At 47.3% G+C, this 48,201-nt stretch carries 39 protein-coding genes; 21 read left to right on the top strand and 18 right to left on the bottom strand.

The features are described from left to right. On the top strand, nt 1-914 hold a 914-nt coding region (locus GC130_RS24220; RefSeq protein WP_152000954.1), incomplete at its 5' end, for a DUF5018 domain-containing protein. A 169-nt stretch (nt 915-1,083) separates the two neighbouring features. On the opposite strand, the gene GC130_RS24215 is transcribed toward GC130_RS24220, so the two are convergent. From GC130_RS24215 to GC130_RS24205, 3 genes are all read right to left on the bottom strand, one after another. Beyond that, on the bottom strand, nt 1,084-1,428 hold the full coding sequence (locus GC130_RS24215) for a translation initiation factor (RefSeq protein WP_152000953.1): 345 nt from the start codon (nt 1,426-1,428) through the stop codon (nt 1,084-1,086). A gap of 17 nt (nt 1,429-1,445) precedes the next feature. Further along, nucleotides 1,446-2,285 carry a universal stress protein gene (locus GC130_RS24210; RefSeq protein WP_152000952.1) on the bottom strand — a complete coding sequence of 280 codons (840 nt, stop codon included), beginning with the start codon at nt 2,283-2,285 and terminating at the stop codon, nt 1,446-1,448. 87 nt (nt 2,286-2,372) lie between these two features. Beyond that, nucleotides 2,373-3,269, bottom strand: a complete 897-nt coding sequence (locus tag GC130_RS24205) for a 1,4-dihydroxy-2-naphthoate polyprenyltransferase (protein ID WP_152000951.1) — start codon at nt 3,267-3,269, stop codon at nt 2,373-2,375. A gap of 124 nt (nt 3,270-3,393) precedes the next feature. Here GC130_RS24205 and GC130_RS24200 point away from each other — a divergent pair, with 124 nt between their 5' ends. After that, entirely contained in the window at nt 3,394-4,770 is a 1,377-nt protein-coding gene (locus GC130_RS24200) for a glycosyl hydrolase (RefSeq protein ID WP_152000950.1), read from the top strand. An 81-nt stretch (nt 4,771-4,851) separates the two neighbouring features. Here GC130_RS24200 and GC130_RS24195 read toward each other — a convergent pair whose 3' ends face one another. Next, nucleotides 4,852-6,219, bottom strand: a complete 1,368-nt coding sequence (locus tag GC130_RS24195; RefSeq protein WP_152000949.1) for a Gfo/Idh/MocA family protein — start codon at nt 6,217-6,219, stop codon at nt 4,852-4,854. Between the two features lie 231 nt (nt 6,220-6,450). On the opposite strand from GC130_RS24195, the gene GC130_RS24190 reads away from it, so the two are divergent. Next, nucleotides 6,451-7,398: a DUF2268 domain-containing putative Zn-dependent protease gene (locus GC130_RS24190; RefSeq protein ID WP_152000948.1), complete on the top strand. Its 948-nt coding sequence runs from the start codon at nt 6,451-6,453 to the stop codon at nt 7,396-7,398. A gap of 440 nt (nt 7,399-7,838) precedes the next feature. Here GC130_RS24190 and GC130_RS24185 read toward each other — a convergent pair whose 3' ends face one another. Further along, nucleotides 7,839-8,345, bottom strand: a complete 507-nt coding sequence (locus GC130_RS24185; RefSeq protein ID WP_152000947.1) for a glutathione peroxidase — start codon at nt 8,343-8,345, stop codon at nt 7,839-7,841. A gap of 66 nt (nt 8,346-8,411) precedes the next feature. Continuing rightward, complete coding sequence (gene argS / locus GC130_RS24180) at nt 8,412-10,199, bottom strand: arginine--tRNA ligase (protein WP_152000946.1); 1,788 nt, start codon at nt 10,197-10,199, stop codon at nt 8,412-8,414. A 178-nt stretch (nt 10,200-10,377) separates the two neighbouring features. Between argS and GC130_RS24175 the strand changes: the two genes are divergently transcribed. The 4 genes from GC130_RS24175 (at nt 10,378) to GC130_RS24160 (ending at nt 14,190) form a co-directional block, all read left to right on the top strand. Then, nucleotides 10,378-11,562: an ATP-binding protein gene (locus GC130_RS24175; RefSeq protein WP_152000945.1), complete on the top strand. Its 1,185-nt coding sequence runs from the start codon at nt 10,378-10,380 to the stop codon at nt 11,560-11,562. Further along, nucleotides 11,559-12,539, top strand: coding sequence for a ParA family protein (locus GC130_RS24170; RefSeq protein WP_152000944.1), 981 nt, complete (start codon nt 11,559-11,561; stop codon nt 12,537-12,539). Before GC130_RS24175 ends, GC130_RS24170 begins: the two co-directional genes overlap by 4 nt. A 162-nt stretch (nt 12,540-12,701) precedes the next feature. Further along, a complete protein-coding gene (locus tag GC130_RS24165) occupies nt 12,702-13,106 on the top strand; it encodes a hypothetical protein (RefSeq protein ID WP_152000943.1) in 405 nt (134 codons plus the stop codon). A 163-nt stretch (nt 13,107-13,269) separates the two neighbouring features. After that, complete coding sequence (locus tag GC130_RS24160; protein ID WP_152000942.1) at nt 13,270-14,190, top strand: DUF6624 domain-containing protein; 921 nt, start codon at nt 13,270-13,272, stop codon at nt 14,188-14,190. Between the two features lie 176 nt (nt 14,191-14,366). Here the strand turns inward: GC130_RS24160 and GC130_RS24155 are convergent, their stop codons facing one another. Further along, nucleotides 14,367-15,161 carry a transglutaminase family protein gene (locus GC130_RS24155; protein WP_152000941.1) on the bottom strand — a complete coding sequence of 265 codons (795 nt, stop codon included), beginning with the start codon at nt 15,159-15,161 and terminating at the stop codon, nt 14,367-14,369. Nucleotides 15,162-15,471: 310 nt separating this feature from the next. Here GC130_RS24155 and GC130_RS24150 point away from each other — a divergent pair, with 310 nt between their 5' ends. Further along, nucleotides 15,472-18,375, top strand: coding sequence for a CHAT domain-containing protein (locus tag GC130_RS24150; protein WP_152000940.1), 2,904 nt, complete (start codon nt 15,472-15,474; stop codon nt 18,373-18,375). Here the strand turns inward: GC130_RS24150 and GC130_RS24145 are convergent. The 5 genes from GC130_RS24145 to GC130_RS24125 are packed head-to-tail and all read right to left on the bottom strand — an operon-like array spanning nt 18,355 to nt 27,574. Beyond that, nucleotides 18,355-20,598 (bottom strand): OmpA family protein, encoded by a 2,244-nt coding sequence (locus GC130_RS24145; protein ID WP_152000939.1) that lies wholly within the window; start codon nt 20,596-20,598, stop codon nt 18,355-18,357. The genes GC130_RS24150 and GC130_RS24145 overlap by 21 nt on opposite strands. A 3-nt stretch (nt 20,599-20,601) precedes the next feature. Beyond that, complete coding sequence (locus GC130_RS24140; protein ID WP_152000938.1) at nt 20,602-21,639, bottom strand: PorP/SprF family type IX secretion system membrane protein; 1,038 nt, start codon at nt 21,637-21,639, stop codon at nt 20,602-20,604. 1 nt (nt 21,640) lies between these two features. After that, on the bottom strand, nt 21,641-22,846 hold the full coding sequence (locus GC130_RS24135; RefSeq protein ID WP_193217983.1) for a gliding motility-associated C-terminal domain-containing protein: 1,206 nt from the start codon (nt 22,844-22,846) through the stop codon (nt 21,641-21,643). A gap of 4 nt (nt 22,847-22,850) precedes the next feature. Further along, nucleotides 22,851-25,193 carry a hypothetical protein gene (locus tag GC130_RS24130; protein ID WP_152000936.1) on the bottom strand — a complete coding sequence of 781 codons (2,343 nt, stop codon included), beginning with the start codon at nt 25,191-25,193 and terminating at the stop codon, nt 22,851-22,853. Next, on the bottom strand, nt 25,151-27,574 hold the full coding sequence (locus tag GC130_RS24125; protein WP_152000935.1) for a hypothetical protein: 2,424 nt from the start codon (nt 27,572-27,574) through the stop codon (nt 25,151-25,153). The genes GC130_RS24130 and GC130_RS24125 overlap by 43 nt, the downstream gene beginning before the upstream one ends. Nucleotides 27,575-27,772: 198 nt before the next feature. On the opposite strand from GC130_RS24125, the gene GC130_RS24120 reads away from it, so the two are divergent. Together GC130_RS24120 and GC130_RS24115 are read left to right on the top strand one after the other, a co-directional pair. Then, the gene (locus GC130_RS24120; RefSeq protein ID WP_201568516.1) at nt 27,773-28,801 is read left to right on the top strand and encodes a DUF1593 domain-containing protein; all 1,029 of its coding nucleotides are present in this window, start codon (nt 27,773-27,775) and stop codon (nt 28,799-28,801) included. 205 nt (nt 28,802-29,006) lie between these two features. After that, a complete protein-coding gene (locus GC130_RS24115) occupies nt 29,007-29,171 on the top strand; it encodes a DUF1328 family protein (protein ID WP_152000934.1) in 165 nt (54 codons plus the stop codon). Between the two features lie 69 nt (nt 29,172-29,240). On the opposite strand, the gene rocF is transcribed toward GC130_RS24115, so the two are convergent. After that, complete coding sequence (gene rocF, locus GC130_RS24110) at nt 29,241-30,209, bottom strand: arginase (RefSeq protein WP_193217982.1); 969 nt, start codon at nt 30,207-30,209, stop codon at nt 29,241-29,243. Between the two features lie 570 nt (nt 30,210-30,779). On the opposite strand from rocF, the gene GC130_RS24105 reads away from it, so the two are divergent. Continuing rightward, a complete protein-coding gene (locus GC130_RS24105; RefSeq protein WP_152000932.1) occupies nt 30,780-32,177 on the top strand; it encodes an arginine decarboxylase in 1,398 nt (465 codons plus the stop codon). 25 nt (nt 32,178-32,202) lie between these two features. On the opposite strand, the gene GC130_RS24100 is transcribed toward GC130_RS24105, so the two are convergent. Then, complete coding sequence (locus tag GC130_RS24100) at nt 32,203-32,712, bottom strand: HAD-IIIA family hydrolase (RefSeq protein ID WP_152000931.1); 510 nt, start codon at nt 32,710-32,712, stop codon at nt 32,203-32,205. Nucleotides 32,713-32,814: 102 nt separating this feature from the next. Here GC130_RS24100 and GC130_RS24095 point away from each other — a divergent pair, with 102 nt between their 5' ends. Then, the gene (locus GC130_RS24095; protein WP_152000930.1) at nt 32,815-33,558 is read left to right on the top strand and encodes a polyprenol monophosphomannose synthase; all 744 of its coding nucleotides are present in this window, start codon (nt 32,815-32,817) and stop codon (nt 33,556-33,558) included. Here GC130_RS24095 and GC130_RS24090 read toward each other — a convergent pair. Next, complete coding sequence (locus GC130_RS24090; RefSeq protein WP_152000929.1) at nt 33,555-34,775, bottom strand: ABC transporter permease; 1,221 nt, start codon at nt 34,773-34,775, stop codon at nt 33,555-33,557. The genes GC130_RS24095 and GC130_RS24090 overlap by 4 nt on opposite strands. A 71-nt stretch (nt 34,776-34,846) precedes the next feature. Between GC130_RS24090 and GC130_RS24085 the strand changes: the two genes are divergently transcribed. The 8 genes from GC130_RS24085 to GC130_RS24050 all read left to right on the top strand — a co-directional run bounded on the left by GC130_RS24085 (nt 34,847) and on the right by GC130_RS24050 (nt 45,536). Continuing rightward, on the top strand, nt 34,847-36,043 hold the full coding sequence (locus GC130_RS24085; RefSeq protein WP_226940596.1) for an exo-beta-N-acetylmuramidase NamZ domain-containing protein: 1,197 nt from the start codon (nt 34,847-34,849) through the stop codon (nt 36,041-36,043). A 9-nt stretch (nt 36,044-36,052) separates the two neighbouring features. Further along, entirely contained in the window at nt 36,053-36,964 is a 912-nt protein-coding gene (gene fmt, locus GC130_RS24080) for a methionyl-tRNA formyltransferase (RefSeq protein WP_152000928.1), read from the top strand. Beyond that, complete coding sequence (locus GC130_RS24075; RefSeq protein WP_152000927.1) at nt 36,961-37,455, top strand: dihydrofolate reductase; 495 nt, start codon at nt 36,961-36,963, stop codon at nt 37,453-37,455. The genes fmt and GC130_RS24075 overlap by 4 nt, the downstream gene beginning before the upstream one ends. A gap of 3 nt (nt 37,456-37,458) precedes the next feature. Beyond that, nucleotides 37,459-38,274 (top strand): SDR family oxidoreductase, encoded by an 816-nt coding sequence (locus GC130_RS24070; protein WP_152000926.1) that lies wholly within the window; start codon nt 37,459-37,461, stop codon nt 38,272-38,274. Between the two features lie 11 nt (nt 38,275-38,285). After that, nucleotides 38,286-42,548, top strand: a complete 4,263-nt coding sequence (locus GC130_RS24065; protein WP_152000925.1) for a S8 family serine peptidase — start codon at nt 38,286-38,288, stop codon at nt 42,546-42,548. Nucleotides 42,549-42,703: 155 nt separating this feature from the next. Then, nucleotides 42,704-43,867, top strand: a complete 1,164-nt coding sequence (locus tag GC130_RS24060; RefSeq protein WP_226940595.1) for a di-heme oxidoredictase family protein — start codon at nt 42,704-42,706, stop codon at nt 43,865-43,867. A gap of 2 nt (nt 43,868-43,869) precedes the next feature. After that, the gene (locus tag GC130_RS24055) at nt 43,870-44,310 is read left to right on the top strand and encodes a ubiquinol-cytochrome c reductase iron-sulfur subunit (RefSeq protein WP_152000923.1); all 441 of its coding nucleotides are present in this window, start codon (nt 43,870-43,872) and stop codon (nt 44,308-44,310) included. After that, nucleotides 44,307-45,536 (top strand): hypothetical protein, encoded by a 1,230-nt coding sequence (locus GC130_RS24050; protein WP_152000922.1) that lies wholly within the window; start codon nt 44,307-44,309, stop codon nt 45,534-45,536. Before GC130_RS24055 ends, GC130_RS24050 begins: the two co-directional genes overlap by 4 nt. 51 nt (nt 45,537-45,587) lie before the next feature. On the opposite strand, the gene GC130_RS24045 is transcribed toward GC130_RS24050, so the two are convergent. The 3 genes from GC130_RS24045 to GC130_RS24035 are packed head-to-tail and all read right to left on the bottom strand — an operon-like array spanning nt 45,588 to nt 47,557. Then, nucleotides 45,588-46,031: a carboxymuconolactone decarboxylase family protein gene (locus GC130_RS24045; RefSeq protein WP_152000921.1), complete on the bottom strand. Its 444-nt coding sequence runs from the start codon at nt 46,029-46,031 to the stop codon at nt 45,588-45,590. Between the two features lie 4 nt (nt 46,032-46,035). After that, nucleotides 46,036-46,605, bottom strand: coding sequence for a carboxymuconolactone decarboxylase family protein (locus tag GC130_RS24040; RefSeq protein ID WP_152000920.1), 570 nt, complete (start codon nt 46,603-46,605; stop codon nt 46,036-46,038). Nucleotides 46,606-46,648: 43 nt separating this feature from the next. Then, nucleotides 46,649-47,557 (bottom strand): sigma-70 family RNA polymerase sigma factor, encoded by a 909-nt coding sequence (locus GC130_RS24035; RefSeq protein WP_152000919.1) that lies wholly within the window; start codon nt 47,555-47,557, stop codon nt 46,649-46,651. Between the two features lie 62 nt (nt 47,558-47,619). Between GC130_RS24035 and GC130_RS24030 the strand changes: the two genes are divergently transcribed. Continuing rightward, nucleotides 47,620-48,090: a hypothetical protein gene (locus GC130_RS24030; protein ID WP_152000918.1), complete on the top strand. Its 471-nt coding sequence runs from the start codon at nt 47,620-47,622 to the stop codon at nt 48,088-48,090. Nucleotides 48,091-48,201: the final 111 nt, after the last annotated feature.

Raw genomic sequence — 48,201 nt, 5'->3', positions numbered from 1 at the left:
GTCCGGCGAGTGGTGCAGCACAAGATTTTTCTGCTCCAGTCACCTACACGGTAACTGCCGGGAATGGTGCCACGGAGGAATGGGCAGTCACAGTAACAGTTGAGCCTGCGCCGTTGAGCAGTGCCAGGGACATCCTGACCTTCTCGCTGCCCGAAGAAACCGGGCCAGCAGTAATTGACGCTACAGCACATACAGTAGCTATTGAAGTAGTTGCAGGAACTAATGTAAGTAGCCTTACTCCCACCATTACCATTTCAGCTGCTGCTTCTATCAGTCCTGCAAGTGGCGCCCCTCAGGATTTCACAAGCGCTGTGGTGTATACGGTGACGGCCGAAGACGGTAGTACGCAGGAGTGGACGGTAACGGTGACTGTAGCTCCGGCTCCCCTAAGCAGTGCCAAAGACATCCTGACATTCGAACTTGCGGAAGCGACAGGAAGTGCCATCATTGATGCGACGACTCATTCGATAGTTATAGAAGTGGAAGCTGGAACCACAATCACTGGTCTTTCTCCTGCTATCACTGTATCACCGGATGCCAGCGTTGATCCGGCCAGTGGTGTTTCAGTTGACTTTTCCGCCCCAGTGACCTACACTGTTACGGCTGAGGATGGCAGCACACAAGAGTGGACGGCTACGGTAACAGTCAAAGAAGGCACAAAAACAGGTATTCCCGAAGTGTTTGCAAACCTCAGCGTTTATCCTAACCCAGCAGTCGATAAAGTACATATTACGGGCTTAGTTATTGGAACCGAGCTGCGCTTAATAAACATGAGTGGGACAGTGATTAACCTGGTTAGTCAAAGCCTGCATGACACAGAATCCATCAGTTTGGCTGGCCTGACCAGAGGGGTGTATGTACTGCAAGTCTCAACCGAAGGGAAAGTAAAATCCTACAGAATCATCAAAGAGTAATTCCACAACGACAACGAAAGGGAGGCAGCATAAGTCCCTTTCATCAGTAAACCGGCCATCTGGTCGATGGTTCACTGGTTTATGCGATCAAATTCCCTTCGGGGAAAATAAAACCCCGGCATTGTGTGCCGGGGTTTTTATGTTTTACAACATATTTTAAGCAATAACTCTAAGCTCCTTTCACCTGATAGCCTTGCTTCCTGAGAAACTCAGCAACCTTGGGCCTTAAATCTCCCTGAATCAAAATCTCGCCATCTTTCACACTGCCGCCAGTGCCACAGTAGGCTTTCAATTTTTTACCAAGTGTCTCCAGGTCAGCATTGGTTCCAATGAAGTTCTTCACAAGCGTTACCTGCTTTCCTCCCCGGCCCTTGTTCTCATAAAAGATTTTCAGCACCTGCTGATTGGCCGGCAGCGTATCCGCCTCTTCCTCCTGATCCGTGGTATAATCAAAGTCCGACGCAGTGGAGTACACAATGCCCACCCTATCCTTATGGCTGTTCTTTTTCGACATGAACTAAACCTCCTTTATTATTTATGAAGGCGGTAGGTCCATACTGGTCTTTCAGCATGATTAACTACGTCCTCTGCAATACTTCCAAGGAAGAATCGACCAATACCGGTCCGGCCACTGGTACCCATGGCAATCATATCTGCCTTTATATCACCAGCATAGTGCATGATCCCTTCGTCAGCATTCAAATCATTGTAAATGCTTCTTGAGGTGTTTTCAAGTCCGTATTTCTTAATGAAAGCATCCATGGCGATAATATCGTCGTGAGATGGATGGAAGTCATGAGGGGTGTTCACTTTTACCACATGAAGTTTGGCACCGAAAAATGTTTGAACCAGTTTAAGCTGCTCAATCAAAGCAGGTTGATCTTCAGTGAAATCGGAAGCAAACACAATGTCTTTAATGTCAATCGTCACAGGTCTTTTTAAAGTAATCACCGGGCAGGTAGCATGACGAACCATTTTCTCGGCGTTGGAGCCAACCGTCAGCTCGTCGATTCCGGAAGAGCCTGAAGTTCCCATTACCAGCAAATCAACATTGCTGTCGTTGATTTCATGGGTCAAAACCTGGAAAGGGTTGCCAGAATGAATATGTGTTTCCACCGTTACTCCCGACACGCTCGCAGCAAGCTCAGCCAATCTTCTTTCGGAGCTTTCTATCAGCTTGATGGTGAATATTTTCTCCATTGGGTCGTCACTTTCGACTTCACCGGTTACATGAAGAGCAGAACTACTGGGCACTTCAAGCACATGAACGAGTTTGATTTTGGCAGAAGCTTTTTTAGCAATAACAGCTGCAAAGTCTAAAGCATATTTGGCTTGTTTTGAAAAGTCGGTTGGAACAAGGATATTCTTCATGTCGTAAAAATTGTAATGTTAGAATGAACCTAAAAATAGTAAATACCTCAGCATTTACTAAGCTTTTTAAACAAACTGGCAACTGATTTAAATCAGAATGCCTATTCCGAAGGTGATGACAAAAAGCATTGTGCTCAAAGCCATCATTTTTAAAAATGGGTCGAGCTGCATTGGATCTTCTATGGTTTGCACTCCCCTGCCCACTTTCCAGAAGAGTGGCAAGCTGACGAGAAACAGCCAGCTGGTGTAGCCTCCGGCATTTTGTAAAACGTACATGGCACCGCAAAAAAGACCCGCCGTTAGCAGTATCCAATGGTAAATAACAGCCTTTGACCTACCAATACGCACAGGTATGGAATATTTTCCAGCCGCTTTATCGCTTTCGATGTCACGAATATTGTTCACATTGAGCACACCTACAGAGAAAAACCCAACGGACAAGGCGGGTAGTACCACTGCCCAGTCAATGGTTTGGGTGTGCAGAAAATAAGAGCCGCCCACTCCCACCAAGCCAAAGAAGATGAGTACAGAAATATCGCCCAGGCCGGCATAGCCATACGGTCGCTTTCCGTTGGTGTAGCCTATTGCTGCCAGGATACACAATATGCCAAGTCCCAGAAAAATAAGCAGCAGTTTCAACTCAGCCCCGAGGGCTACCCACAGCAATGCCAAGCCGCTCGCAAACGACAAAAGCGCTGTGATGATCATCGCCCTTTTCATTGTGGCTGGGGTTATTTGCCCTGACTGCACAGCCCGGCTGGGGCCTTTGCGGTCACCTTTGTCGGCTCCATGTATAGAGTCACCGTAGTCATTGGCCAGGTTAGAAAGAATTTGCAGCAATAACGTGGTAAGAGCTGCCAGCCACCATACTGACCAGCGAAACTGGCCATTTGCAGCAGCCAGAAACGAGCCCATAGCGATGACCGAAAGCGCCAAAGGAAGAGTGCGCAGCCTGAAGGCCGAAATCCAGGGTTTGATTTGCATGGGGCAAAGGTAAGGAGGAATTGGGAAATTGTTCGACTTGCCAGGCAAACTCGAGTCATCCTGTCATTTCCCGTTTTTAGATTCCACATAACAATATGTAACTTACCTCCTAACACTTTGGTTTATGAAACTGATTCCATTAGCCCTTCTTTGTCTCGGCTTATCCATTTATTGTTCCCGGGCATTGTGTCAGGTCGATCCGGATGCTTCTGACAAAACCTTCTATCTCTACGACAACCTAAGAAGGGTACAAGCCAGCAACCAGTTTCTTTTCGGTCAGGAGTTTTTCAACAGCTTCAGTTACGCTTCTGGTTCAGCCGACGGAGACAAGGAATCATCGGACAGTAAAGACGTGACAGGGACACACCCTGCTGTATTAGGGTCCGATTTTCACTACTATTTGGAGAAATCGGAAGGAGAAAGACGCTACCACACAGAGGCTGTGAAATGGGCTTACCAGCAAGGCTATGTCATCACTTACGATTGGCACCTCAGTGCCAGGGGCACTAGCAGCTATGAATATAAGGATGATGTGAAAGACCTTGTGAGCAATATTGTGGATGACCTGAATGGCGACAGAGACTGGTACCTCGGAGAGCTGGACAAAGTAATCGACATCATCAATAACGAGCTGGTGGTCGACGGGGAAAACATCCCCATTGTTTTCCGACCCTTGCACGAAATGAATGGCGGTTGGTTTTGGTGGGGAAGCAAAGCCACTACTCCGCAAACTTACAAAACCCTTTACCGGCTCACACAACAGTACATAGAAGAACGAACGAACACGGTGCTCTTTGCCTGGTCGCCGAACAATCCAGTCGATTTCAATTACTACCCGGGCGACGATTATGTCGACATTGTTGGCGTAGATGCCTATGAGGTGTCTGTTTCGGGCTTGCGCAACATTCTGGCGCCTATTGTCGACTACTCATTCGCCAGCGGCAAAGTGGCCGTGTTCACAGAAACTGGCAACCGAACCAACGGAGGGGCTTCCAACGGAGATGATGCAGCCCGATACTGGCTGGATACAATATTGCCTGCCATCACAGGAGACCCAACCGGCCGATCCCAAAACATCGCCTGGGTGCTTACCTGGATCAATGCGGCTTGGTCGTTTCCTTACGTGCCCTACGCCAATAGCAGCGACGCTGCCAAAGCGAGTTTCATAGCCTTCCAAAGTTCATCAGCGGCTATTTTTGGCAATGAAATGCCCGACATGTACAGGTTCTATGATGTGACTGCCGTAGCAGACAATAGATCAAATGAAGACGTCCAGCTTTTTCCCATGCCTGTCACCAGCGAGCTTACTATCCGGCTGTCAGGATTTGAAAGCCAGTCTATGGTGAAAATATATGACCTGCGAGGACAGCTGGTGCATGAGCTGACTACGGAAGGAAATGAAATGACTGTTCACACAGAAGGCCTGTTATCAACAGGTGTCTATTTACTAAGTGCTACCGACTCAAGAAAGACGGTGAGCAAAAAAGTGGTGGTGAATTAATCACACTAAACCCTCCAAGGGGTTTTTATCCTGGAGGATTTACAAATAAAAAGGGGCTCGTCGCCCCTCTTCATTTCAATGTTAAACCTTCTTAGGATCAGGATGCACCCATGGGCTTCTGTAGGCCCTTTGTAACTTCTGAGTGGCTTCAGCATCGCCAGGTACGGTCATTGTTTTGGGATCGTACGACAACGACCTTCCCAACTCCATCGAAATATTGGCCAGGATACAGCTTGCCGTAGAGATATGCCCCTCCTCAATGTCGGCCACGGGTCTGCTTTTCTTATCAATTGCATTCAGGAAGTCAAGCATATGCAATCTGGTGGCAGGTGCGGCATTCAATTCAATGCGTTCTTCAGTCAAATCCTCTGGGTACTTTTCTCTTTCGTACACCACATCTTTGTGAATCTTTTCTCCGTCACCCACAGGCACAAAATCATACTGCATCGTGCTGGCAGAAAGCGTGCCTTTGTCGCCATATAGTTTGAATGACCATGGGTATTGCGGGTCAGCCGGTGTACCCCAGGTGCGGTGCGTCCACACGCAGTTCAACTCTGGATATTCGAAATTGGCCACCTGTGTGTCTGCTATATTCGACTTTGCATCTTTCTGGACAAAAATGCCTCCATTGGCACTAATTTTTGTTGGCCAGCCCAGCTTCAGCATCCAGCGTACAGTGTCGAGCATATGCACGCACATGTCGCCAGTTACGCCGTTGCCGTACTCCATAAACGCTCTCCACCACCGGATATGAGGAATGCCATCATAAGGACGAAGGGGCGCAGGGCCAGTCCACATTTCGTAATCAAGAAAATCAGGCACTGGCTCTAGCGGTGGGTTCGAATTGTTGCGCATGGCAAAATAGCAGCACATTTCCACGTGGCGAATAGTGCCAAGCAGCCCGGCATCGACAATATTTTTCTTGGCATCAATCAGGTGCGGCGTGCTCTTGCGCTGGGTGCCCACCTGCACCACCTTGTTGTATTTTCTGGCGGCCGCTACCATGGCTTCACCTTCCAGCACATCGACGCTGATGGGCTTCTGCACGTACACATGGGCGCCTGCTTTTACAGCGTCAATCATCTGCAAGGCATGCCAGTGATCGGGCGTGCCAATCAGCACAATGTCAAGCTCGTTTTCTGAAAGCAGCTTGCGGTAGTCGCCATACAGCTTAGGCTTCTTGCCCGACTTCTGACGCTTGCTAACCAGGTCAGCAGCAGCGTTCAGCATGTTTTTGTCTACATCGCAGAGGGCAACCACTTCCACAGGGGCTACCTGTATCAACCTAAAAAGGTCGCTCTTTCCGTACCAACCTGTTCCGATTAGTGCAACCCTAAAAGGCCTTTGTGGATTGATGAGATCGATGCCCCGGAACCCAAAGGTGGACAATGCCAGGGTTGCCGAGGCCCCTTTAAGAAAATGCCGGCGATTGATGTTAAAAGTATTCATTTAAGTAGGTGTTTATTGTAAACGCAAAAAGGAAATGTGGCATGTCGGCATCAATGAAACCGTTATCCCTTATCTATATAGTTAGAAAATAAGTAAGAAAAAAGTACCGGAGCGCTTATCGGACATTAGCAAGGCTGAAGGGAAAGAAGAGGCTGTTTTTGAAGGGCAAAGAAACTATTGGCAAAAAGAGATGTCTTTTCATTGCAACACTTAACAATCGTTATTTTTTACATGAGAAAGCTACTTTTCAACCTAAGCATCAACACTTTTGTCACCTTGCTTCTGGGCGCCCTCAGCGTTGGCTGCGGTGTATCGAAAAAGATGCATGCCAGCAAGAAACCAGAAGCAGCTCAGATGGTCACCTCTGACATTGAGCATTTCTGGAGTGCCTTCGACAAAGACAATGGGAAAAACCAGGCAATGACTTACGAGAGTGAATATTTGAGCAAAGCCAGCGCCGGGCTAAAAAGCTTCATCAAGTTACGGATAGGGAATGCCAACAACCTTACCAAGGCTATTTATGAGAACAGGGAGCAATATGAGAACATAAGAACGGGCAGCCAGGCACTTGCATCGAAGGAAGATGAAATAAGAAGCTACTTCAGCAAGTTGGGCTCACTGTACCCAAAAACCATTTTTCCTGATGTGTATTTTCTGATAGGAAGAAACAATTCCGGCGGTACCATATCGGCCAAAGGGCTACTGATTGGCGTAGAGATGTATGAGGACTCCGACATGATCCCGGAAGTAGTTGTTCATGAGTTGATCCACTACCAGCAGAGATACTATTTCAAGCTGAAGTCATTCACCCTTTTGGAGCAATCGATCAAAGAAGGTAGCGCTGATTTCGTTTGCGAGTTGGTGACTGGCACTCGCCCTTACAAAGAAATTTATCAGTATGGAAACGCTCATGAGGGCGAACTGAAGGCAGAGTTTCAGCAGATCATGAACAGGAAATGGAAAGAGGGCTGGAATGGCTGGATGTATGGCGGAGCCAAAGACGGCAGGCCCGATGACCTGGGTTATTGGATGGGCTACCAGATTGTGAAGGCGTATTATGACAAGTCGGAAGAAGAGAAAAAAGCTGTGAAGGAAATACTGACTATTCGGAATTTTGAGAGGTTTGTAGAGAAGAGCGGGTATTTTGAAGAGGAGCAGTTGGCCGGAAATCTTCGGTGATTTCGAGGGCCTTGTTGCTTAAAACCCCGCTTGACCGTCTTTGCGATGGAGCCCTATTGTGGTCATTTATGTCGATATTCAGCGAGCGACTGAGGCAATCTGGGGAGTAAAGCTCAAAAATAGAGTTATTCTATTCAGCGATTGGAGATCACAAAGAAGCAAAAGGTCCAAGCCTAACCCGGCCGGGCGGGACGCATTGAACCAGTTTTGCTTCTTTATGTAAAGACAAAATACCCTTGTCAAGAAAATCAATCTCCCAGAAATGTTACTTGATCCGCAATCTGTCTATGACGGAACCGTATTCTAATTGACAGATTGCTTCTCCGCCAACCGGCGGATCTATTACAGTCAGGGAGCGTTGCGGGTTCAGGATGCCCTGATTGACAAGACCTGGTGGCTGACGGTTGCCACCACACAAGCCAGCGCTACCGTGCCGACACCTACAATAACCCAGTCACCTGCTCGTCCATCGGGTTGACAGCAGACGGGAAAAACTGAACGACCTTGCCATTTTCATCAATAAGGTACTTGCAGAAATTCCAGGTAGGCGCTTTGCCAGTTTGCTTTTCCAGCCAGGTATATAAAGGAGCTGTGTTCTTGCCCACTACGTCAATCTTTTCGAAGAGCTGGAAGCTTACGCCGTAGTTCTTTTTGCAGAACTGAGCGATTTGCAGGTTGGAGCCTGGCTCCTGTCCGCCAAAGTTGTTGGCCGGAAAGCCCAGCACGGTCACTTTGCCACCGAATTGTTCATGCAGTGCCTGCAAGTCTTCGTACTGTGGTGTGTAGCCGCATTCCGAGGCGGTATTCACGATGAGCACCTTCTGGCCTTTGTATTTTGAGAAGTCGATGGTCTCGCCGTCAATAGAGGCCATTTTGAAGTCGTAGAAGGAGCCTTGTGCCATAGCTGTGGAAGAAAGAAGAATGAGAAGGTAGAGTAGTTTTTTCATGGTATTTCGTTTGATTAAAGAGGTTACTCTGTGCGGAGGCGCACAGAGTAACCTCTTTAATTCGTTTTACATCCTATCAGGAACGTCTATTCCCAATAACCCCATTCCCGTTTTAATTGTTCTGGCGACTACCAACGAAAGCATCACCCGCAGCTTCACTTTTTCCTGGTTGTCCTCATTAAAAATGGAATGCTCTGTATAGAACCGGTTGTATTCCTTTGCCAGGTCAAACACATAATTAGCCACCACGGCTGGGTTCAGCTCTTCCGCCGCCACTCTCACTTTGTCAGGGAAGTCGGCTATCACACGGATCACTTCAGCCTCTAGTGTCTCAAGCTCCAATGCCGACGGGTCGAAGCCCTTCAGATCAATACTCAGCTGCTCTGCCTTTCTTAAAATGGCCGTGATACGGGCGTGGGTATACTGCACAAAGGGGCCAGTATGTCCATGAAATTCCACAGACTCCTGTGGGTTGAACAGCATCCTTTTCTTGGGATCTACCTTTAGCAGGTAGTATTTGAGCGCACCAAGCGCCAGGGTATTGTAAAGCTCTTTGGCTTCTGCCTCAGTAAAGCCTTCTATTTTGCCCAACTCAGTGGTGTGTTTCTCTGCGGTATCCAGCATTTCCTGGATCAGCTCATCGGCATCCACCACGGTCCCTTCCCGGCTTTTCATTTTGCCAGAAGGCAAATCGACCATGCCATACGACAGGTGATAAAGCCCATCAGCATAGCTGCGACCCAGCCTTTTCAAAATACTAAACAGCACTTTGAAGTGGTAGTCCTGCTCGTTGCCCACCACGTAAATCGACTTATTGAACGGATAGTCGGCGTACTTCATGTCGGCGGTACCCAGGTCCTGGGTCATGTACACCGACGTGCCATCGGAGCGCAGCACCAGCTTGTGATCCAGTCCTTCTTCGGTGAGATCGGCCCACACCGAGCCGTCCTCTTTTTTGTAAAACACACCTTTGGCAAGGCCTTCATCCACGATATCTTTACCCAGCAGGTAAGTGTTCGACTCCTGGTACATCTTGTCGAAGCTCACTCCCATAGCCTTGTAGGTGGCGTCGAAACCCTCGTACACCCAGCCGTTCATCAGCTTCCAGAGCGCAACAGTGTCGGCATCATTCTCCTCCCACTTCTTCAGCACCGTTTGTGCCTCCAGAATCAGCGGTGCCTTTTTCTTCGCAGTTTCTTCCTCTATGCCCTGCGCCTTCAGCGTTTCAATTTCTTTTTTGTACTCCTTATCGAAAATTACATAGTACTTACCAATCAGGTGATCGCCTTTCAGCCCTGCTGACTCAGGTGTTTCACCATTCCCCCATTTGCTATAGGCCAGCATCGACTTGCAGATATGAATGCCCCTATCGTTCACAAGGTTTACCTTGAACACCTCGTAGCCATGGGCTTGCAGAATCCGTGAGGTAGAATCGCCGAGGAAGTTGTTGCGCAGGTGGCCGAGGTGAAGCGGCTTGTTGGTGTTGGGTGAGGAAAACTCTACCATCACCTTGCCACCGTGAGGCGCCGTGATGCCGAAAGATGGGTTGGCATATACTTCCGACAGCGTTTTGCCCCAGAGCGTATCACTCATCGTGATATTGAGGAAGCCTTTCACCACATTGTAGGCGGACACCACGCCAACATGCGCTACCAGAAAGTCGCCCAGCAGCTTGCCAGTTTCTTCCGGGTTCTTGCCCGTTACTTTCAGGTAGGGAAAAGTGACAAAGGTGTGTGAACCCTCAAATTCCTTCCTGGTAGGCTGAAAAGCAACATCCTGTGCCGCTAGCTCGTGGTTAAATACTTCCTTGAAGGCCTGTGAAATGCCTTCCTTCAACTGCTCCTCTAAATTCATCGATGATCGTTCGGACATTGGGCTTTGCAACCCATTTTAAAAATGCTGTGCAAAGGTACAGGTAGTGGGATAATGATACAATGGATGTTTAGTAAAGCTATCATTTTAAGGTAGTAAATGATCAAATATACCAATGATGCTTGAAGATTATAGATAGAATATTATTGTAAATTTGGGAATGATTACGCAAGACCAGCTAACGGCAATGCTGAAGGAATTAGAAGCCGACCGTGTAGAAAAAACGATTTCAAGAACTGACGCTGACAAATTTGGAGAGGCAATATGCTCATTTTGCAACGATATGCCTGGAAACGGAAAGCCAGGCTTTTTGCTGGTCGGTGTCAATGACGACGGAACTCTAAATGGAACAATCGTCGACGAACAGCTTTTACAAACCCTATTGAGCTTTAGAACGGATGGCAGAATTGTTCCACCTCCAGCTATGACTGTCACCAAATTCACCTATCCGGACGGTGATGTTGCTGTGGTGGAAGTACAGCCATCTTCTGTCCCACCTGTTCGCTACAAAGGAAAGGTCTGTATTAGGATCGGCCCCAGAAAAGGGGTTGCTAATGAAGCTGAAGAAAGGATTTTGAGTGAAAAAAGGTCAACATTTGCACGTACTTTTGATACTCAGCCATGTTTTGGAACCACAATAGACGACATCAGCGTCGATATTTTTAAAAATTCTTACCTGCCGACCGCCATCGATCAAGCCACATTGGAGGAAAACGGGCGAGACACAATTGAGCAATTGGCCTCCCTGAAATTCTATGACCTTAAAGAAAATTGTCCAACAAACGCTGGTGTGCTTTTATTTGGCAAGAACCCAAGGTTTTATATGCCAGGTGCGTATGTGCAGTATGTGCGCTTTGTGGGTGACGATGAAGTTAGCGATTTCGATTTTGAGTATCGATTTGATGGAGATTTGACAACACAATTGAAAGTGATGGATGATTTTATCAAATCACAAATTGCCAAGAGAGTGCAGCACAAGCTTGGGGAAGAATATGAGTTTGCCTATCCCAGCTCTGCCGTGCAGGAGCTTCTATACAATGCAGTTATTCACAGAGACTATCAATCCAACGCTCCTACTAAGTTCTATGAATTCTCAAATCGCATCGAAATCTCAAACCCAGGAGGGCTTTTTGGCGATGCCAGACCGGAAAACTTTCCGAATAAAAATGACTATAGAAATCCTACTTTAGCAGAAGCATCAAAAAACCTGGGTTTCATCAACAGCTTTAATGTTGGAGTAAAAAGAGCAAGAGCAGCATTAGCAAAAAATGGGAATCCAGCGCCAGAGTTTATTCTTGATCAGGCAACAAGCTTTGGTGTCATTATTTTCAAAAAACTAGGATGAAGACAATTGTTTTTTTCAACAACAAGGGGGAAGTAGGGAAAACCACTCTAGTATATCATTTTACCTATATGCTCGCTGAGCTCGGATACAAAAGTTTAGCGATTGACCTAGACCCGCAAGCTAATCTAACCTCGATGTTTTTGAGTGATTCGAGGCTACAGGAGATATACGACAATGAGTTGTCAAGACCGACAATCCTTGAAAGCATCAGACCGCTAAATAGAGGAACCAGTGATATACAAATAGCGCATATTGAAAATATCAACGATAAAATTGGGTTGCTAGCTGGCGACTTGGAGTTATCTCTATTTGAAGATAAGTTAAGCAGTAGCTGGGGAAATTGCCTAAATAGAGATGAGGCTGCTTTTCGGATAGTTTCTTCCTTCTATAGGGTCATAGCCGAAGCGAATCATAGATTTGGCGCTGATTTTAACATAATTGATATTGGACCAAATTTTGGCGCAATAAATAGAGCTACATTAATAGCTGCGGATTATGTCATTGTGCCTATGGCGGCTGATTTATTTTCTTTACAGGGCTTGAAGAATCTAGGCAATAGGTTAGAAGACTGGCATACTCAATGGGAGGACCGGGTGTCACGCAACCCAGAGCCAACACTTGCATTACCTAAGGGAGATATGAAACCTTTAGGCTATGTAATAATGCAACATGGCATCAAAGAGAGCCGTCCAGTAAAATCATACCTGAAATGGGCAAACAGAATACCACAAGTTTTTAGGCAGTTTGTTTTGAAAGACAATGTGCACTCAAACATTGCCGTTGAAAATGACGAATACTGTATAGCGCTTCTAAAACACTATCATAGCTTGATCCCTATGGCTATGGAAGCTCGAAAACCAATATTTCTATTAAAACCTTCTGAAGGTGCTATTGGAGCACATCTAGGTGCGGTTCGTAACTCCTACTCAGATTTTAAAGCTCTGACAGAAAAAATACTATCCATAATAGGCAGTTGAATTCGACAAGATGAAAATCACCTTTGCAATCGGGACAAGTTGGCTGGAATGTTCGCCACAAAGTATAATTTTATTCATCTGCAGGGCTAATTGCCAATGGATGCAGAAGTGAGTAATACGCCGCCACTCATATTGCTACTCATTCCAATACGCAGAATCATCATGAAAAAAATTCTTATTGCTTTTTCGTTTCTAGTCTCTCTGAACTGCTTCGGACAACAGCAAACAACCTATGATTCGGTGGATGTTCGAATTTTTAACAATGGAAAGCACTACATCAAAGAATACATTGTAACGGTTAATGGAAAGGATTTCACTTTTAACGATATATGGAAAAACAAATATTCTGAATACCAGAAGCTTCCTTATTTGTGGGCGAACAACCAGTCCAAAACAACAGTTATCGTGAAGAAGATGATAAAATATGACCTGTGGTTAACAACATTGAATTGGCCAATTGACCATGCAGCAGAAAAAAAACATATGCATGGCAAACTGACGATTGATGTAACTACCAGACAAAAAGCTGATCAACTTGAAGTCGAAGAAAAGATCAAATTAGAATAAACAGGCCACGGCATGCGTCTTCACTTTCCGGGACACACGACCTTCGGATGTCGACATGTGAAGACACTCGCCAGAACTTATTGGCAAAAAAATAAAAAGAATAAAACTAAAAAGTTAGTTGGTAAGTCTACCTTAGCATTTCATCATCACAAGAACTCCATATATGAGATTATTATTGACGCTGATTATTTGCACTATTGTCTTACCTCTCCAGGCTCAAACGTTCGACGAGTTGATTGGCAATGGAGCCAAACACTACGATGAAAAGCAATACGCTGAATCAGGAGCGGCATACGACCAGGCATTTGCGTTAAACGAGGGCACGGCCAGTCAATACTACAATGCAGCATGTGCCTGGGCGTTGGCCGAGAATGCAGCACAGGCAACAAAATACCTGGACCTGGCGGCGGACAAAGGCTGGAAAAACGTGAAGCATGTTCAGCGGGACAAAGACCTGACCTCCCTGCATGCCGATCAAAACTGGGAAGGAATTTTAGCGAAGATGCAGGCCAATCTGGATGAGTACGAAAAGTATTTCGACAAACCCCTTAAGGAGCAGCTGGAGAAAATATACGTCAGAGATCAGACGTTGAGGCAGCTCTTTGTGGATGCAGAAGAGAAATTCGGGAAGGGCTCCGATGAAATGAAGTATTTCTGGCAATTGGTTGCCGAGCAAGACAGCTTAAACGAGGCGGAAGTAGTGAAAATCATCGAAGAAAGAGGCTGGGCGGGCATACCGCTGGTGGGTGGGCAAGCCAATATCGCCTTGTGGCTTGTGATCCAGCACGCTCCGCTCGAAACTCAGGAGAAGTACCTGCCTTTGCTGAAAGCATCGGTACTAAAAGGAGAGTCGAGTGGCAGCCACCTGGCGCTATTGGAAGACAGGATTCTTATGCGGAATGGGAAGCCCCAAACCTATGGATCTCAAATAACGAGTGACAGCGAAACCGGTAAGCAAATAGTGTATGACGTAAAAGAACCTGAGTACGTTAACCAGCGGCGAGAGGAAGTCGGTCTCGGGCCTATTCAGGACTATGTGAAACGCTGGGGAATAGAATGGACGGTGGAACAGAAAGAGAAATGACGGTCAATTGCACCCTCATTTCAATACCGTTTCCAGTTATGCGCTTAACCAGAGCAGCCCGTTATTAATACCGAAATGCTGCGGCCATGTGAGAATAAGAGGAGGTTTCAAATACCTGTTACTTACCAATTTACCCACCGAATTACAGCGCTTCATTATTCAAAATATTAAAACCGCTAGTCCGGGCTCTGAATCTGCTCTACAGCCACAATTTGCGTAATCGGAAAAACAGCAGGGCCAAACTGGTTGTAGATAGCTACGTCGGCGGCATCACGGCCATAGCCCACGGCCACGTAGCCTCCCTTAGTGCCTTTTTGTACCGCATCGAAGGTGTACCAGTTGCCGCCCACGTAGGCTTCAAACCAGGCGTGCAAGTCCATTGGTTCGAGGCCATAAAGGTACCCCACCACCATGCGGGCCGGAATGCTGAGGCTGCGGCACAAAGCTATCCCAAGATGGGCAAAGTCTCTGCAAACGCCTGACTGTTGCTGATTGACTTCAGTAGCTGAAATCGGACGACCGCTATTCCCGGAAAAATAACGGATGTTGCTGCGCAGCCAGTCTTCGATAGCGGCCACCTGATCGTAGCCAGGAAGGCTCCCACTAGTTATGGACGTAGCCATTTCTCCAAACCTGTCCGACTCGCAATAGCGGCTTGGTAGCAGATAGCTCAGCACCTCGTTGGGCAGGTGCTGGATTTCAACAAAGGGAGCACCAGGCGCTGTGTCCACCATATCTATGGTTTTTACATTGGCCGACGTTCGCACCACAAAATCGCCCACCGGTGCCACCAGTCGCTGGCAAAGATTCTTATAGTCGTCGGTGTATTCAAACACCGGCACATACGGCAGGATTGCATATTCTTCTCTGGCAACCCATTGCTGTCCGCCGCTCCTTGGCCTGAGCATGAGAATAAAAGGAGTCGGTTCAGCTATACTGAAGGTCAATTCGCAACTGGTTCGCAACCACATGCAACGAAGATATTTAGAAAATGAAACGGTTAAGAAAAGATAAAAAGGGAGTCGGGGCGCAAATGTACGGTATATGATAGCCTGAAAAAAGCCGGACACCAATAGTAATCAAATATTAACTCAACCACTTCACTGATGCCTGCTGCTGCATTGAAATGCTCCACCTCCTTAAATCAGACAAATGAGTAGCTCTTTTGCACTCTTTACACAATTGAAGTATCAAATAATGTTAACTTACGGGTTCTTTACTGGCCAAACAGCAACTTACTGTCGGCTAATGGATTAGAGCCTATTGACCTGAGACGTGCTAATGACGAAACTTTTTAGCTTTGTACTTGTACTAATGCTGCCTGCCCTGTCGGCTGCCGGGCAAACCTGCATCCAGAAGTACGACAGCGTAGAGCGGTACAAGCACAGCTATCCTGAGAAGGCAAAGTTTTATGCCAACGCACTGCTGGTCGACCTTGATTCGGGCAGGTGTGTAGAAGAAATTGGCCTGGCGGCTCTCTACAACAATATAGGCCTGCTCTTTTGGGACCTTAACGACAGAAAGCGAAGCGTTAACAGCCTGTTAGCCGGTCTTAAGCACGAGTTGGTCAATAAAGACTCTATCCACAAAGATCTCCTCGGGCTTTACTATAACCTTTCCACTATCAATCAGGAGACAGGAGATTTTGAAACGTCGGGCAGGTACTTGAACCTCGCAGAGCGGGTAGTAAATAAATGGTACCTCAACAATCATGAAGCGCAAACACGATTCCTGCTGAACAAAGGCATTTACTACCGTGAAACCGGCGATTTCGAAAAAAGCCTGGCCGCACTTAATGAAGCTGTTAGTTTTATTGGCGAAAAGAATGATTCAATTAGAATTACCCTCCAGATCGAGCTGGGCACTACTTACAGGCATTTCGGCGACCTTGAACACGGAGAAGAAGAACTGATAAGCGCAGTAGAACTTGCCCAGGGAAACCATGAGTGGCTGTATTTTCAAGCGATTGACAGGCTGTCATCGTTGAAAATCGAGCAAGGCGACTATTCCGACTCGGAAAACTACCTGCTGCACAACCTCGAACGAAAGAGAGAGATTTATGGAGACCAGCCCGATGAAATGCTGGAAACATTGAATGAGCTGGGCTATCTGTATTACCGGCTGAATGACCTCGAATCTGCCGAATCGTACATGGATCAGGCGCTGGAAACCGGCAAAGACCTGCGGAATATCCGGCCCTATATGCTCAACAACCTCGGTGCCATTTACATGAAAAAAGGTGACCTGGAAAAAGCTGAGGAGTGCTTCACCGAAAGCTCTGAAGGTTTCAAAAGCCTCTACGGCACCATGAACCCTGATTACGCCAGCAGCCTGAACAACCTGGCTGGCATTTTGAAAGAAAAAGGAGAGCTGGGCGAATCTCTCAACCTGTACACCAGGGTGCTCGACATGGACAAGGTGCTGTCGGGCGTTAATCATCCAAACTACGCCACTTCGCTGAACAACGTAGCCCTGCTCTACATGCAGCTGGGCAACTATTCTCTGTCCGGCAAGCTGCTGATGCAGTCAAAGCAAATCCGGGAGAAAGCGCTGGGCAGATACCATCCGCTGTATATCAAAAGCCTCAACGACCTCGGCATTTATCACTTGCTAATGGAAGATTCGGTGGCAGCCATGGACGTATTTAACGAAGCGCTCGATTCTGAAATAAAGCACATGCAGGATGTGTTCCCTGTGTTAACAGACCGGCAGCGAAAGCTCTATTTTGATGAGACCAGGTACAATATCGAAAGATTCTGTTCGCTTGCTTTTTCTGAAAGCTTTTTCAGTGGCCAATATGCCGAAGATGCGCTCAACCACTTCTTGAATACCAAGGGGGTTCTCTTCTATGCCTCCGAAAAAATGAAGAAACTCATCCAGGGAAGTGGTGATGAAAAGGTGGTTAGTATGTACAACGACTGGCGGGACAAAAAATACAGGCTAGCCCAGGCGTATCTTTTAACGGAAGAAGAAAGGATAAGACAAAATATTTCGATAAGTCTGCTGGAGGCAGAATCGGCTCAGCTTGAAAAAGAGCTTTCTCTATCGTTCAAAATCTTCTCCGATCAGGAGAAGTCGTCGTACCACACCTGGAACGAGTTGAGCGAAGTAATGAAGGAAGGCGCAGCCATGGTGGATATCATTCAATTCAGGAATTATTCTGTGGAGGTAAGTGACAAAAAGCTGAAGCAGGGTTTCGAAGAAAGGGAGCGCTATGCCGCCTTTGTTATCAAGCCGGGCAATGTGCTGGAAACAGTTACCTGGTCCAAGCAAACAGACTTTGCCAAGGCTTTTTCGCTGTACAAAAACGCCCTGCAATTTGGCGTGCAGGATGTGAATAGCTACAACGTGTTTTGGAAACCGATTGGAGCGCATTTGAAAGACGTGAAAACCATTTACTTTTCACCTGATGGCCTTTTTCATAAGTTGAACCCTGTCATCTTTTTCGACAATGAACGTGATATGTACATTGCCGATGAATACGACTTGATTCATATCACTAGCGGAAAAGACCTGCTGTACTCAGAAGACACCAAGTTCGTAAGAGATGCTAAGATCTTCGGCAACCCTAACTTTGGCCGGCTGGGCGAAACACACAAACTGCTTCAGCTCCCTGGGGCCGAGCGTGAAGCCAACGACATCACCGGCATCCTTGATGTGAGGAAGTGGAAGTCGGACACCTATTATTTCAACGACGCCACCGAGGGCCAAATGAAACGGCTGTCGAATCCGGGGCTGATCCACATCGCCACCCACGGCTACTTCAACGACGACCCTAACCATGTTGACCCGCTTCACAGCAGTGGCATTTATCTTTCCAGAGAAGAAGAGACCGACGATAACGATGGGCTGCTTTCTGCCTACGAAGCCATGAACCTTGTGCTGGATCAAACCAGCCTCATCGTACTGGCCGCTTGCGAGACCGGCCTGGGCACGGTAAAAAATGGAGAAGGGGTATTCGGTCTTCAGCGTGCTTTTTTGGTAGCAGGCGCCAAGAATATTTTACTCAGCCTCGTCAAAATCAACGACAATGCCGCTCGTCGGTTTATGAATATCTACTATCAGGAATTGTTGTCACTTGAGGACCCACAGGACGCTTTCTTCAGCGCAAGACGGCTGTTTAGAAAGGAGTATGACAACCCTTACGACTGGGGCGCTTATATTCTAGTCTCTAAAAACTTCTAGAGGGGGAGCATTGAGTTCCACCTTGTGAAGAAATTCGAATAAATTCTCCTCAGTGATAAAATTGGCCATATTTGGCGGGTTCGGGGCTGGTTCATACACCCGAATAGTGCTGCCTTTTTGTAACGGCTTTTTTGGGTGACCATTCCAGGCGATCAAAGCATCCGATTCGTACCCAAGCTGCCTGGCGATCTCTATAAGGTCATTAGGCTTTCTCAGGATGTAGGTGCTTGCCGAAAGCAGGCTAACGGGAGTGTTCGTCTCAATTTGCACCTCCACCCTTCTCCGCAAAATCCTTTTGAACCAGTGATCACTGTCACCCTCAGGCGTTAATTCACCCCGTGGGTAAACAAACACCTTTTCGGCTGGCACACCAAGAGTCGTAAGATAGGTCTTTACAGCCTCTCCCCTTTTCTTACAGAGTTCCATATTGTACTCTTCGCCACCAAGATTGTCAGCAAAACCAAACAGGCTGATCTTGCTGATGTCATCGATGCTCACTTGCTCCACCATGCTATTCAAAGCTGCTTTCGCTTGTGGTCGTAACACCGCCATGCCGAAATCGAATAGAATCTTCTCAAAAGACTGATCCCTGGAAGGCTCCGACCTGCCACCGGAAAAGCCCAGGCTAGCCCTGCCTCCAGCGCCTGATGGTAAATATGATCCGCCACCAGTTCGCCGTGATCCAGCTCCCTGCGTTCCATTCTGCGTGCCAGTTCCGTCCGCAATTGCCTCCGGGTTGTATACCTTTTTGGGTCGGGCACCCATTTGCTTTTCAACTATAAGGTCGGGTTTTGGCTTCTCAAAGTTGACCGCTTCATAGAGCTCATATCCCTGATAGTCCTCTACCCTGAGCGTCACAATATCAATCGATCTGGTATCTCTCAGGTTCGACATAATACGGGCATCTATCAGCGATTCTCCGGAAATGAGAAGAGATAAAAACAACTTTTCATCGCTGACCTGAAAGGAAAAAAGATCCAGTATTTTCCCATCAAGTCGGTTGGTGGTGAGGAAGCCAACGGAGTCGGAAATATTAAAGTAAGTATCGTCCCAGGTGGAGTTAAACGGAGCGCCCAGATTGTAGACATGGGGCTCAAAAAAGGACTGCCCTTTTGCTGCATAGAGGTCGTAACCGCCATAGCCGACATGTCCGTCGCTGGCAAACACCAGGCAACTGAACACCTCAGAGTAGTAAGGTGTTATTTCGTTCTCCGAGGAGTTAATTACTTTACCCAAATTAATGGCTGGCGACCATGATTCGGCATACGCCCCTGTCAAACTCATCCATATATCGGCTCCCCCGGCTCCGCCAGGCCGATCTGAGCTGAAAAACAGCGTGTCCCCTGAGCTGGTGATATAGGGATGTTTGTTTTCCGACCCAGGCTCGTTGACGTACTCATTCAGCACCACGGGCTTTGTCCATTTGTCTTTCTCCAGATAGCTAACATAGATCGAACAGTCTGAAGCAGCCTCTCCCAGGCAGGATGAGAAATAGAACTTCTTTCCATCGGCGGTAAAGGAGCCGGATCCCTCCGCCCAATGTGTATTAATATTTTCAAAATTTTGATCTCCTCCAGCATATACCCAGCGGTTGTTGCGGCGGTGCTCATAGGCAGCCAGGTCAGGCAGTAGCCCATCGTACTGACTGCCCTCAAACTGCTCGCCTGGCAGGTTGCGGGTAGTGGCAAATACCAAATGGAGATTGCCTGGATTTACAACTGCTCCAAAATCATGAAATTTTGAGTTTATACCTTCTAACACATCCACCTTAAATCCCCGATCGATTTTCTTTTGCCTGATGGCCAGCAAACACCCCTCCTTATGGTTTCTGGATAAGTCAATCAACTCGGGACTCGCATCAGGCATGGAGATCAACACATTGTAAACAGAGTCCGCCTCCTCATAGGCACTGTCATGCATGCGCAAAGTGGCATAATAGTAAAGTGACCTTGCCCGAAAAGGATGGTCGGGTCGGTTGCCCAGCGCAACAAATGCTACCTCCGCTTTATCGTACTGAAGTGTCTGTTGATAACAAATGGCCAGCTTGTACCTCGACTCAATGTTTTGCTTATCGATACTAACAATCTTTTCATAGTACTCAATGGCCTCCAGGTACTGATGTGCCTCAAAGTGTGCCTCCGCAAACTCCACCAGCTTAGGCACCGACTGCGAGAAGCCGATGTGGGCTGATAAAATAAAAGCGATAAGTATTACTTTTCTCATTGGCTAGAAAATGGGGCTGGTCATATTACGCAGCGGCCGAGACAAATTCAAATTATAAGTGAGCGAGATTTCATACGTTGGCAGGTCATTGCTTAGCTCCGTGCCCAGGTTGTAAGTTTGTGCATTCAGGTCCACGCTGAACCCAAGCCTTATATTTTCTACCTGGAAGCCAGTGAGCACAATGACCGAATCTCCCACTCTGTACCACGCTCCAAACTGCATAAGAAACGCAGTGCGGGAGCGCACAGAGCTAAGAAAGGTGGACAGGTAAGTACCAGCGTTTACCTGAGTATTGCCATGGGAATACAGCGCATAGAAAGACGGGAATATGTGCCAGCGAGGTGCGAGTGGCAGCTTCACTGAGCCAAATGCTTTGTAAAGAAAATTGAGGTGACTTGGCTCAACCGATTGGTAGTCGATCACCGGCCGGTTAAGGTTATCGATGCTGGCACCGAACGTGAAGCTTCTGTCTCTGATATAAAGGTTCTGGTTGTCGAAAGCTGTGTACATGACCCCAAAATTAAAGACCGGGTAGAAAACAGAAGAAACGGGAATGCCCTCCCCTGGCCTGGTGTCGTCATAGCCAAAATACTTATTGAATTGCGAGCCCCACTGCAGCTGATTGCCGTTGATTCGCTGCTGCACAGCGCCCCCCTGTAGGCCAAAAATAAAGTAACGGTTTGAAAACTGATCAAGCTTGATATTGTAGGCGCCGTTCAACAGCACCTTTCTGGCACTGTAAAGCCCCTGGTAGCCCCGGCGCTCCTGAAAAAAGCTGATCCCTGCGCCACCTACCTGCACCGACTTGCTCGTGTGCTTTTGAAACGGGTAGGTGAAGGTGGTTTGCACCATCTCAAAGAAGTTTTCTGAATTGGGACTGCCCCCTCTCTTGTAATTGGAGTTGAGGGAGAGGTTAGGAATAGCCCCTGTAAAGGCCGGGCTCATGAAAGACGAACTGGCAAAGTATTGCGAAAACTGCCCCTCCTGAGCCAGGGTATTGAGTGAAATGAAAAGTATCGCTGCAGTAAAAGTTTTTCTCATATTATTTTACCAAAAGTACTGCGCCCGATTGATTATGATTCTCTGTTTCGCCCTGCAACTGAATGGTGTAGTAATAAACGCCATTGGGCGCTCCCACTCCCGATGGCATGGTGCCATCCCAGCCCATCATCGAAAGGTCGACATCGTCTCCCGCCTGACTAAAGAGGTATACCTCTTTGTTGAACGAGTCGAACACCCTCATGTAAATGCTTGTTACCTTATCACCTGAGTAAAATGGCCGGAACAAATGATTCTCGTCCAGTTCACCATTGGGTGCGAAGGAGTTGGGGACAAAGAAGTGCGGTCTGATGATCACTGGTATAAGCGCAATATTTAACCGGGTGACTTCGCTTGAGATGGCGATGCGCTCTGTCGACTCAAACCTGCCAAACGACGATGACTGCGGATCAGAGCCATCCACAAAGACGCCGGGAACGCTATGGTATAGGGTATCGTCGGCAGTGTACATAACCAACGCCGCTTCGTATTTCTCCGACCGTATCGGTTCCCCATTTTGAAAACTCTCCAGGTCTATACCTGAAAAATCCACACTAACAAATGCGCTTGCCGGCACTTCGGGAGATACCACCTGCCACTCTACCTGGTCAGCAATGCCCACGATGTCCTCATCCGGGGTCAGCGTGGCAGGGTCGGGTTGCAATATTTGCACCTCGAAGGTGATATCAGGATCGAATCCGCTGAAAGTAATGTAGTTAGTAAAGCCATTGATGCCGGTAGGAAAGGTGAGCTGTCCATCAGACAACACCCCGAAAGCTCGCCCTTCAATGTATCCCGTGCCACCGGCCGTTGTGTTGCCTTTGATAATCACCTGCTGGTCGGCATCGGTTTTGATCACTCCCCTGGCCATGCTCAGTGCGCCGTTGATAGTAATTTTTCTTGGATTCAACCTTAGCTGCCCGTCTTTATCCACCGTAAAGTCAAAGAAAATCAGGCCCTCACCCACAAGTTCCTGATCAGCGGTGCCTATAAATTTGATGCTACCGACATCCGTGTTTGAAACGAAGTTGATATCACTGAAGCTCGTTACCTGCCCCTGGTTGTTCAGGTTCCCATTCAGGGTTGTGTTGCCCCCGAAGTAAAAGCTGGCATCGCTGCCAACGAACAGGTCGGCATCTCCTCCGAGGTTGAAGGATTGTGAAAGTGCCGCAAATGGCAGAAGCAAAAGCAAGACGAAAACGTATCTCATGCTATTAACGAACAGTCCTTGAAATTTCAATCCAGGCAGCCAAACCAGTGTCATAAATCAAATGCAAAGTAGCTCCATTATTCATGGTATGATCGCTCAAGTTATTGAGCAGAATAGTTCCGTTGATAACATCTACTTGAGGTCCGGCATTAATCAATATCAGCTCTTGGCCATTTTGTCCAGCCCCAATTGAATTGATAGTTCCTCCTCCGACCAACCTGACAATACGTGATGCTGGTGCCGGGAGTGCAGAAATAACCGTCTGATTTGTTCCAGGTGGCGGGGTGATAAACCGGCCGTTAACTACTGCCTGGCCAGTTACAGAAAGGGTTCCGCCAGACAATGCTCCTGTAGCGGTCACATTGACTCCTGCTGAGATATTGTTGGCGGCCGCAATATCAGTACCGGTGAGATTGCCCGAAGTCGTTATATTTCCGTCCGCTGTAATGGAACCTCCGATTCCAGAGTTGGAAATCTGAACGGCAGGGTTTGTACCTACCGGGTTCATGTTCACAAAAATGCCATTGCCAAGTGAAGAAGTGTGATTGACCACCAGGGCATCACCGTCTACTGCCTTGTCTACCTGCATAGAAGGGCCAGTGCCTGCACTTTGTGCAGCCAGGGCTGGGCCTGCATTTGTTGCTTCAATGTTTCTAAACCATCCCGCACGAGTTGAAACACCGGCTCCTCCTGAATTGGTGACTTGCATGGCATCGTTTATATTGCCGGAGTTGCCTTGGGTAAGCAGCAAGCCAAAACCTGAGTCAGCCTGGTGATTGATAATTATGCCATTTTGCCCAGTCTCTCCTGTCTTAGTTGAAACCTCCAATCTGCCTCCCGGCGCTGCGGTGCCAATTCCCACGTCGAAAGTTGTGTTGTTGGAAACACCATCACCAATGATAGCCGTTTGGGTTGTTGTAGCAACGGTGCCTGCACCGATGGCGATGCTCCGAATGGCATTTGCCTGCGCATTCTCTCCTATGGCAATGGCTCGGTTGCCTGAGGCGATGGCACTAGCACCAATCGCAACAGAACTGCTTCCTGCCGCATCTGCGTTATCACCCAGCACCACATTATTACTCCCATCACCAGAGACGTCTGCAAGGCGGCCAACCACCAGGTTATCAGACCCACCTACTAAACTCAGACCTCCGGAATGGCCTGCAACGACATTTCCATTTCCAACGGTCAACCCACTCCCTGATAAGTTTCCAAGCACAACATTTTGAACACCAGTGGTGATTGCAGCAGCTGCACTTGCACCACCTTTCTGGTTTTCGTTAGCGTCAATAATATAATTGCCAGCACCTGCCGGATTCCATGTCAAAGTTCCGGATCCGTCATTAGTTAAAGCGCCGGTACCTGTTCCGGTTGGCATAGTTAGTGTGTAGCTGGTGACACCAGAAGGAGCAATGATTGAAACCGCATTTAATCCAGTGTCGTCTTCCAGCTCAATGCGTCCTGGGGCTAACCCTGTTTGTCCAAATCTGGTAACCCCACGCATATCAATACCGCCACTTCCTGTTCCAGTGCCTGGCTCGATTCGCACATTGCCCCCATTTCCTGTTAAAGCATTTCCACCTCTTAATGTTAAAACTCCGCCATTGGCAGCTGCGAATTGCGTGTTTCCTGCAGCAACCTCTAAATCATCTCCCGCAGCAGTCAAATTGTCTCGAATCGCAATCTTTCTCGTTAAATTTTCTTCGAAAGCAATGTTTCCAGCCATTTGCAATGCTGTACCATTAGTGGTTGTATTCGCAAACCTTGCAGCCGGGCCAGTACCGACGTTGTCAAGATCGAATAGGGCGTTGATATCAGCAACAGAATTGGTGTACGGCAGGGCAAAGCTGCCTGGCTGCCAGGTTCCAATTCCAGTAGCATCGGAGGTAAGCACGTATCCGGCTGTGGGGCTGGTGGTTAGCTGTATATTACCTGACGTGATGATATTCTGTGTGCCGAAATCGGGAGTGATTTTGGTGCCTGCTATGGCTGCTGTGCCACTAATTTCGTTGTTGGTAATAGTTGTTGCCGCAATTTTCGTATTGTCAACGGCATTAGCTGCAATTGTGGCCACGCCAGTATTTGAAAGCGTCAAATCACCAGATACAGCAACACCGACTGGTACGTTAGATCCGTTACCAACAAAAATAAAGGCGTCATTTAAGGACCCTGCAGTATTGGTAGCTGGAACCCAGTTGGCTCCATCAAATTCAAGAATGTCGCCAGCAGCAGCTCCACCAGCGGTGATCAGGCCAGGAGCCACGGCGGCAACCGTTAACTCACTGCCCGATGTGCCATTACCTGTTATGCTGGTACCGTCACTGAGAGTCGCCGTGCTTTGGAGCACAGGAACCCAGTTGGCTCCGTCAAATTCTCTAGAATGTCGCCAGCAGCAGCTCCACCAGCGGTGATCAGGCCAGGAGCCACGGCGGCAACCGTTAACTCACTGCCCGATGTGCCATTACCTGTTATGCTGGTACCGTCACTGAGAGTCGCCGTGCTTTGGAGCACAGGAACCCAGTTGGCTCCGTCAAATTCTAGAATGTCGCCAGCAGCAGCTCCACCGGCAGCTATAGCGCCAGGGCTTACATTGCTCACGACAGTCGCTCCCTGACTCCCTGTAACATCACCTGCAAGTGCACCTGTAAAGTTGGTAGCTGTTACGTTGGTTAATCCGCTGCCATCACCTGAAAAGCTTGCGCCTGTTACTGCGCCTGTGGTTGTAATTGCTTGAGTGCCAAAGTTGGGAGCGATCTTGGTGCCGGCTATCGCAGCTGTACCACTTACGTCAATATTTGCGATAGTTCCATCGAGTATTTTTGTGCTGTTTACTGCATCATTGGCAATAACAGTCGCCCCCTGAGTCCCCGTAACATCGCCTGCAAGTGCACCTGTAAAGTTGGTAGCTGTTACGTTGGTTAATCCGCTGCCATCACCTGAAAAGCTTGCGCCTGTTACTGCGCCTGTGGTTGTAATTGCCTGATTGCCAAAGTTGGGAGCGATCTTGGTTCCGGCTATCGCAGCTGTACCACTTACGTCAATATTTGCGATAGTTCCATCGAGTATTTTTGTACTGTTTACTGCATCATTGGCAATAACAGTCGCTCCCTGAGTCCCCGTAACATCGCCTGCAAGTCCACCTGTAAAGTTGGTAGCTGTTACGTTGGTTAATCCGCTGCCATCACCCGAAAAGCTTGCGCCTGTTACTGCACCTGTGGTTGTGATTGCCTGAGTGCCAAAGTTGGGAGCGATCTTGGTTCCGGCTATCGCAGCTGTACCACTTACGTCAATATTTGCGATAGTTCCATCGAGTATTTTTGTACTGTTTACTGCATCATTGGCAATAACAGTCGCTCCCTGAGTCCCCGTAACATCGCCTGCAAGTCCACCTGTAAAGTTGGTAGCTGTTACGTTGGTTAATCCGCTGCCATCACCCGAAAAGCTTGCGCCTGTTACTGCACCTGTGGTTGTGATTGCCTGAGTGCCAAAGTTGGGGTTGATCTTAGTTCCTGCTATTGCCGCCGCCGCATTTACATCAGCATTCACCACACTAACGCCTGTTAAGCTGCCATAAGCCCCATCAAAATCATCCGAAGCATCAAGGTCAAGAGTCGGATTGGCAATCACAAGTGCTGTTGCGGTTGCCACATCAGAGGCAGTTTCACTTCCTACAAAATCAACCACCAAGCCAGTTCCAAAATCTCCACTCACATCGCCGCCGGAAGGCGTATCAGACAAAGTAAGATCGTCGCTGAAATCAGGGTCGATAAAGGGGTTGTTGATCACGAAAAAAGTGGCTGCACCAACATCAGCAGCCGCCTCACCCCCCACAAAGTCAACAACCAACCCAGTTCCAAAATCCCCGCTCACATCGCCGCCGGAAGGCGTATCAGACAAAGTAAGATCATCGCTGAAATCAGGATCAATTGAAGGGTTGTTGATCACAAAAAAAGTTGCAGCGCCAACATCAGCAGCCGCCTCACCCCCCACCTGATCCACCACCAGTCCCAGCGCAAAGCTTCCCGAAACATCGCCAGGGGCCGGAACAGCAGAAGTAGAAAGGTCATCGGTATTGTCCACATCCAAATTGGCCGGCACATCAGCCAGGTCGTTGAACGATCCGCTCGCAGCGATAGTCGCCAGGCCAGTTACTTGCGCTATGTCTATCACGCCTACTGAAAAAGGTGTTGTGTTTCCATCTCCCAAAATGGTCGTTCCGTCGCCTGCGGAGCTCCCCACTTCATCCACACCATCTGCAAAGCCAGCCGGTATATTGGTTAGCTCAGTCCAGTCGATGCCGTCTTTGATGGCATCAGGCACTGTTGGGTCAGTTTCAGCCAAAAGAAAGCCTGTGGCTGCCAAGTCCACCGAGTTGCCGTTTTGAATGGTAAGGTTGGTACCCGACACAGCAAGGGTTTGATTGTCAGTAACTGACAGGGCAATCCATCCGCTATTCAGCCAGAAGTAGAAAAGCCCCTGTTCATTGTCGTACACAAGCAAACCATTGGACTGGGCATTGAGCCCGCCCGCCATACTTGTTCTTTGCGCTGTGGTAAGTTGAGGAATGAGGAGCCCCTGGTCGCCGTTGGGGGAAACGAGGTGGAGCACTGCCCTTGGGTTGGGGTTTTCGGTATTTACACCGGCAGAAAAATTCTGTGCAGAAACAGTGCCTGATAGCAATAGTAGTATCAGCCCCACTGCTGCTTTTAGGTTAGGTCGAACAGCCATAATGAGTAAAACTTTAATAATTTAGCTTAGAGACAAACACTTCAAAAGTTCATACACCTGTTTGCCACAGCCAAAAGCGGTATAATGTATCCAAAAAAAGGTGGCGAATCGGTAAAGTTACCACTTATATTAAAATAACTCAAATAATTCTTGTATAAATTATATTTAACGCATTAATATCTTTCATAATGCTTTGATATGAGAACCTATTATGACAACTCAATGAAAGCTAAAATGCCATCACGAGATTTTTTAAAAATCCCCGCCTCAAAATTACTTTTTTTGGTGCTTATCATCAGCATTGCTTTTTTGTCGGATTGTAATGATACGAATGCAGACTACGAAGCCCCAAATATTATTGTTTCTACAGATATCGGCGGCAGCGACCCCGACGACTACCAGTCTCTTGTTCATTTGTTTCTCTACGCCGACCGCTTCAACCTCCTCGGCTTGATTAGCTCGCCCCCTGATGCCGGGAGAAAGGAACACATTGAGGAATCTATTGCTGCCTATGCAGTGGATTTTGAAAAGCTCAAAGAGCACTCAGTACTTTTTCCAACTCCTGAATACCTACTCAGCATCACCAAACAAGGAGCCACCGATTCACTTAAAACTGAAGTTCCCACAGAATTAAGTGACGGCGCCTCATGGATAATAGACAAGGCCAAAGAAAACGCTGGCCAGCCGCTGTACATCCTCGTGTGGGGATCAATAACCGATGTAGCCCAGGCAGTGCACCACGCCCCTTCTATAAAAAGCAACATAAGAGTGTACTCTATTGGATCGTGGAACACAGTGCAGGATCCAAAATCGAGAGATTACCTTTTTAATAACCACTCGGACCTGTGGTGGATTGAAAATAATACCACCTTCAGGGGCATGTACATGGGCGGCGACACCACCAATAGTATGGGCAATCTCACCTTTGTTGAAAGTCATTTGAAAGGCCATGGAGCATTAGGGGAATTTTTTTGGGAAAAGAAAAAGGACATCAAAATGGGCGACACACCATCGGTGCTCTATTTTCTCAATGGCGACATAGACAACCCGGAAGGAGAAAGCTGGGGAGGCTCATTTATTAAAACTGACCATGGCCCACACTACTGGACGGATAATCCTGCCGATTCGCTTATCGAAATCAATAGAGCCGGAGCAAAAACAGTGAACAAATTCAGACAGGCTTACCTGCGGGATTGGGCAGCTCGTATGGGTTGGTTGAAAGAGTAGAAGAACCAGACTTTTACCGTAGAATCGAAGCCATTTTAGAGAATGCATCAACAAGAAAATATTCAATATTTTCTTTCTATATTTCTATTCTATAAAATTTTATTTACCTGATAATCAACAACATAACTCTTTTACTCCCAACCCAGGCTGTTTTGAGCCGTTAGCATTGGGGAGATCATTTTATTTTCAACCAAAATTAAAAGCTATGTTAAGATTGATTATTGGACTGCTGATTATCGCATTGATTGCAGCAGTTTTGGGCTTTGGCGGGATAGCCGGAGCCGCAGCAGGTATAGCACAAATTGTGTTTTACATTTTCGTCGTACTATTGGTTATTTCATTGTTATTCCGACTCTTGCGGGGCATCTAGCAACGCTATAAAAAAAGGATGTGGTTGATGCCACATCCTTTTGATAAACCAATTTCAATTAAGCTTCAACTAAACCAACACCGGCTTCATCCTCGAGTCTTCGAATGATCTGGCGGTCGCCTCCATTATTTCAAAAGCTACTTCGGCCATCTTGTTTTCTGAATCCAGCGTTGGGTTGATTTCCACCATTTCCCAGCACAGCACCTTTGGGCTTTTCACCAGCTCAGTATTGATCACTTTTGCTTCCTCTACCGTCAATCCACCAGGCACGGGGGTGCCAGTACCCACCGACACAGAAGGATCAAGGCTGTCGACGTCAAATGACACATAAATCATGTCGCACTCCCGCAGTTGCTCAAGCGCCATGGCTGCTACTTTCTTCGGGCCATATTTTCTTACTTCCTCAGTAGTATAGTTACGCATACCATGTTTTTCAGCCAGATAGTCTTCAGGCGCTTCAGTGTCACGTTTTGAAATAAACACCACATCAGAAGGGTGCAGCTTAGGCCCCTCTACGCCGATTTTTTTGATCTCCTCCCAGATGTGGGCCACCTCGGCCGGCGGTTCGTTGGTTTGCACGTCCCGGTTGTCGGTGCCCAGTGCCATGGCCAACGGCATGCCATGCACATTGCCCGAAGGCGTAGTATAGGGTGTATGAAGGTCGGCATGGGCATCCACCCAAATCACGCCGAGTCTCTTGTCCGGAAATGCCTTTTTCACGCCTGCGATAGTGCCAAACGCCGTGCTGTGATCACCAGCCAGCACCATGGGCAGCTGACCAAACTCCAGCGCCTCACACACAGCATTGCACACTCTTTTTTCCACACCAATAATAGCGTTCACATACTTAGCCGAAGGTGAAATGAAGCCGGTGAACAATGGGCTGTTGTCGGTACGAACATTCACTGAATCGTACCTGGCAAAAAAATCTGACTGAAGATCGATGCTGGCAATTTTAACCGCATCGATGCCCAAACTGGCACCTCTTGTGCCTGCACCGAGTTCTGACTTAACTTCGATGAGCAAAATCTCTTTCATTATATAATGGGATTATGTTGTTTAAGCTTTGAAAACCAGTTAACGAACGCCTGTTGCTTTACGATGTCAAAAAAAGCAGACCTGCTTGGCGTTCCAGAATCAGGCAGGGCTAGTTATACGAAAAATGATAATAGGGCAGGTATATTCTGCACGGCAACGCTCTGACTCTGAGCGCCTGGTTGGGTTCCAGTTGTTTACCTATGTAACAAGACATAAAATTAGGGTAAGGATGTCAATATTATTCATCCACGGTGCAATTTAAGATATTTTCACCATCGAAATCACATCAATTATTAAATATTCGCAAAAACACGTAGGAAAATTGCGCATGTCACCAAAACTCAACCCATACCTTGAAAACCCTCAAAGCGCATCTGAAATGTTAATGTTTTCTTCATTTGCACTAATTGCCTGAAAAATAAGCGATTATATAAAAAAATAGCTGCTAGCCCAGATCATTTGGCAATACTGTTGTTAATGGCAGACCTATACCTTTATATTTGCTTTTCTGTGCCCTTTATAGCACGGCACCTGGTATATTAAATGTAATCAAGAACCGCACTGATTTAGATGAAAAGCTACTTCGATCTGATTGATCAGACCTTTGAATTCCCGACTGAAGAATTTAGAGTAGAAAACAATCAATTGTTGTTTAACGAAGTGAACCTGATGGATGTCATAGAACAATATGGCACGCCTCTCAAGCTCACTTATCTCCCGAAAATCAGTGAACGAATACAGTACGCCAAAGAAATTTTCAATAACGCCATAGCTAAACACAAGTACGGAGGCAAGTATACTTATTGCTATTGCACCAAGTCCTCGCACTTTTCATTTGTGTTGGAGGAAGCCCTTAAAAACGACATTCACATCGAAACGTCGTCTGCTTATGACATTCCTATCGTTAGGAACCTGTTTGAGAAAGGCAAGATTTCTAAAGACACCTTTGTGGTTTGCAATGGCTTCAAAAGGCCGCTTTACACTGAGTATGTTACCGACCTGATCAACGACGGTTTCAAAAACTGTGTGCCCATTCTTGACAACCTGGGAGAGCTTGATAAATACGAATCGGGCGTGACAGTTGATGAGTTTCAAATCGGCATCCGGGTGGCTGCTGATGAGGAGCCGAACTTTGCGTTCTACACCTCCCGCCTTGGCATCAGGTACAACAACATCATCGACTTTTACAAAAACAGGATCAAGGACGGTAAGTCGAAGGCGAAGCTCAAAATGCTTCACTTCTTCATTAATACCGGCATAAAAGACACTGCTTACTACTGGTCGGAGCTCAGCAGGTTCATTTACATGTACTGCGAGCTAAAAAAGACCTGCCCCGAACTCGACACTATCGACATAGGCGGCGGTTTCCCTATAAAAAGCTCGTTGGCGTTTGAATTCGACTACCCCTACATGGCCGAGCAGATCGTTGAAAACATTCAGTGGATTTGCAATAAGAACAATGTGCCGGTACCCGATATCTTCACTGAATATGGCTCGTTTACCGTAGGCGAAAGCGGTGCCACGATCTACTCAGTGCTTGACCAAAAGCTACAAAACGACAAGGAGCTTTGGTACATGATGGACGGCTCATTCATTACTCACCTGCCTGATGTGTGGGGATTGAACCAAAAATACATCATGCTGCCCATCAACAACTGGGACAACAACTTCCACAAAGTAAACCTCGGCGGCCTTACCTGCGACAGCATGGACTACTACAACTCAGAGGCGCACACTTCGGAGGTGTTCCTGCCTGTGATTGAAGACGACGAAACGCTTTTCTTCGGGTTCTTCCACACGGGAGCCTACCAGGAGGCCCTGGGTGGATACGGGGGCATTCAGCATTGTCTGATTCCCGCTCCCAAACACATCATCATCGACAGAGACCAGAGAGGAACAGTAACAACCAAACTTTTCAGAGAAGAGCAGGAAAGCGACAGCATGCTGAAAATACTTGGCTACAAGTAAGTAACTGAGTTCCTTCCACGGCGTTCTATTTCAGAATAATACTAGTTACCGCTTCCAAAAGGCTGCTTACACAGGCGTCAGCAGAATGAAACCTTTCTACTGCCCCAATGCCAACAGTGTGCATTCCCAGCTTTCTGGCGGGCACCAGGTCCCGGTCGTTGTCGCCCACCATCCATGATTGCTGCGGGTCAACGTTATACAAAGCAAGTGCCCTTTCAAAAAGCAGGGAGTCAGGCTTCCTGCCAAGCGATTCTGAGATCGGAGGGTAGTGGGGTGCATAAAAAACATCATCGATAAGACCGGGCAATTCCTTATGCATCTTTGCATGGCATGCCTCTACGTCCTCTTTTGTGTAGATGCCTTTGGCAATTCCAGCCTGGTTGGTGATAACAACAGTTACGTAACCGTTCTTTTTTAAAATTTCTAAAGCCTCTTTCACTCCCGCCTCGATGGTAAAGTCCTCAGGCTTAAAGGTATACTTGCCCCTTTCGACGTTAATTACTCCATCCCTATCTAGAAATATGGCTTTGTTCATAAACTGACTCTGGTATTTAATCGTTAAAAAAGCGGCAAATTCACTTTATATATTCAAGAAACGAAATGGTTTTAATATGTTTGGCGTTCACTAGCAAAAACTGTGAATAAAGGCTTAGTCATTATCCCAACTTACAACGAAAAAGAGAACGTCGCTCTTATGATCGAAGCGGTGTTTGATTTACCCATGCAGTTTGACCTGCTTATCGTGGATGACGGCTCTCCGGATGGCACCGCAGCCATCGTTAAGCACATGCAGAGTATTTGGCCGGACAGACTTCATATTCTGGAAAGAGAGGGCAAGCACGGGCTTGGCACCGCCTATATAGCCGGATTTCAATATGGGTTGGATAAGGGCTACGAATACATGTTTGAAATGGACTGCGATTTCTCTCATGACCCTAAAGACCTTGCGAAGCTTTTTAACGCCTGCGACAAGGATGGCTTTGATGTTGCCATTGGCTCAAGGTATGTAGATGGGCTGGTGAATGTGGTCAACTGGCCGATAAGCCGGGTAATGATGTCTATTTTCGCCAGTTTATATGTTCGTTTCATTACCGGTATACCTGTGTCAGACACTACTGCGGGCTTCAAATGCTACCGCCGGCATGTGCTGGAGACTATTCCCTTCAATAAAATCAAGTTCGTTGGTTACGCTTTCCAGATCGAAATGAAGTTCACTGCCTGGAAATATGGCTTCAAAATTAAGGAGATTCCGATCATTTTCACCGACCGAAGCCGTGGAGAATCCAAAATGACCCGGGGCATTTTTCAGGAAGCTGTTCTGGGCGTGCTGCAAATGAGGATTTATAGCCTTTTCAGGAAATACCTGCGGGTAGAAGCTTAGTCAAACTTAATAGCAGCAATAGGTCTGATGTTGATAATGACTGTTGTCGGAATAAACAACGTGAGGTTCACTACCACAAAAGTGAGGATATTTACCAACACAATCGCCCACCAGTCCCAATAGATAGGCACGTAGTGCATGTAGTAGCTGGCAGCATCAAGTGGTATGATGTGAAATTGACTTTGAAGCAGCCCCAACCCACCGGCAATTACATTGCCCCATAGCATCCCCCTGGCAATGAGCCGCATGCCATTCCACGAAAAAATTCGCCTTACCGTCAGGTCGGTGGCCCCGAGGCCTTTCAGCACCCCAATCATGTTTGTGCGCTCCATAATGAGGATGAGAAGAAAAGACACCATGTTGAAGCTGGCAACAAAAAGGATGAGCACCAGAAAAATGGCCACATTCCTGTCCAGCATCTGCAGCCATTCAAATATTTGAAAGTACTTATTATCAGCTGTATCAGCATACAAATCCGAGTCCAGCACATCGTACATTTCATTTTCAGCGGCTTCCATGTCGGAAGGGTCACGCAAAAACACCTCATAGCCACCTACTAAAGAGTCGGGCCAGTTGTTGAGGCGTTGTACCAGGCCCAAATCCCCTAAAATCATCCTGTCGTCGAAGTCTTCGAGGCCTGTTTCATAAATGCCTGCAATCGACAACCTTCTGAACCTGGGAGGATTTTGCACCACATACATGATCACTTCATCACCAATATCCTTCTCCAACTTGTCTGCTATTCTTTGGCTCAATAGCACTTCAAGAGAGTAACTACTGTCAGAAAAATGCGGAAAATGACCTTTTACAAGGCTTGGTGTAAACCTGGTTGAATCAAAATCTTTCGTCACTCCCTTGAACACCACACCCAAAACGGCTTCCTCAGTTTTAAGAATCCCCATCTTGTAGCCAATAGGCTGCACGTGAGAAACAAAGTCATATTCCTTCCAGTGAGTGTAAAAGTCAGACGTAAGGCTTATTGGGGGCTCGTCAAAATTGTTGGATTTCAAGGTGTACCTTGAAATCTGCATGTGCCCCGCAAAACCATATATCTTGTCAACGATCGTAGTCTGAAAGCCCCTCAGGATCAAAAAAGCCACTAAAGCGCTGGCCAGGCCTACAGCAATGCTCGCTATAGCGATCCTGCCAATAGAGGCCGAAAATGACCCTTCATGGTCTTTGTTTATTCGCTTCGATATAAAGTAGGAAAGATTCAAAAATGATTAATTTTGCCAGCGGAATTAGTTTCGACCCTCACAAAAATAAAGACATGCCTCACATTTACACTATGATTAGGATTGCATTTTTTACCATTATGCTGACTGCCTGCGGCTCTGATGCGGCAAAACAAGAAGATAAGAAGGCCGTAGTGGAAGAGGTAGCTGATTCTCAGATAAAAGTTGGCGCAGCGCAGATGGAAGAATACTTGCCACTTCTGCAAAATAAAAACGTGGGTATGGTAGTGAATCACACCACTATGCTAGGGGAAACGCACCTGGTTGACTCGCTGCTAAGCAGAGGGATTGCTATCAAAAAGATATTTGCGCCAGAGCATGGTTTTAGAGGCGACACCCCCGCCGGGGACAAGGTGGGAAATGAAGTCGACTCGAAAACAGGAATCCCCATCCTCTCCCTCTATGGCAGCCACAACAAACCTACAAAGGAAGATCTTTCAGGCCTTGATGTAGTGATTTTTGACATTCAGGACGTAGGGGCCAGGTTCTACACCTATACCAGCACCATGAGTTATGCCATGGAAGCCTGCGCAGAAAACGGTTTGCCATTTATAGTGCTTGACAGGCCCAACCCACTGGGCAATGTAATTGACGGACCGGTTTTGGAAGAAGCCCAAAAGTCATTTGTGGGCCTCCACCCCATTCCTATTGCCTATGGCCTTACCATGGGCGAGCTAGCCACCATGATCAACAACGAGGGGTGGCTGGAAAATAGCGTTAAAGCCGACTTGCAAGTGATCAGGCTGGCGAATTGGACACATAGCAGCTCTTATAATCTGCCTGTAAGCCCGTCGCCCAATCTACCAACCGATCATTCCATCGCCTGGTATCCGTCTATCTGCCTTTTTGAGGGCACGATGATGAGCCTGGGCAGAGGTACTCATTTTCCCTTTGAAGTATTGGGCTACCCTTCGCCTGAGTTTGGCGACTTTCAATTTACTCCCGTTCCAATTCCGGGCATGTCGATGGATCCAAAACATCAGGACAAACTTTGCTATGGTATCGACATGAGGCAAGCTCCCGTACCCAATGCCGTGGATCTTTCCTATCTCATTTCATTTTACAAGAAAACGCCAGCCGACTCCAGTTTTTTCAACAACTACTTCGCCCTTCTGGCGGGAACTCCTGACCTTCGTAAACAAATTGAGCAAGGAATGAGTGAGGCTGAGATCAAAGCCACCTGGCAGGAAAAGCTTAATGCATACAAGCAGATAAGAAAGAAACATCTGTTGTATGATGATTTAGAATAAACAGCCTTCATGACAAAGGATCTTCGAATAGTATTTATGGGTACGCCAGAATTCGCCGTACCAAGTCTTGATATTTTAGTAGCCAATGGGTGGAATATTGTTGGGGTGATTACAGCACCTGACAAGCCTCAAGGGAGGGGTAAAAAGTTGGGTGTGTCGGCTGTTAAGGCCTATGCTGAAGAAAAGGGACTCAATATCCTGCAACCAACCAACCTTAAGTCGCCAGAATTCATTGCGGAGTTGAAGGCATTGGATGCCAACCTGCAAATAGTAGTTGCCTTCCGCATGCTGCCCGAAATAGTATGGCAAATGCCGGCTTTAGGCACTTTCAACCTGCATGGATCGCTTTTGCCCAAATACCGTGGCGCAGCACCCATCAACTGGGCTATTATCAACGGCGAGAAAGAAACGGGTGTCACTACTTTTTTTCTGAAACACGAAATTGATACTGGCGATATCCTTTTTCAGGAAAAAGAACCGATAAGCGATGAGGACAACGTTGGCACAGTGTATGAAAGACTCATGAATAAGGGAGCCGCACTGGTGTTAAAAACAGTCGAAGCCATTGCAGAAGGCAACTACAAGGAAAAGCCGCAGGAAGTTTTCGAAGACACGCCTACGGCACCAAAAATATTCAGAGAAACCTGTGAGATCAATTTTGAACAACCGACGGAGCAGGTGGTTAACTTCATCAGAGGCCTATCGCCCTACCCCACCGCCTGGACAACCCTAATGGGCAAAACTGTGAAAGTTTACAAAGCACGAAAAATCAACCAAAAGGGCGAAAAAGAAATGCTGAGTGACAGCAAGACGTACCTCTATCTAAAAACCGCAGATGGGTATATCTCCATCGAGGATTTGCAGATGGAAGGCAAGAAAAGAATGGACATTGAAGAATTTCTCAGAGGCAATAGAATATGATCATATCCCAAATAGTAGCAGTCTCCCGGAATGGTGTCATCGGCAATGACTATAAAATGCTGTGGCATATGCCCAAGGACTTCAGGTACTTCAAGGACCAAACCATGGGTCATCATGTGCTCATGGGGAGGAAAACCTTCGAGTCGCTTGGTAAAATTCTCCCTGGCAGAACGTTTATTATTGTAACAAGAGACAAAAACTTCAGCCTGGAGGGCGCCCATGTTGTTGATTCTATAGAAAAAGGCATAGCGTTAGCCAAAGCAGCCGGAGAAGAAGAGCTTTATATCATTGGCGGGGGGGAAGTCTACAAGCAAACACAGCCTATTTCCGACATCCTTTATATCACAGAAATTGATGTAATTGTGGAGGGAAATGTGAAATATCCTCTTCCTGACACACACATTTGGAAAGAAGTTAGTCGAAAAGACATGTCCTCTGACGAAAAAAATCCTTATAATTATTCATTCACCCAGTGGAAAAAAAGAAAGTAGCGTATGGCTGAGGTAAAAGGCAAAGTAGTGTGGATCACAGGTGCATCTTCAGGAATTGGGGAGGCGATTACCTATGAAATGGCCAGAAGGGGAGCGAAACTTATTCTGTCGGCTCGCCGCCAGGAAGAACTGGAAAGGGTGAAAGCTGCTTGTGTAGCAACTGTGCAAGGCCTGGCTGAGGAAAATGTTAAAATACTGACAGTCGACCTGGCCAATGCAGCAAGTCTTGAAGCCAAAGCTAAAGAAGCGGAAGCTATGTTTGGTGTGGTCGACGTGCTTGTAAACAACGGCGGCATCAGTCAGCGCTCACTGGCCAAAGACACCCAATTGGATGTTGATCGCAAGGTAATGGAGGTCAATTATTTTGGAGCCATTGCCCTTTCAAAGGCGCTGCTACCCGGCATGATCAGCAGAAAAAACGGGCACCATGTAGTGATCTCCAGTGCTGTGGGTATCATCAGCTCGCCTTATCGAACAGGGTATGCGGCCAGCAAACATGCCTTGCATGGCTTCTACGACGGGCTCCGGGCAGAACTGCACGACGATGGCATTAAAGTGACCATCATCTGTCCTGGGTTCATCCGGACGCAGATTTCCGTCAATTCTGTTACCGGCGACGGCGGGAAATTCAATGAGATGGACGACGCTCAGGCAAATGGCATTGCGCCCGAAGCGGCGGCAAGGACGATTGTGAAAGCAGTGGAAAAAGAAAAGGAAGAGGTGTACATAGGAGGAGTCAAAGAAGTGGGAGGTATTTATGTGAAGCGGTTTTTCCCTTCTCTCTTCTCACAGATAGTGCGAAAAGTAAAGGTGCGTTAGCAGCTTAAGAAATGAGGGTAAGCCATTGGTGTAAAGTGTTGTTACCGGGCAGCTTTTTGCTGCTCATGGTCTTATGGCCATTGGCGAGCAGTGCCCAACCCAGCAGAAAATACCAACTACCGTCGGGTAAATCAGCGGCTGACATCCAGTCTGATCAGCTCATCATTAAATTCAAAGACGGCAGCTATTCAACAGGCGGCAGGACGTTACAAGCCGCTCCCGATATTGCCCCATCCAATATTGGCCAGAAGATACCGATAAAGGAGCTGAAGGCACTCGATCCTGCATCCAATTCAAACGCAAGGACGCTCCAGCGGCCAAGCAAATACCTGGCTAACATGTACAAAGTTGAGTTGGCAGAGGGCAATGTGCTGGAAACGATCAACGAATTACTTCGGTATGACAATGTGCTTTATGCCGAGCCGGTTTTCAAAGAGCAGCTCTTTCTGATACCCAACGACCCGGACGCCGCCACAGCAAGCCCCAAGCAGCCCTATCTCTCGTCTATCAAAGCCTATGATGCCTGGGGGATTACGACTGGCGACTCTACCATTGTCATTGGCATTATTGACACCGGAGCAGACTATACCCACGAGGACTTAAACAAAAATATCTACCTGAACACAAATGACCCTATCGACGGTGTCGACAACGACGGGAACGGTTACGTAGACGACTACCGTGGCTGGGACTTCGCCAACAGAGATAGTGACCCCAAATCAGATTTTGGAGACCACGGCACACACGTTTCCGGTTTATCGTCAGCCAGAACCAACAATGCCAAAGGAATGGCCGGAACGGGCTTCAAGTCTAAGTTTGTGCCATTGAAGGCCTTTAAAACGGAAGACAATACTTCATTCGGTACTTACGAAGCTATTATCTATGCGGCTAACCAGGGCATGGACGTTGTCAATCTTAGCTGGGGTTCGGCGGGGAATTATAGCCAGGCGGCGCAAGACATTATTAACTATACTGTGCTCGAAAGGGATGTGGTGGTAGTGGCTGCCGCCGGCAACACCAATGCCGAGCTTACCTTTTACCCGGCCAGTTATGACAACGTATTGTCTGTAGCTGCTTCCACCAATGACGGCACCAAGTCTTCCTTCGCTACCTATAGCTACTATGTCGACCTGGTAGCTCCCGGTACAGCCGCCTATTCAACCAGAAACAACAGTACCTATGGCACCGCAGATGGTTCATCGTTCTCTTCTCCTCAGGTGGCAGGTGCAGCTGCTTTACTCAGATCGTATTTCCCGAAATACTCTGCCCCCCAAATAATGGAGCAGTTGCGTATCACCGGCACATCTGTAGACGGGTTGGCAGGCAATGCACTGTACAAAGGTCTACTAGGCCGGGGCATGCTCAACATGTACAGCGCCCTGACTGATACGCTTTCCCCTTCCGTGCGTTTGGCGAAAGATTCTTTATACACCCAGGCCGGGCAGAAGGTCTTTTTTGGCGACACGGTACACTATGAGCTGGAAGCTATAAACTGGCTCAAGCCTGCCTCTGGTCTGGAGATTACACTAGAACCATTGAGTAATTTAGTGACATTAAGCAGCAACGCCTGGACTACCCCCTACCTGGCCACATTTGATACTACCACCTACGCTTTTTCTGCTATTCTGGATGAAAATACTCCTCCTGGTTCCAGGGTCATTTTCAAAGCCAAAGTCAAAGCTTCTGGTTACAACGACACCCAATATTTTGAGTTCACCACGCACCCTGATTCGACCACTACCTCGTCTTCCAATCTATCACTTACCATTAACTCGAAAGGAGACCTTGGCTACACAATGGACTCTCTAAAAGCAGGCAATGGGGTGAAGTTTCAAAATATTAGTGTGGCAAGCCATGCTGGGTTTCTCCTCGGTAATAGTGATACAACATTAGCTGACAACGTTGCCAATAACCTCATATACGGAACGAGGAACAATGATTTCTCCGTTAACAAGCACCTCAAGTTATTCGGCGGAACAGTTGCCGACAATTACTACGAAAACAGCTTTACAGCAAGCCTGACTGAAGTTCTATCAACTCTCGTAGAGCAGAAAACGCTGTCTTGGGATTCTGCTGATGACCGAAATTTCCTAATCACTGAATATCGGATCACAAACACCTCCTCTGATGCCATCGAGAACCTTCATGCCGGACTCTTCGCCAACTGGAACATCGGCGTCGGCGACAATAACCGCACTGAATGGGTCGACTCTCTAAGACTTGGAGTTACCTACATTGACGAAGACAATATCTATGGCGGGATAGCCCTGCTCACAAACAATACTCCAACTTTTTATGCAGCCGACATCGATAACCTGAACGAAAACATAGCCGTAACCGACTCGCTGCTTTCGGATTCGCTCAAGTTTGCCTGGCTGAGTGCAGAAATGGTCAAAACAACTGCCGGCCAAAGTGGAGCAGGCAATAACACTGCTCAAATGAATGGTGTGAAGATCGGGAACCTTGGCGCCTTTAAGAGTGAAAAAGTAGCTTTTGCATGGATTACTGCCGAGTCAAAAAATGGGCTCATTACTGCCGTGCAGCGAGCCCGCCTCAGGTATGGTGAATTCCAAAACAAACCGAGAACCATTGCGACAGTTTTGGCCTGCAAGGATTCTCCGGTTACCATCAGCCTGTCCGGTGGTACTTCATTTGATTTCTTTGCCGACGCCGGAGCCACAGACACGCTGCTGATTCACGGAAATAACTACCTGACAGATACCATCAAATCACCCGCCACCTTCTTCGTGCGAAACGCTGACAACAACTACACTGGCGACTTGTTTTCTGTGCAAGTTAATATGGACGGCCTCGACGCCAATTTCAGCGTTAGCTCAGACACTGTTCTGCTTGAGCCAGGTGTTAACCCCACCATCAGCCTCGCCAGCCAAAGCGAAAAAGCAGTGAGCTGGGCCTGGGACTTTGGCAATGGTTCCCAAAGCACTTTAGAAAATGCTCAGGCAAAATACAACCAGCCTGGCACCTATGACATAACACTAACAACGAGCAGCAAAGCAGGGTGTGTTTCCAACTCCACTAAAGCTGTTTTGGTGGCTAACAGAGCTCCACAGCCGGTCATCGATGCTATAGTAATTTGCGCAAATGCCTCCGCAACTATTCAGGCTGCAAATGCCACAAAAATAAAAGTCTATACCGATTCGACTAGCAAGGCCGCAGTCTTCGAAGGTGCCTTTTTCACCTCCGGTCTGCTTGATAAAGACACTTCGTTCTACGTGGCTAATGCAGACAGCCTTTTTGAAAGCCGCAAGGTACTGGTCTCTGTACAGCTGAATCAACCCATGGTTGACTTCACCTATCTCCCTGATACTACTCAGCTCGAATCGGCGATCCTTCTGGTCAATCAAAGCTCCAATGCCGTTGGCTACCAATGGTATTTAGCGGATAGCCTCATAGGAGACACGATGAATAGCCAGTTGATTTTGGCAGAGCAAACCGAAATTACCGTCAGGCTGGTGGCCAGCAACGAACAGGGATGTACTTCATCAATTTCAAAACTACTGAGCTTCACCAAGTCGGAGCTGCCGTTGGTGTCCGATAGCCCGGTTTGCCCCGGCGAAAACTTCACCCTGGTGCCGGAAAACGGGAGCAACTTTCTTTTTACCTCAGCAAACACCGGGGAGCCACTGCACAAGGGAAGCAGATTCGATGTTTTGAACGTGACGGACACTGTGAAGCTAATTGTAAAAGGGATCGACTCTATTATAGAAAGTGACCCTGTTGAAGTTTCAATTTACCCTTACGACTTCTCTGCCGACTTCCTTATTGAGCCGGAAGTCCTCATCCTGAAAAAACAAAGAACTGCCACTTTTACAAGCCTGTCGCCAGGCGCTACTTCGTGGGAATGGGTGATCAACGGAAGCCTGATAGACATTTCCCAGCAGCCCCTGCTAGCATTCGATTCCGCTGGGATTTATGACGTGATGCTGATAGCCCACAATGAAGAAGGCTGTGCGGATTCTGTGTCGATGGCCTACCAGGTATTGGAAGTAACTGGGGTTGAAACTGCAGCGGACATCTTCAATTTATTCCCAAATCCGGCAAGTGAGACCATAGCTATTAAACTTCTCAAGCAGCAAAATGACGCTGTTATATCCATCATCAATATGGCTGGGCAGGAGGTTCTTAGTCGCTCCTTGGATACCAGCCCGGAACAGTCTGTTGAAATAGCAATCAGTTTGCTGCCAAAAGGTGTTTACACCATCCGTCTGTCAACTCCTTCGCAAAGCTGGCAACAGCGACTCATCAAAAAATAAGCTGATCGGTTCTCTAAAAGGTAGTTTTGCTTTTTATATTTTTAGATTAGCCTAAATTAATTTTATTGTATTTGAAAATTTAACGAGTATATTTGTCTAATAATTAATAAAGGTTGGTCGAAATGCAATTAACTAGGTCGTTATGCTTTTTATGTTTGTTTTGCCTTGTCCTAAATGGCTGCCAGGGGATCATTCCTGAAGCACCCGAAGAAAACACACTGCTTGATGGGCCTGTAGAAGGCCTTTCCAATTCTGAGCGAAAAAGATTCCTTAACGGTGATTTTGCCTTTAACGCAGAAGTATTCTCGTCTGCTAACGGGCTTGGCCCCTTATTTGTCGCCACATCTTGCGGGAGCTGTCACGCCGGAGATGGCAAAGGGCACCCCTTTACAACCCTTACTCGCTTTGGTCAATCAGCACCGGGCGTCAACCCGTTCATTGGAAAAGGCGGGCCACAGTTGCAAAACAGGGCCGTGCCAGGGTATGAGCCAGAGCAGCTTCCTGATGGAGTCGCATTCTCCAGATTTACTCCACCCGCCAATACTGGCCTCGGATTCCTTGAAGCTTTGACAGATGCGCAAATTCTTGCCAATGCTGACCCCGACGATAGCGACGGAGACGGAATTTCGGGCGTGCCCAACTACATCGCTCCTCCGCCCTACTTTCAGCCTGGCGCAACGCATGCAGCTGTTGACGGCAAGTACATTGGCAGGTTCGGGAAAAAGGCCGCAGCCATTGACCTTCTTCATCAAACCGTAAACGCTTATAACCAGGACATCGGCGTTACTACTACCTTCGAGCCAGTTGACCCACACACGCACCTGCCTACCGATCCGGAAGTGTCTGATCAGGTCGTTCACGATTTGGTGTTCTATCTTCAAACGCTCAAGGAGCCCATACCCCGGGCGAGCTCTGATGCTGACGTGGTGAAAGGCAAAGCGCTGTTTTCGTCAATTGGATGTGCCAGTTGCCATATTCAAGAGTGGACAACCCCGGAAACAAATATCAAAGCGCTTTCCAACAAGAAATTCTACCCTTACACGGACCTGCTCCTGCACGACATGGGACCCGGGCTTGATGATGGTTACACAGAAGGCTCCGCTGAAACCTACGAATGGCGTACACCGCCTCTTTGGGGATTGGGGCTTTCACCCAATTCCCAGGGCGGTAACTATTTTCTGCTTCACGACGGTAGGGCAAAAAGCATCGAAGAGGCTATCCTGCTACATGGCGGTGAGGGGCAATTCAGTAAAACGCAGTTTGAGTTGCTGGTCAAAGAAGACAAAGAGGCTATCCTCAAATTTCTTAAATCACTGTAGCCATGGATAGAAAAAAATTCATCAAAACATGTGGCATTGGCTGTATGGGTATGCTTGGAGGCCTAAGCCTTCTGCAAAGCTGCGCCGGAACAAAATACGTTACCGGACAGATAACAGGGTCATCTTTGCTGGTTCCCCTCTCCTCTTTTGAAGAAGAGAAAAAGGGAGAGAAGGCATTCAGAGGGTATGTGGTGGTGCAAAATGAAAAGCTGGAATATCCGATCTGTGTTTACAGGTTCTCGGATACCGACTTCAGTGCCGTACTCATGCGATGCACACATCAGGGAACAGAATTGCAAGTGTTTGGTGACAGGCTCCAGTGCCCCGCCCACGGGAGCGAATTCTCCAGTACCGGAGCTGTACAAAACGGCCCGGCAGACAAAAACCTGAGAAGATTCCTCATTGACAAGGAGAATGACATGCTAAAAATTGACCTCTCATGAAATCAATTTTCATTACCCTGATATTTTTCAACCTAAGTTTAGCTGTACAAGCCCAAATAGACAGCACTTTATTGCGGCGGTCAACGGTTGATACCACAATGGCCAAAGGAATGAACATGGACGCCGTTTACAACAGGCCGTTTCTTCAGATGGGGAAAATGCCCGTTTCTCTTGGTGGGTATGTCGAAGCCGACTACCAGTACATGGGTGAAGACGGTGTGACTGACGGGCACACGTTCCGCATACCAAGAATGACATTATTTGTTGCATCCACTATTCATAGAAAGATTAAGTTTCTATCGGAGCTAGAGTTGGAGGAAGGTGGCAAAGAAATTTCCATAGAATTTGCAGCCATGGATTTTAGTTTTCATCCTCTTGTAAATCTACGTGGAGGCGTGGTAATGAATCCGATTGGTGCCTTCAATCAAAATCACGACGGCCCAAAATGGGAGTTTGCGGATCGGCCGATTGCCATGACCCAAATGCTGCCGGCTACCTGGAGTAATGTCGGCTTTGGAATTTATGGCAAACAGTATGTGAATGACTGGGCATTTGGCTACGAAACTTATGTAACCAACGGCTTCGACGATTCCATTATTAGCAATACTGAAAACAAAACTTTCCTGCCTGCTTCAAAGGCAAGTAAAAAAAGGTTTGACGAAAGCAGCAATGGGCAGCCTTTGGTTACCGGCAAGTTTGCAATAAGACACAATATGGTAGGAGAAATCGGCTTGTCATACATGGGTGGTATTTTTAACAAGTTTCAGGAGGATGGCCTTATTCTCGACGACAAAAGGCTCCTTGACGTGTTGGCCGTCGACGTCAACACTACGCTGCCATTTAGCAAAACGTTTATTGTGGGAGAGTGGGCCTGGGTGATGATAGATGTGCCCGAAACCTATAGTCAAACTTACGGCAACAAGCAGAGAGGTGGCTTTATTGACGTAGTGCAGCCCGTGCTAAGTCAGCCAATGCTGGGATTCAGCAATGCGGTACTAAATATTGCCTGTCGGCTGGAGTACGTCGATTGGAATACGGGAAAGTTTCAGGAGACGGGAGGCAATATCTCAGAGCATCTTTGGGCTATTGTGCCGGCTTTGAGCTTCCGGCCTACTGCACAAACTGTGATAAGAGCCAACTACCGGTACATGCAACAGACAGACTTGCTGGGCAACCCCCCAACGCTTATTAGCGGCATCCAGCTTGGTGTGTCAAGTTATTTTTAAAATAACTTCCCTCAGGGATTCAACCGGAGGGAAGTGAGCTGATGGGCTTATTCAAGGTGCAGCATGAAACATATGCGTTGATACAGCGATTCTGTTCCATGCGTTGATGGCAATAATATGGGCAATTAGCTGTGCTATTTCATGGTCATTGAAGTGCCTGGAAGCTTCCTGGTACGTAGCCTCAGACAATCCCTTGTCAGCAATAAGTGTAACTTCATCAGTGACCGCCAGGGCAGCCTTTTCTGCATCGGAAAATAAAGGTGACTCCCACCAGGCACTCAGTGCATAAATTCGGTATTCGCTTTCCCCACCCTTTCTTGCATCCACAGTATGAATTTGCAGGCAGTAGGCACACCCGTTGATCTGCGATACTCTTATTTTGATAAGTTCTTTAAGCCCGGCAGCGATGCCTGTCGAGGCTTCGTATTTTCCCAGCCCGAACATCGCCTGATAAAAGCCCGGCTCAAGGTCTTTGATACTAATTCGTTGTTTCATTTGTTCAGTTATTTATTGCTAGAGATTTGTTCGATTGAAGCTGACAAAGCCCGTCGGACTCAACTTCAAAGGTGAGGTTCATCAGATTGTACACATGCTCGCTGGTCACCATCCAGGCGATGGCAAGCATTTGTTCATCAGAATAGTGGCTTCTGCAATTATTGTAGGTGTCATCGTCAACCCTTTTATGCAGAGTCATTTCCGTGGCAAACCTGAGCGCTACCCGCTCCTTGTCTGAAAACAGAGGTGACCCTTCGAAGTCATTTACGGTAAAAAATTTCTCCTGGTCTTTAAACCGCTGCATGGCATGTGCCTGTCCGATGTCGATGCAGAAATGACAACCGTTTAGTTGAGCTACATGAATCCTCAGGACTATCCTCAGCTCCAGGGGAATTGGTAGCTTGTTCTCAAGGCTGGAGATTTTTCCGCTCCAGGTGCCAAAAGCAATTGGCATGCGTGAGTAAATCTTCTTCAGGGGAGTAATCACTTTCCCAAAGGTTCTTTTGGAGTACCAGAAGGCGATTCTGAGCATCAGCCCTCCAGGCTTTTCGATGGGTGTTAATCTTTCTGACATAAGCTTTTTTCCTTATGTCTGAAGCACCCCCGATTTGTGACAATTATTTTAGCTGAATTTTATCCGGGTTTCTTATTATGTAGATATTTTCTACGCTATCGCCTGTCATCGAAAGATATGAAACAGAATACGGCTCACCGCCGGCAAAGGTGACAAAAGCTGGGGCACCATTGACGGTTGCCTGCCTTAATTCTACGTTGAAAGGCAAGCTCTTTCTAAAAATGCCCAGTAAAAACTTCGCCACTGTTTCAGGCCCGTGAAGCGAATTGACTGCGGCTTTGACTTTACCTCCTCCGTCGGAATAGAGGGCAACGTCATCCTTCAGAAGTGTTTCAAGCTGCTTTGTATCTCCCTCAGTACATGCCTTCAAAAAACTTTCTACCAATTGTCGGGCTGCATTACCTCCTGGTCTCTTTTGGCTGTTCATGCCCTTTTGGTTGGCTTTCTTACTTCCCCGATGAAGCACCTGCCTGACGTTTTCCTCACTCAGGCCAAACAGTTGACTCAAATCAGCAAAGGAATATTCGAAAGCTTCCCGCAACACAAACACGCCACGTTCTACCGGCGTAAGCTTTTCGAGCGCAACCATAGCCTCATAACTCATCACACCTTCATCCGTAACTGTGGGGAAAGAAAAATCTACAACAGGTTCAGGCAGCCAGGTGCCGAAATAGCTCTCCCGGGCCTTTTGTAAAGCCTTCAAACGGTCAATAGCTTTATTGGCCACCACTCTGGTGAGGTATGATTTCGTATTGTGAACATCAAGTTCCCGCTTTTTCAAAAAAGATTCAAAAGCATCCTGAACAATGTCCTCAGCTTCCGGTATTTCGCCGAGGATGTTGTATGCCACTGAAAAGAGGTAGGGTTTAAGCTGCGCAAAAATTGTACTGCTGTCCTCACCTCCCTCAAACCGGCTAACGTAAGGCCTCTGGTTAAAACGGGGACTTGCCATGTCGACAAAGTTAGTGCAATTCTTATTTCTACTTTTCCTTCCAAAAATTTTTCTTAGCTTAAATGAGGAAACAATACTATCTAATGGAGGAAGATAAAAACGAGCTAACCCCCGAAGAAAAAATTCGGAAGGAAAACGACCTTCTCAAGTTAAAGATGATGGCAGAACAAGGAGCCAAATTTTTTGAAGGTTCAGAGACAGAGCTGAGCCCCACGATAGAAAATGAATGGCTTAACTACATTCAAAACTTCGAGGAGTTGCACAAAAACGCTAAAAAAATTTCTGTCTACAAACTCATTGGTGAGCCGACTTTCGAAGCCGAAGCGAATCTTGACGATGCCTCAATTACCAAAAAACTCAACGAGCTCCTTGAGTACATGGGCGAGCATGGCGTTTGCCTCGACTACATGGATGGCTATGATGACCGTGTTATTTACAAGTTTATCGTCGATGAGCTATTCCGTTATGAAATGGACGATGTTCGTATGGATGGCATGGTGAGCCACTTTATCTATGAACCTGAGTTCGATTAATAAAACGTTGAAATATTGGGGAGGAAAAATAGATAAAACCAGTGCGCTTGTTTATATTTAAGTATCTGACATTCAAAGATATACAAGCAAAGCACATGGTTCTATCTGACA

The sequence above is a fragment of the Imperialibacter sp. EC-SDR9 genome (assembly GCF_902498805.1).
Classification (GTDB): Bacteria; Bacteroidota; Bacteroidia; order Cytophagales; family Cyclobacteriaceae; genus Imperialibacter.
The sequence above is the reverse complement of the archived record's forward strand: the minus strand, read 5'-3'. Positions and strand labels throughout refer to the sequence as shown.

Excerpts from the sequence above, each read along its gene's own strand:
- GC130_RS24215 (WP_152000953.1), bottom strand. The coding sequence starts at position 1,428 with ATGTCGAAAAAGAACAGCCATAAGGATAGGGTGGGCATTGTGTACTCC.
- GC130_RS24170 (WP_152000944.1), top strand. The coding sequence starts at position 11,559 with ATGAAGACAATTGTTTTTTTCAACAACAAGGGGGAAGTAGGGAAAACC.
- GC130_RS24040 (WP_152000920.1), bottom strand. The coding sequence starts at position 46,605 with ATGTCAGAAAGATTAACACCCATCGAAAAGCCTGGAGGGCTGATGCTC.
- GC130_RS24030 (WP_152000918.1), top strand. The coding sequence starts at position 47,620 with ATGAGGAAACAATACTATCTAATGGAGGAAGATAAAAACGAGCTAACC.
- GC130_RS24140 (WP_152000938.1), bottom strand. The coding sequence starts at position 21,639 with ATGAGAAAAACTTTTACTGCAGCGATACTTTTCATTTCACTCAATACC.
- argS (WP_152000946.1), bottom strand. The coding sequence starts at position 10,199 with ATGAATTTAGAGGAGCAGTTGAAGGAAGGCATTTCACAGGCCTTCAAG.
- GC130_RS24055 (WP_152000923.1), top strand. The coding sequence starts at position 43,870 with ATGGATAGAAAAAAATTCATCAAAACATGTGGCATTGGCTGTATGGGT.
- GC130_RS24100 (WP_152000931.1), bottom strand. The coding sequence starts at position 32,712 with ATGAACAAAGCCATATTTCTAGATAGGGATGGAGTAATTAACGTCGAA.
- GC130_RS24085 (WP_226940596.1), top strand. The coding sequence starts at position 34,847 with ATGATTAGGATTGCATTTTTTACCATTATGCTGACTGCCTGCGGCTCT.
- GC130_RS24070 (WP_152000926.1), top strand. The coding sequence starts at position 37,459 with ATGGCTGAGGTAAAAGGCAAAGTAGTGTGGATCACAGGTGCATCTTCA.
- GC130_RS24135 (WP_193217983.1), bottom strand. The coding sequence starts at position 22,846 with ATGAGATACGTTTTCGTCTTGCTTTTGCTTCTGCCATTTGCGGCACTT.
- GC130_RS24145 (WP_152000939.1), bottom strand. The coding sequence starts at position 20,598 with ATGAGAAAAGTAATACTTATCGCTTTTATTTTATCAGCCCACATCGGC.
- GC130_RS24165 (WP_152000943.1), top strand. The coding sequence starts at position 12,702 with ATGAAAAAAATTCTTATTGCTTTTTCGTTTCTAGTCTCTCTGAACTGC.
- GC130_RS24035 (WP_152000919.1), bottom strand. The coding sequence starts at position 47,557 with ATGGCAAGTCCCCGTTTTAACCAGAGGCCTTACGTTAGCCGGTTTGAG.
- GC130_RS24195 (WP_152000949.1), bottom strand. The coding sequence starts at position 6,219 with ATGAATACTTTTAACATCAATCGCCGGCATTTTCTTAAAGGGGCCTCG.
- GC130_RS24155 (WP_152000941.1), bottom strand. The coding sequence starts at position 15,161 with ATGTGGTTGCGAACCAGTTGCGAATTGACCTTCAGTATAGCTGAACCG.
- GC130_RS24105 (WP_152000932.1), top strand. The coding sequence starts at position 30,780 with ATGAAAAGCTACTTCGATCTGATTGATCAGACCTTTGAATTCCCGACT.
- GC130_RS24115 (WP_152000934.1), top strand. The coding sequence starts at position 29,007 with ATGTTAAGATTGATTATTGGACTGCTGATTATCGCATTGATTGCAGCA.
- rocF (WP_193217982.1), bottom strand. The coding sequence starts at position 30,209 with ATGAAAGAGATTTTGCTCATCGAAGTTAAGTCAGAACTCGGTGCAGGC.
- GC130_RS24210 (WP_152000952.1), bottom strand. The coding sequence starts at position 2,285 with ATGAAGAATATCCTTGTTCCAACCGACTTTTCAAAACAAGCCAAATAT.
- GC130_RS24190 (WP_152000948.1), top strand. The coding sequence starts at position 6,451 with ATGAGAAAGCTACTTTTCAACCTAAGCATCAACACTTTTGTCACCTTG.
- GC130_RS24045 (WP_152000921.1), bottom strand. The coding sequence starts at position 46,031 with ATGAAACAACGAATTAGTATCAAAGACCTTGAGCCGGGCTTTTATCAG.
- GC130_RS24175 (WP_152000945.1), top strand. The coding sequence starts at position 10,378 with ATGATTACGCAAGACCAGCTAACGGCAATGCTGAAGGAATTAGAAGCC.
- fmt (WP_152000928.1), top strand. The coding sequence starts at position 36,053 with ATGACAAAGGATCTTCGAATAGTATTTATGGGTACGCCAGAATTCGCC.
- GC130_RS24160 (WP_152000942.1), top strand. The coding sequence starts at position 13,270 with ATGAGATTATTATTGACGCTGATTATTTGCACTATTGTCTTACCTCTC.
- GC130_RS24125 (WP_152000935.1), bottom strand. The coding sequence starts at position 27,574 with ATGGCTGTTCGACCTAACCTAAAAGCAGCAGTGGGGCTGATACTACTA.
- GC130_RS24150 (WP_152000940.1), top strand. The coding sequence starts at position 15,472 with ATGACGAAACTTTTTAGCTTTGTACTTGTACTAATGCTGCCTGCCCTG.
- GC130_RS24200 (WP_152000950.1), top strand. The coding sequence starts at position 3,394 with ATGAAACTGATTCCATTAGCCCTTCTTTGTCTCGGCTTATCCATTTAT.
- GC130_RS24065 (WP_152000925.1), top strand. The coding sequence starts at position 38,286 with ATGAGGGTAAGCCATTGGTGTAAAGTGTTGTTACCGGGCAGCTTTTTG.
- GC130_RS24185 (WP_152000947.1), bottom strand. The coding sequence starts at position 8,345 with ATGAAAAAACTACTCTACCTTCTCATTCTTCTTTCTTCCACAGCTATG.
- GC130_RS24050 (WP_152000922.1), top strand. The coding sequence starts at position 44,307 with ATGAAATCAATTTTCATTACCCTGATATTTTTCAACCTAAGTTTAGCT.
- GC130_RS24075 (WP_152000927.1), top strand. The coding sequence starts at position 36,961 with ATGATCATATCCCAAATAGTAGCAGTCTCCCGGAATGGTGTCATCGGC.
- GC130_RS24120 (WP_201568516.1), top strand. The coding sequence starts at position 27,773 with ATGAGAACCTATTATGACAACTCAATGAAAGCTAAAATGCCATCACGA.
- GC130_RS24205 (WP_152000951.1), bottom strand. The coding sequence starts at position 3,269 with ATGCAAATCAAACCCTGGATTTCGGCCTTCAGGCTGCGCACTCTTCCT.